The organism is Stenotrophomonas sp. MH181796 (assembly GCF_009659995.1).
Classification (GTDB): Bacteria; Pseudomonadota; Gammaproteobacteria; order Xanthomonadales; family Xanthomonadaceae; genus Stenotrophomonas; species Stenotrophomonas riyadhensis.
Genome location: NZ_RAHU01000007.1, coordinates 333,378 through 388,315, shown reverse-complemented (window position 1 = coordinate 388,315; position 54,938 = coordinate 333,378). Strand labels below are relative to the sequence as shown.

Sequence of the window (54,938 nt, the reverse complement as noted above, 5' to 3'; positions counted from 1 at the left end):
GGTTCTGGTAGGTGCCGACCTTGGTCGGCACGCTTTGACAGGGTCGGAACCCTTTCCGCAGGAAAGGGATCCGACCCTGGTCGTGATCAGCCCTTGATCACGCCCAGCTCGACACCGATGCGGGTGAACGCATCGATCGCGCGGTCCAGATGCTCGCGGCTGTGCGCGGCGCTGATCTGGGTGCGGATGCGGGCCTGGCCCTTGGGCACCACCGGGAAGAAGAAGCCGATCGCGTAGATGCCTTCTTCCAGCAGGCGCTCGGCGAACTTCTGTGCCAGCGGCGCGTCGTACAGCATCACCGGGCTGATCGGGTGCACGCCCGGCTTCACGTCGAAACCGGCGGCGACCATCTTTTCGCGGAAGTAGCGGGTGTTCTCCACCAGGGCGCCACGCAGGTCGTCGGCGGCGGCCAGCATCTCGAATGCCTTGATGCCGGCGGCAACCACATGCGGCGGCAGCGAGTTGGAGAACAGGTACGGGCGCGAACGCTGGCGCAGCAGCTCGATCACCTCGGCGCTGGCGCAGGTGAAGCCGCCCAGTGCGCCGCCCATGGCCTTGCCCAGGGTGCCGGTGATGATGTCGATCTTCTCCAGCACGCCCTTCACTTCGGCCGAGCCGCGGCCGGTGGCACCGAGGAAGCCGGTGGCGTGGCATTCGTCGATGTGCACCAGGGCGTTGTACTTCTTCGCCAGCGCGGTGATCTCGTCCAGCGGGGCAATGAAGCCGTCCATCGAGAACACGCCGTCGGTGGTGATCAGCTTGGTCTTGCAGCCGGCGGCGTCGGCGGCCTGCAGCTGGGCTTCCAGGTCGGCCATGTCGCAGTTGGCGTAGCGGAAGCGCTTGGCCTTGCACAGGCGCACGCCGTCAATGATCGAAGCATGGTTCAGCGCATCGGAAATGATCGCGTCGTTCTCGCCGAGCAGCGGCTCGAACAGGCCGCCGTTGGCATCGAAGCAGGCGGCGTACAGGATGGTGTCCTGCTTGCCGAAGAAGTCGGCGATCTGCTTCTCCAGCTGCTTGTGCAGGTCCTGGGTACCGCAGATGAAGCGCACCGAGGCCATGCCGAAGCCGTGGGTATCCAGCGCGTCCTTGGCGGCCTGGATCAGGTCCGGATGGTCGGCCAGGCCCAGGTAGTTGTTGGCACAGAAATTCAGCACCTTGCGGCCGTCCTCGAGGGTGATCTCGGCCGACTGCGGGCTGGTGATGATCCGCTCGGACTTGAACAGGCCCTGGGCGCGGATGGCGTCCAGTTCCTCGGCGTAGTGGCGGGTCAGGGCGGAGGAGACGTCGGTCATGGCGTGGGCACGGCTCTGAACGGGGAAACCGCTGATTCTACCGGGCATCGTCGTCCACCGACCGGGCCGGATGGGGCGTCGCCACGGCCGGCACATGTTGCATCGCAATAGCAAACTTGTTAAGAATTCGTGAACCGGACCTGTCCCGTTCCGGCCGCTACACCCGCTCCCGCCTTCCACGCCACGCCACCGCCCCCACCGGAGACGCTCATGAAGCACGCCCGTGCCTGCCTCGCCATTGCCGCTGCCCTGACCCTGGCCGCCCCGTTCGCCGCCAGCGCCCAGGAAAACGAATCGCCGTACAGCTGGAACGTCACCGCTGTTTCCGATTACCTGTTCCGTGGTGTGTCGCAGACCGACGAGGATCCGACCCTGCAGGCCGGTTTCACCTACACCAGCCCGGTTGGCCTGTATGCCGGCGTTTGGGGTTCGGGCGTGGACTTCGGTGCAGGTGATCCGAAGACCGAGGTCGACTACCTGATCGGCTACGGCGTGGACGTCACCGAGCGCGTCAACGTCGACGTGCTGCTGAACCGCTACACCTACCTGAAGTCCAGCCACCAGAACTACAACGAGCTGATCACCACCACCACGCTGGATGACACCTACAAGCTGACGGTGGCCTACACCAACGATGTATGGAACAGCAGCACCGATGGCTGGTACTTCGGCCTGGGTGGCAGCTGGGGCCTGCCGAAGGACTTCACCCTGAATGCCAATGTCGGCCGCAGCACGTTTGAAGACGGCATTGCCAAGGATTACACCGACTGGAATGTCGGCGTTGAGCGCCAGTTCGGGATGGCCAAGGTCGGCCTGGGCTACTACGGTACCGACGGCAACGGCCGCGACAACTCCGGCAAGCTGGCGCACAGCCGCGTGCTGCTGACCGTGGCCATCGGTAACTGATGCGCCTTCGCTGATGTCCACGAAAAAGGCGCCCAATGGGCGCCTTTTTCAATTCCAGCCGCATGCCTTACCCCGGCTGGGGGAGAGCCCCCTTGTTGTTCAAGGGGGCGCGCCGACGGCGCGGGGATAAGGAAACCTGCGGGGGAATTGACCCGAAGGGTCAATTCCAGCTGAGCACAACCTTGCCGGCCTTGCCTTCTTCCATCAGGTCGAAGCCCTTCTGGAAGTCGTCGATCGGCAGCTGGTGGGTCATCACCTTGCCGAGCGGGAAGCCGGACAGCACCAGCTGGGTCATCTTGTACCAGGTCTCGTACATCTTGCGGCCGTAGATGCCCTGCACGGTCAGGCCCTTGAAGATGATCTTGTCCCAGTCGCAGCCGGCGCCCTTGGGCATGATGCCGAGCATGGCGATCTTGCCGCCGTGGTACATGCAGTCGAGCATGTCGTTGAACGCGCGCGGGTTGCCGCTCATTTCCAGGCCGACGTCGAAGCCCTCCATGTGCAGTTCCTTCATCACGTCCTTCAGCGACTGGTTGGCCACGTTGACCACGCGGGTAGCACCCATGTCGGCGGCCAGCTTCAGGCGGAAGTCGTTGACGTCGGTCACCACCACGTTGCGTGCACCGATGTGCTTGCAGATGCCGGCGGCGATGATGCCTATCGGACCGGCACCAGTGATCAGCACGTCCTCGCCAATCACGTTGAACTCCAGCGCACAGTGCGCGGCGTTGCCGTAGGGGTCGAAGAACGCAGCCAGCTCGGACGGGATCTGGTCCGGGATCGGCCACAGGTTGCTGGCCGGCATCACCATGTACTCGGCGAAGGCGCCGTTGACGTTGACGCCGATGCCGACAGTGTTCGGGCACAGGTGTGGGCGGCCGCCACGGCAATTGCGGCAGTGGCCGCAGACGATGTGGCCCTCGGCCGAGACGCGCTGGCCGATCTCGTAGCCGGTCACGGCCGAGCCGAGCGCGGCGACGCGACCGACGAATTCGTGGCCGATGGTCAGGCCCGGCTTGATGGTGCGCTGGCTCCACTCGTCCCACAGGTAGATGTGCAGGTCGGTACCGCAGATCGCGGTCTTCTCGAGCTTGATCAGGACCTCGTTCGGGCCCGGGGTCGGAACCGGAACTTCTTCCAGCCAGATGCCCTTGGCCGCTTCGCGCTTGACCAGGGCCTTCATCGTTTGCTGCGCCATCGGGGTGGAACTCATCAGGGGGAAAGCGCGGATTATAGGGTGCCGCGCGGATTTCCCATGTTGCGCTGCGGGTGCAGTGGCGGAACGAAAGGCGTGCGCCGGCGGGCGTTTCGAACGTACTGCGAACAGCGGTGTCGCTTCGCTCGCCGGGCATGGCTCGGCGCTACCGTCCGAGGCCAGGGGACTGTGGGGAGGCGAGAGGCCAGGCCGATGCAGGACCGTGAGCGCCATGGATGGCGCGACCGAGCCCCCATGGGTGAGGGCGCTTTGCTTGCGGAGCACTGCTTCGCAAGCGCCCGAACGCACAGCCGCCAGCGGCTGGGCCGGGCCGCGGAGCGGGGTTTACGGCGTGTCCTGCATCGGCCTGGCCTCTCGCCTCTGACCGATCGCAATGGAGACGCTGAACGGTGGAAGCACCTGATTGCATGACTTCCGGGGTTCGGGCCGGGGCAGGGCGGCGGGCTACAATCGAGGGTTCCACTACCAGGGGCCGCTCCATGCGCTCGAACCTGCTTGCATTCTCCATCGTCGCCAGCCTCGGGCTGGCCCAGGTCGCCCATGCCGCTGAAGGCATGTGGGTGCCGCAGCAGCTGCCGGAAATCGCCGGCCCGTTGCAGAAGGCCGGCCTGAAGCTGTCCCCGGAACAGCTGTCCAACCTGACCGGCGACCCGATGGGCGCGGTCGTCGCCCTCGGCGGCTGCACCGCCAGCTTCGTCTCGCCGCAGGGCCTGGTGGTCACCAACCACCACTGCGCGTATGGCGCCATCCAGCTGAATTCGACCGCGCAGAAGAACCTGATCAAGGACGGCTTCAACGCGCCGACCCTGAAGGACGAACTGAGTGCCGGCCCGAACGCCCGCGTGTTCGTGCTCGACCAGATCACCGACGTCACCGCCCAGGCCAAGGCTGCCATTGCCGGCGCCGGCAGCGACCCGCTGGCCCGCAGCCGCGCGCTGGACGCGTTCGACAAGGCCCAGGTCGCCGCCTGTGAAGCCGATGCCGGCTTCCGCTGCCGCCTGTACAGCTTCTCCGGCGGCAATACCTACCGCCTGTTCCGCAACATGGAAATCAAGGACGTGCGCCTGGTCTACGCGCCCCCGGGCAGCGTCGGCAAGTTCGGTGGCGACGTCGACAACTGGATGTGGCCGCGCCACACCGGCGACTTCTCGTTCTACCGCGCCTACGTGGGCAAGGATGGCAAGCCGGCTGCCTTCGCCGCCGACAACGTGCCGTACCAGCCCAAGCACTTCCTGAAGTTCGCCGACCAGCCGCTGGGCGCCGACGACTTCGTGATGGTGGCCGGCTACCCGGGCCGCACCAACCGCTACGCCCTGGCCGGCGAGTTCAACGAAACCGCCAGCTTCACCTACCCGACCATCGCCAAGCACTACAACGCAGTGCTGAAGATGATCGCCGATGCCGGCAAGGCCGACGCCGACGTCAAGGTGAAGTACGCCGCCACGGCCGCCAGCATGAACAACGTGGCCAAGAACTACCTGGGCCAGCTGGAAGGCTTCAAGCGCATCGACGCCGCCGGCCAGAAGCAGGCTGAAGAAGCCGCCGTACTGGCGTGGCTGAAGAAGCAGGGCGCTGCCGGCAAGCCGGCCCTGGCGGCACACGCGCAGCTGCTCAAGCATCTGGATACCAGCAAGTCGACCCGCGAACGCGACCTGTTCGTCGGCCAGTTCAACAACACCTCGGCCGTCGGCGCAGCGATCACCCTGTACCGCCTGTCGATCGAGCGCAGCAAGCCGGATGCCGAACGCGAGGCCGGTTACCAGGAACGCGACCTGACCACCATCGAAGGTGGCCTGAAGCAGATGGACCGTCGCTACGTGGCGAAGATGGACCAGCAGCTGCAGACCTACTGGCTGGACCAGTACGTGGCCCTGCCGGCCGCGCAGCGCGACAACGAAGTGCTGAACAAGTGGCTGGCCGGCAGCGATGCCGCTGCGGTCAAGTCGCTGGTGAACAAGCTGGGCGGCACCGAGCTGGGCAGCCTGGACACCCGCCTGAAGTGGTTCAAGGCCGACCGTGCCGCGTTCGAAGCCAGCAATGATCCGGCCATCCAGTACGCCGTGGCCGTCATGCCGGCGCTGCTGAAGCAGGAAGAGCAGCGCAAGATCCGCGAAGGCGAATCGCTGACCGCGCGTCCGCTGTACCTGCAGGCCGTGGCCGACTACAAGAAGAGCCAGGGTGAGTTCGTCTACCCGGACGCCAACCTGTCGCTGCGCATCACCTTCGGCAACGTCATGGGCTATGGCAAGGATGGCGTGAAGTACACCCCGTTCACCACCCTGGAAGGCGTGGTGGCGAAGGAAACCGGTGAAGATCCGTTCGATTCGCCGAAGGCGCTGCTCGATGCGGTCAAGGCCAAGCGTTACGGCGGCCTGGAAGACAAGCGCATTGGTTCGGTGCCGGTGAACTTCCTGTCCAACCTGGATATCACCGGTGGCAACTCGGGTTCGCCGGTGCTGGACGCCAACGGCAAGCTGGTCGGCCTGGCCTTCGACGGCAACTGGGAATCGGTCAGCTCCAACTGGGTGTTCGACCCGGTGATGACCCGCATGATCGCCGTCGACAGCCGCTACATGCAGTGGATCATGCAGGAAGTGGCACCGGCGCCGCAGCTGCTGAAGGAACTGAACCTGGCGAAATAAACCGGTTGCGGTAGTGCCGGCCGCTGGCCGGCAACCTCGACCAGATAGCCGGAGTTTCCGAAACCCCGCGACCCACGTCGCGGGGTTTTTTCATGCCCGGCCCGGCCCGGTGCGCCGAACAGGTATCATCCCTGTTCCGCGCACTTCACAGGATGTGAACGAAACGCGGAAACCTCCTCCCCCCAGGACCCCTTGCACGCATGCGCATCCTGCTTGCCCGCCACGGCGAAACGCCGTGGAACGCCGAAGGCCGCTACCAGGGCCAGATCGATATTCCGCTTTCGCCGATCGGCGAAGCCCAGGCCCAGGCACTGGGTGCCCGCCTGGCCTCGGTCGACATCACCCGTGCCGTCGCCTCGCCGCTGTCGCGCGCGCAGCGCACCGCACAGCTGGCGCTTGGCGCCGCGCGTGCCGACATGCTGCTGACCGAGCCGGAGCTGCAGGAAATCGCCCACGGTGAGTGGGAAGGGCTGCTGGCCAGCGAAATCAACGAGAAGGATCCGTCGCGCCTGCAGGCCTGGCGCGAGGAGCCCGATACCGTGCTGATGCCCGGCGGCGAATCGCTGCGCCTGGTGCTGGAACGCAGCTGGCGTGGCCTGGCCCGTGCCACCGAAGGCCTCGGCGAGCACGACACCCTGCTGGTGGTTGCCCATGACGCGGTCAATCGCGTGATCCTGTGCAAGGTGCTGGGCCTGCCGATTTCCCGCCTGTGGACCTTCCGCCAGGCGCCGACCACGCTCAACCTGCTCGAAGGCGCCGACCTGGACAGCCTGGAAGTGGTGCGCCTGAACGACTGCGCCCACCACACGCCGTTCTTCGGCGAAGCCAAGCACCGCGCCCTCTGACCCGCCACACCGAACCACCTGTACCTGTTGGAAGCACTGCCGTGACGAACCCCCCGACCACCCTGGCCGACTGGCTGGATTACATTGAACGCCAGCACCCGGCGAGCATCGACATGGGCCTGGAGCGCGTGCGCGCCGTGGCCACGGCGATGGGTCTTGGCGCCCCGGGCGGGCGCACCATCGTGGTCGGTGGCACCAACGGCAAGGGCTCCACCGTGGCCTTCATCGAGGCCATCGGCCGTGCTGCCGGTTGGAAGGTCGGCGCATACACCTCGCCGCATCTGCTGCGCTACAACGAACGTGTGCGCATCGATGGCCAGGATGTCGACGATGCGGCGTTGGTTGCTGCGTTCAATGCCGTCGAAGCGGCACGCGGCGACACCACGCTGACCTATTTCGAGTACGGCACGCTCGCTGCTTTGCAGCTGTTCGCCGAGGCAGAGCTGGACCTGGCGGTGCTGGAAGTGGGCCTGGGTGGCCGCTTGGATGCGGTCAACATCATCGATGCCGACGTGGCGGTGATCACCACCGTGGACATTGACCACGCCGAGTGGCTGGGCGAGGACCGCGAGGCGATCGGTACCGAGAAGGCCGGCATCATCCGCGGCTGGAAGCCGGTGATCCTGGGTGAGACCGATCCGCCGTCGAGCGTGCTGGCGCGTGCCTATCTGGTCGGTGCCAACGCGATCCGCGGCGGCAGCGACTATTTCTATGAACCGATTGATGCCCAGCGCTGGCGCTGGCGTGATGTCGGCCTGCGCATGGAACTGCCGACCCCGGCGCTGGCCGGCCCGATCCAGCTGGCCAACGCCGGTGCCGCCATCGCCGCGCTGCGCGCGCTGGACAAGCCGGTGCCGCGTGCGGCGTGGGCCGCGGGTATCGCGGCAGCGCGCATCTCCGGCCGCATGCAGGCGTTCGAGCGTGACGGTGTGCAGATCCGCGTGGACGTAGGCCACAACCCGCAGGCTGCCGGCCAGCTGGCGCGCGCGCTGAAGGCCGAAGTGTCAGCCGGCCGCACCCTGGCGGTGTACGCCGCGTTGCAGGACAAGGACGCGGCGGGTGTGGTGCAGGCACTGCAGGACGTGGTGGGCGAGTGGACCCTGGCTGGCCTGGACGGCCCGCGCGGGCAGAGCGCCCAGCAGCTGCAGGCACGCCTGACCGGTACGGCTGCGGCCAAGGCACAGCGGGCCGGTACCGTTGAACAGGCGCTGGCGCAGGTGTTGTCACAGTCCGAGCGGGGGGACCGTGTGCTGGTATTCGGCTCCTTCCATACCGCCGCTGCGGCCCTGCAGTGGCTGCAGGGCGACGCCTGATCCGCGTTCAGCCAACGCCGACGCCGGCCGGTCCGGCACCCGTATAATCGACGGCAATCTCCGGACAGTTGCCTGCCTCACGTGGATACGCCTCTGAAACAGCGTCTGATTGGTGCCATCGTGCTGGTGGCACTGGCCGTGATTTTCCTGCCGATGCTGGTCAAGGGACCCGCGCCCGACAGCGGTGTCGCCAATGTGCCGATCGCCGCACCGGATGCGCCGGCCGATGGCCAGTTCGAAACCCGTGAGTTGCCGCTGGTCGCCCCGGCGGGCGGTGCCACCGGCCTGCAGACCGGTCAGGCCAAGCCGCTGCAGGAGGCTGCCACGCCGGCTACGCCGCCGACCGTGGATACCTCGCCGGCGGTTGCCGCCGGCAACTACGCCGTCACCTTCGGCGCCTACGGCAGCAAGGCCGACGCCGATGCGGTGATCGCCTACCTGAAGCGCTCGCAGCTGCCGGGCTTCGCCGAAACGGCCACCATCAACGGCCGCCAGGCATGGCGCGTGCGCGTTGGACCTTACGCCGACCGTGCCCAGGCCGAAGCGGCCCGCCTGCAGGCGGTGAAGATCCGCGCCGATGTGAAGGCCGAAGTCATCGCCCTGGACGCAGCAGCGGGTAACAGTGCCGCCGTTGCCGCTACGCCGGCCTCACCCGGCACCAGTACTCCGGCCGCAGCCACCGCGCCGTCGGCCAGTGGCAATCCCGTGCGCAGCGAAAGCCTGCCGCCGAGCACGCCGACCACCACGCCGGCCGCCAAGCCGGAACCGCCGAAGCCGGCGCCGAAGCCGGAGGCTTCAAAGCCCGAGCCGAAGCCGGAGGTCACGGCCAGCAAGCCGGCCACGGCTCCGACCACGCCGGCAGCACCGGCCGCCAGCGGCGTCGGTTTTGCCGTGCAGCTGGGCGCGTTCGGTCAGGCCAACGATGCCAATGCCCTGCGCGACAAGGTCCGTGCCGCCGGCTTCAGCGCCTTCGTCGAGCAGGTGCGCACCGAAAAGGGCACCCTGCATCGCGTCCGCGTCGGGCCAGTGGCCAATCGCGCCGATGCCGAGCAGTTGAAGGCACAGGTCGCCGCCAAGGTCGGCGTGGCCGGCATGGTCCGACCGCACCCGTGATCCAGCGTGTTGCCCGCCGTCGTCACTGGCAGGAGCGGGCTGCGTGATCGATATCGTGCTGGGCGTGCTGATCGGCGCCTCCGTATTGTTCGGTTTCATCCGTGGCTTCGTGGGCACGGTGGTTGCGCTGGTGTCGTGGCTGCTGGCCGGCTGGATGGCCTTCACCTTCGGCAACGAGGCCTCGCACTGGTGGGCGGCACCGCAGCCACCCGGCACCGGCCATTACCTGGCCGGGTACCTCGGTGTCTTCGTTCTGACCGTCGTGGTGGTTGGGTTGGTCGGGCTGCTGCTGAAGGCCGCGATCAAACTGACCCTGCTGGGCGGCGTCGACCGCCTGCTGGGCGGCACCCTGGGCCTGGTGCGCGGTTTGTTCTTCGCCAGCATCCTGTTGTTGCTGGCCGGATTCACTGCGTTGCCGGGCGAACCGGCCTGGCAGCAGTCGCAGCTGCGGCCGCTGCTGCAGCCTGCCGTGGCGTGGATGCAGGCCCAGCTGCCGCATCTGGACAACGTGCTGCCGCAGTCGCTGCCCTTGGAGGCCCTGCTGCCAGAGCGCCTGCCCTTGCCTCTGGACGAGATCACCCCATCTTCGCAGCAAGTGTTGGGCAAGCCGGCGGCGACAGGCGATAATGGCGTCCTCAACCAGGTAGTGGCGGGCGGCGGATGGCCGCGGCCCGTGGAGATGGAGCAGGAGCCCGCACGGGCCTCCACACTGCCCAGCAACATCGAGCCGGCGCCCGTGCGCCCGGCACGGCCCGCGCCAGCCGCGGACGGAATCCACGGCCAGGTACGGCCACCTTCCCTGTAACTGGGCGCAGCCCAGCGGAGACCTCGCACCATGTGTGGCATCGTCGGAATCGTCGGCAACCAGAACGTCGCCGGGCAGTTGTATGACGGCTTGACCGTTCTCCAGCATCGCGGCCAGGATGCGGCGGGCATCGCCACGGCCAATGGCAGCCGCCTGCGGGTGCAGAAGGCCACCGGCCTGGTCCGCGATGTGTTCGATGCACGCACCATGTCCACCCTGGAAGGCAGCGTCGGCATCGCCCATGTGCGCTACCCGACGGCCGGCTCGGAAGGCATGGACGAGGCGCAGCCGTTCTACGTGAACTCGCCGTACGGCATCGCGCTGGCCCACAACGGCAACCTGATCAACACCGAGGCGCTGCGCCAGCAGGTGTTCGAACAGGACCGCCGCAACGTCAACACCGATTCGGACAGCGAAGTGCTGCTGAACGTGTTCGCCTATGAACTGGAGCAGCAGCGCCAGCTGAGCCCGGAAGCCGCGATCCGCGCGGTGGCCGGCGTGCACCGCCGCTGCAAGGGTGGCTATGCGGTGGTCAGCGTGGTGCTGGGCCTGGGCCTGGTCGCCTTCCGCGATCCGCATGGCATCCGGCCGCTGGTACTGGGCAAGCGCAGCCACGCCGAAGGTGACGAGTACATCGTCGCCTCCGAGTCGGCCGCGCTGGACGTGCTGGGCTTCCAGCGCGTGCGCGACGTGCAGCCTGGCGAAGCGCTGGTGATCACCGCGCGCGGCGAGCTGTTCTCGGAAATCTGCGCCGAGCCGGCCGAGCACACCCCGTGCATCTTCGAATACGTGTACTTCGCGCGTCCGGATTCGATGATCGACAACGTCTCGGTGCACAAGGCGCGCATGCGCATGGGCATCAAGCTGGGCGAGAAGATCCTGCGCCTGCGCCCGGACCACGACATCGACACCATCATCCCGATCCCGGACACCTCGCGCGATGCCGCGCTGGAAATCTCCAACGTGCTGGGGGTGAAGTACCGCGAAGGCTTCATCAAGAACCGCTACATCGGCCGCACCTTCATCATGCCGGGGCAGGGCGAGCGCGTGAAGTCGGTGCGCCGCAAGCTCAACCCGATCCACCTGGAGTTCCGCAACCGCGTGGTGCTGCTGGTGGACGACTCGATCGTGCGTGGCACCACCAGCCAGCAGATCGTGCAGATGGCCCGCGATGCGGGCGCGCGCAAGGTCTACCTGGCCAGCGCGGCACCGCCGGTGCGCTACCCGAACATCTACGGCATCGACATGCCGGCGGCCGAGGAACTGGTCGCGCACAACCGCACCGTGGAAGAGATCGAAGCCCACCTGGGCTGCGACTGGCTGATCTACCAGGACCTGGAAGACATGGAAGCGGCGGTGAGCGAGGGCAACCCGGCGCTGCGCAACTTCGATTCGTCCTGCTTCAACGGCCACTACCCGACGGGTATCGAGCCGGGCTACTTCGAGCGCATCCAGCAGCTGCGTTCGGACGACGCCAAGCACAAGCGCCGCGCCTGAGGTCCAGGCGTGGTTGCGGTGCCCGATGTTGGAGGTGACCTGCTGCGCGCGGCGCAGCAGTGCCTGGCTGAAGCCGACCCGCTGCGCAAGGTCGCGCTGACCCAGGCGTATGCGGCCGCGTTCCGTGCCGGTCGCCTGAAGGTGGCCGCCGATGCGCCGCCGCCGGAGCCGATCTGCATGCCGGGCCGGCCGGCACGGCTGGTGCTGGTGCATCCGCGCGAAGTGCCGCGGCGCGGACTGGGCGGCGTGGAAGGGCGTGCCGCCTTCATCCACGCCATCGCCCATATCGAACTCAACGCGATCGACCTGGCCTGGGATGCGGTGTACCGCTTCCGCGGCCTGCCGTCGGCCTTCCATGCCGACTGGGTCAGCTGTGCCGACGACGAGTCGCGGCACTTCATGCTGCTGCGCGAGCGGCTGCAGGTGCACGGCCACGACTACGCCGATTTTCCCGCGCACAACGGCCTGTGGGAAATGTGCGAAAAGACGGCGCACGATGGCCTGGCACGCATGGCGCTGGTGCCGCGCGTGCTGGAGGCGCGCGGCCTGGACGTGACACCGGGCATGATCGAGAAGCTGCGCAATGTCGGTGATGGCGAAACCGCCGATGTGCTGGAAGTGATCCTGCGCGAGGAAGTGGCGCACGTCGCCGCCGGTTCCCGCTGGTACCGCTGGTACTGCGATCGCGCCGGTGTCGAGCCGCGTGCGCGTTTCAAGGAACTGCTGGTGGAGTACGCCGGCGGCTACCTGCATGGGCCATTCAACATCGAAGCGCGCCTGCTGGCCGGGTTCGATGCGGATGAGCTGGCCAACCTGGTTGAACAGGCCGGTTGAAGAAAAGGGGACGGAGGGGATTAAGTCGTTTGTGGCACAAACGACTTAATCCCCTCCGTCCCCTTTTTTCATGCGTTCGGCAACACCACGCGCTTGCCATCCACTGTCGGCCGGTTGATGTAGAACAGGCCGGGACCCGGCCGGTAGGGCAGTTCGTTGACGCCGGCATCGGCGGCGTAGGTCAGTGCGGTATCGCCCAACGCATCGAAATTCCAGTGCGCGGACTGCATCAGGTAGCGTCTGCGCAGCAGCGCCTCCTGGGTCTGGGTCAGCGCCTGTCCGGCCACCAGCCGCCGTGCGATCGGCTGCAGCGCCGACGGCAGTTCCCAACCGGGAACATCGGCGGCGTTGGCGACCCATTGCACGCCTGCATCGATCGCATGCTGCTGCATCACCTGCAGCGCGATCAGCTGGTAACGCCAGTCGATGCGCCGACGCAGCACCACGGCAGCGGTGACGTACAGCACGGGTGACAGCAGCACACTGCGGCTGCCGGCGCGACGCTGCTGCTGCCACTGGTGCCAGACATCCACCCAGATCTCCTTTTCACCCACGCCCAGCTGCTGCCGCCAGCGTTCGGCGTCGGCCTGCGTTTCGGCGTAGGCCGTGGTGGCCTGCAGCAACGCCAGTGGAGGGACCTGGTAGTCGGAAACCGCTGGGCGACGCAGCTGCTGCCGGCGTGGACGGCTGAGCAGCTTGGGCCCTTCTTCCAGCTGGTTGTAGCCACCGCCGATGTTGGCGTGCACGCCGGGCAGGGCGATCTCGGTGAACGTTGGCGCGACGCTGGTCAATGGATAGTGTTGGCGATGCTCGTCGCGCGCGGCCAGTTGCACGACGTGTGCCGCGATGCCACTGCGCAGGGCGAGCTGCGGGTGTTCATCGGCGCGGCCACCATTGACTGCAACCACGGTGTCGAACAGTCCGATGAAGCGCAGCACCGGCGTGACGGCGGCGAAGTCCGCAGTGCAGGGCAGGCCGGCGCCCTGCAGCAGCTGGCGCCAGCGCGCGCTGTCCCAGGCCTGCAGCTGGTTTGCGATATCACGTGCCGCGGCAGCACCGCGCGAATAGCCGAACAGATCCAGCTGCACGCCACGCAGCGGTCGCTGCCAGCGCGCGGACAGCTCGGCCAGTGCCGCCGGCAGCAGCACCTGCATCGCGCGCTGCACTTTCGCGCGAACGCCACTGGCACCGATGCCGAAGGCCAGTCCGATCAGATCGTCATCGGCATCATCGCGGGTCCCCACGCCCTCGACATAGATCGACAGCGAAGGCGCGGCCATCGCATCGCGGCGGCTGTCCGGATACAGCTGCTGCAGGCGCGCGATGTTGGTCAGGCCGTTGTCGTAGCTGCTGGTCAGCCGGCTCTGGTAGGTCGAATCATCATCCGCGCGCAGCTGCGCCGGGCGTGGCTGCGGAACCTGTGGGCGACCGCGTGCCAGGTTGTGTGCGTTGTTGCGGGTGCCATCGAAGAACAGGCCGATCCGCAGCAAGCCGACATCTTCGTCCGTGTCCTGCGATGGTGCCATGTGCATTCCCCGTCGTGGCTGCGTCACGGTAGCGCGAAAGCGGTGTATTGGCGAAGTGTAGTGACGCTTTTGACCTTACTTAACGCAGATGCGGTCGATCACAGTTCCTGATTTTCATTCCCATCTTCTATTGAATTCACACGACCCGCGCAGGCCAGATGGCCAGACCCGGTAGACCCGGGCGTGCTGCATCAACGCTGTTCACATCATTCAAGGAGCGACGCAATGTTGTCCAGATCGATTGGCAAAGCGGCAGGTGGCCTGGTGTTGGGTTTGTCGGTGGCAGCGGCCGCGCATGCGGCACCGTTGTTCGAGCCGGTGACGGTCATCAGCCGCGCATCGGCAAACAGTGAGCCCGCGCTGGGCAAGCTGCTGGCCACCCCGTCCACCGCGACGGTACAGGAAGTGCGTGTCGACGCTGCTGCCACTGCGCAGCCGCAGCTGGAGTTCGAACTGCTTGGCCAGCGCGTGCAGGCGGTACGCAGCAAGGTTGAAGCCCTGCCCGATGGCGGCAGCATCTGGTACGGCCAGTTGCGCTCGCCGTCCGATCGGCTGACTGCCGCCACTTCGAACGGCCAGGATGATCCTGGTAATTCAGTGATCCTGGTGCGTTCGGGCAACACCCTCACCGGTTCGATCCGCAAGGACGGCAAGCTGTATCGCCTGCGCCCACTGGGCAACCGCCATGTACTGGTGGAAGTGGATGAATCGCGGATGCCGGCCGACCATCCGGCCGACTACAACCAGCTGCCGAAAATCCCGATGGGCAACAATGACCGCATCGGCATCGCGCAGGCCTCGTCCGGTACCCCGGCCACCATCCGCGTGCTGGTGGTGGCGACCAATGCCGCCGTCGCCGCCTATGGCGGCAACATGCAGTCGCTGGTGCAGCTGGCGGTGGCCGAATCCAACCAGGGCTACGTCAACAGCAACGTGGGCATCACCCTGCAGCTGGCCGGCTATGAAACCACCAGCTACACCGAATCCGGCAACTTCACTACCGACCTGACCCGCTTCCGCAACACCAGCGACGGCTACATGGACAGCATCCACACCAGCCGCAACAACACTGCGGCCGATGTCGGCGTGCTGCTGATCAACAACACGAGCTACTGCGGGTTGGCCTCGGGCATCGGTTCGACGGCATCGACGGCGTTCGCGGCGGTGTACTGGGATTGCGCGACCGGCTATTACTCCTTCGCGCATGAGATCGGCCACCTGCAGAGTGCGCGGCACGATATCGCCAGTGATCCCAGCACGTCGCCCTATGCCTATGGGCACGGTTATCGCTACGAGCCGTCCTCCGGTTCGCGCTGGCGCACGATCATGGCTTATGACTGCTCGGCCGGCTGCCCGCGCCTGAACTACTGGTCCAACCCGAACATCAACTACAACGGCATCCCGATGGGCAATGCCAGCACCGCCGACAACCAGCGCGTGCTGGTCAATACCAAGGCCACCATCGCGGCCTTCCGCTGAGGCCAAACGCCGACCGAGGTCGGCGTCTACCCGGGTGCGTTCACCTGCCCTGGTAGATGCCAACCTTGGTTGGCACCCTGCGATCCATCATTCGCGCGGCAGGGTATCCAGCGTCCAGCCGCTGGCATCCACGCGCAGCACCGAACCCTGTTCGTACCAGTCACCCAGCACGATGCGGGTGCAGGCACGGCCACCGGCCTGCAGGCTGTGCACCGCCGGGCGGTGGGTGTGGCCATGGATCATGGTATCCACGCCATGGCGCACGAAGGTGGCATCGACTTCGGCCGGCGCCACATCGGTGACGGACTCGAACTGCGCACGATCATCCTGCTTCATTTCCGACTGGCGGGCCTGGCTGGCGTCGCGCGCTTTCTGCGCGAAGGCGATGCGTGCGGCCAGCGGCTGCGACAGGAACTGGGCCTGGAACACCGGATCGCGCGTCTGTGCGCGGAACTGCTGGTAGGGAATGTCGTCGGTACACAGCAGGTCACCGTGCTGCAGCAGTACCGGACGGCCGTACAGCTCGATCACGCAGGGGTCGGGCAGGATGCGCAGGCCGGCACGGCGCGCGTAGTCCTCACCGAGCAGGAAATCACGGTTGCCGCGGATGAAATACACCGGCACACCGCTGTCGGACAGTACCTTCAGCGCATCGGCCACCGCATCGGCAGCGGGCGAGGGCGTATCGTCGCCGATCCAGGCTTCGAACAGGTCGCCGAGGATGTACAGCGCGTCGGCGCCGGGCGCCTGCTCGCGCAGGAAGCGCAGGAACAGGTCGGTGATCTCCGGACGGCTGGGGTCCAGGTGCAGGTCGGAAATGAACAACGTGGTCATGCCCGCATTCTAGGCCATCAACGATGACGGTAGCGGCCCGGGCCGCGCCGTCAGGCCCGGCGGCGATCACACCGGCAGCGGCAACCAGGCCAGGCTGGCCGAGGCAAGCACGGTGGCGATGCCGGTGGCGGCAAGCACATCCGAGGGATAGTGCAGGCCGAGCACCACCCGCGACAGCGCGACGCCGGCGGTGAACGGCACCAGCAGCGGCGCCAGCCACGGGTAGTAGGCCAGCGCGACGATGGTGAACGACACCGCGTGCAGGGTGTGCCCGGAGGGGAAGCTGAATTCGTCCAGGGGTGCCACCCAGGCGCGGATACGCAGGTCCGCCGCGTACGGGCGCGGGCGCCGGGTCCAGCGCTTGAGGCCCTTGTACAGCAGCAGCGCGGCCAGGCCGGTGGCGGCCATGTGCACCGATGCGCGCAGGCCGTCGAAGCCATCAAGCAGCACCAGTGCCCCCATCAGCACATACCAGAACACGCCATCGCCGAGCCGGCTGATGACCGAGAACAGGCGGCGCACACGGCGGCGCCGGCAGTAGTGGTTGGCCCGTCGGCACAGGCGTGCTTCGCGGTCGGCCAGCAGCTCAAGCCGCGTGGTGCGCATGGCCGCTCCTCCGCGACAGGGCCAGTTCGGCCAGCAGGGCATCGAACTCCGCCACCACCTGCTGTGGATGCAGGCGCTTCATCGCGCGCGCGGCGTTGCCGCCCAGCATCTGCCGCTGCGCGTCATCCGCCGCCAGTTGCACCGCGGCTTCGATGAACTGCTCGTCGCTGTCCACCGCTGCGCCATTCTCACCGCTGCGCAGGTACTCACGGGCGGCGCCATAGTCGAAGGCCACGGTGGCCACACCGCTGGCCATGCTTTCCAGAGTCACGTTGCCGAAGGTCTCGCTGCGGCTGGGGAACAGGAACAGATCGCCGCTGGCGAAATGCCGGGCAAGCGCGTCGCCGCGCTGGATGCCGCAGAAGATGAAGTCGGGGTTTTCATGCGCCAGTTTTTCGCGGGCAGGGCCATCACCCACCCACACGAAGCGGGCCTTCGGACGGATCTGCTGCAACCGACGGAAGGCTTTCACGGCCAGACCGAGGTTCTTTTCCGCGGCGATGCGGCCAACATAGATCGCCACCAGGCCGTTGCCGTCCACGCCCCATTCCTCGCGCAGCGCAGGATCACGCCGGTTCGGATCGAACTGCTGGCTGTCGACTGCACGTGCCAGCAGGCGTACGCGTTCGAAGCCCTGCTCGCCGAGGAACTGCTGCAGCTCGCGCGTGGGCACCAGGGTCGCATCGGCCTGGTTGTGGAAGCGGCGCATCCAGCGCATCGCGGCTGCCTGCAGCCAGGCCACGCCGTAGTCGGGCAGGTATTCGTCGAAGCGGGTGTGGAAGCCACTGGCGACCGGAATGCCGAGACGCCGTGCGGTGCGCACGGCCGACCAGCCCAACGGACCTTCGGTGGCGACATACACGGCATCCGGCCGTTGTTGCTGCCAATGGCGACCGAGACGGATCGGTGCCGGCAGGCCGAAGCGCAGCCCGGGGTAGCGTGGCAGGGCGGCGCCGGGAACCAGCAGGGTGCCCGGTGCGGAGTCCAACGATTCGCTGGACTGGCGCGGCCGGATCAGGTCGATCTCATGACCGGAATTGCGCAGTCCCTGTTCCAGGCCCTGCACGGTGAGGGCAACGCCGTTCACTTCCGGCGGATAGGTCTCGGTGACGATGGCATAGCGCATGGCGGGCCTCCGGTTTTCCGGCATGCTCGGGCCTGGCGATGTAGCCGATATGACCACTTTGCGACCGCCAGATGACGCGGGTTGGGCCCGCGTGCCACCACGGCCCGGAAGGGCCGTGGTGGGGGACGCGTGCGGTGCGTGGATCAGAAGCGCTGCTGGTATTTCATGTAGATGAAACGGCCGATGTCGAAGCCACCGTAGTAGGAGAACAACGAGTGCAGCCTCAGGCCACGAACGGCCGGAACTGGATGCCCAACCCGGCGATGCCGTCGGTCTCGCCGATCAGGTCGGCGCGCAGCAGCGGACGGGCGTCGATGAAGGCCTGCGGCACGATCAGCGACAGGCGGTTGTCATCGGCGGTCAGTTCCAGCGCCGGCAGCGGGGCGTCCTCATGGGCACGGTTGAGCAGCACCGCCAGGCGCAGCAGGGCGGCCAACCGGCGTGCGGTCAGCAGCAGGCGCTCGGGCAGGGCGTCGAAGGCGGTCTTGGTCACGCTGCGGCGATGGCTGCGCACCAGGGCGGCCAGCATCTGCTGCTCCTGCCGCGAGAAGCCGGCGATGTCCGAGTGCTCCAGCACGTAGCTGCCATGCACGTGGTAGCCGCTGTGGGCGATCATCAGGCCCAGCTCGTGCAGGCGCGCTGCCCAGCCGAGCATGCGCGCATCGTCGGCATCGAGCCGCCAGCGTTCCTGCACCTGTTCCAGCAGTGACAGCGCGGTGTCCTGCACACGGTCGGCCTGCACGGTATCGATGCCGTAGCGCTGGCTGAGCGCGGACACCGATTCATCGCGCAGGTCGTTCTCGCCAGCGCGGCCAACGATGTCGTAAAGGATGCCTTCGCGCATCGCCGCCTTGCTGACCAGCAGCTTCTGCAGGCCAAGTGCCTGGAAGGCGGCCTCCAGCACCAGGATGCCGCCGGCGATGATCGGACGGCGGTCGCTGGACAGCCCGGGCAACTGGATGTCGTCGATCTTCTTGGCCTTCAGCAGTTCGTCGCGCAGCTGCGGCAGGGCCTCGGCGGTGATCGCCCCCTTGCTCAGCTTCATCGTCGCGCAGATCTCGCTGATCGCCTTGTGCGTGCCCGAAGAACCCAACGCTTCCTGCCAGCCCAGCGCGCGGTACTTGCTGGCGAAGGGCTGGAACTCGCGACCGATCTCGGCCAGCGCGTCCTTCCAGCGCTTCTTGCTCAGCTTGCCGCCGGGGAAGAAACGGCGGGTGCTGGCAATGCAGCCGGCCTGCAGGCTTTCGCGCTCCAGGGTCTGCATGCCCATGCCGATGATGAATTCGGTGGAGCCGCCGCCGATGTCGATGACCAGCCGGCGCTGGCCGGGCTTGGGTGGCTGCGCGTGGGCTACGCCCAGGTAGATCAGGCGTGCCTCTTCGCGGCCGCTGACCACTTCGATGGCGTGCCCCAGTGCGGTTTCGGCCGGGACCAGAAACGACTGTGGCGAGCGCAGCTGGCGCACGGTGTTGGTGGCGAGGGCACGTACCCGGTGCGGCGGTACATTGCGGATGCGCTGGCCGAAGCGGGCCAGACATTCCAGCGCGCGCTGCCGGGCAGCGGAGGAGAGTCCACCTTTGCCATCCAGGCCGTCGGCCATGCGCACCGTCTCGCGCAGGCGGTCGATTACCCGCAGTTGGCCGAGCGTGTAGCGCGCGATGACCATGTGGAAACTATTGGAGCCAAGGTCGATGGCGGCCAGCAGGTCGCCATCCTGCAATGCGGGCGGAGTCGTGGTGGTGTGCGGCATGGACGAATGTTAGCCGAAGGGGCGGTGTGCTCGTCACCGCGCGGCCTTCACATTTTGGAAGAGGGGAGTGCGGCAGGGCTGCGCCCTGCACCCGCAGAGGCCAGAGCAACGGCAACAGCAACAGCAACAGCAACAGCGGGCTATCCGTGGGATGGCGGGGCGGGTCCGATGGCAGGGGACGCCGTGAACCCGTCCATGGGGCTTGGTCGCGCTTGCTCGTGTGCGCTGTCGTGCGCACACGGCAAGACCGGGGTTGGGCGTCCTGCCCAACCCGCCCGAGGCATGCCTCGGGCCCATGGCGCTCACGCCCCCGCAACCGGACCCACCCCGCCTTCGACAGTTCTCTGCGATCTGCCGGGACGGCGTTCTGCGCGGCTGTTGGTGGGTGTCGACCTTGGTCGACACCTACCGGGTCAGAGACCCTGCATCAGTGCCATCTGCGCAGAATGCGGTGCCTCGTCGTGGGCGGGCGCACGCTTGTGGTAGATGCCGTCGGCATCCAGTTCCCAGGCGTTGAGGTTGTCGTCCAGGTAGTTCTGCAGGACTTCGCGGTAGACCCGCTTGGCCAGCTCCGGGTCGAGGATCGGGAAGCAGGTTTCGACCCGGCGCAGCAGGTTGCGTTCCAGCCAGTCGGCGCTGGCGCAGTACATCTCCGGTGCGCCGTCGTTGCCGAACCAGTAGACGCGGCTGTGCTCCAGGAAACGGCCGACGATCGAGCGTACCCGGATGTTGTCCGACACGCCCGGCACGCCCGGACGCAGGGTGCAGGCACCGCGGATGATCAGGTCGATCTGCACGCCGGCCTGCGAGGCGGCGTACAGCGCGCGCACCACCTGCGGTTCGTTCAGGGCGTTCATCTTGGCGATGATCCGCGCCGGGCGGCCGGCGGCGGCGATGCGCGTTTCGCGCTCGATGCGGCCGAGGATGCCGGTGTGCAGGGTGAAGGGTGACTGCAGCAGGCGCTTGAGCTTCATCTTCGACGCCAGCCCGGACAGCTGCTGGAACAGCAGGTGCACATCGTTGCCGATGTCCGCATCGGCGGTGATCAGGCTGATGTCGGTGTACGCACGGGCGGTGCCGCTGTGATAGTTGCCGGTGCCCAGGTGCACGTAGCGGCGCAGCTTGCGGCCCTCGCGGCGCACGATCAGCAGCATCTTGGCGTGGGTCTTGTAGCCGACCACGCCATACACCACCTGCACGCCGGCCTCCTGCAGGCGATCGGCCAGGCCCAGGTTGGCCTCCTCGTCGAAGCGCGCACGCAGTTCGACCACGACGGTCACGTCCTTGCCGTTGCGTGCGGCCTGGATCAGCGCGTCGACGATCAGCGAATCCTTGCCGGTGCGGTACAGGGTCTGCTTGATCGCCAGCACGTTCGGATCGATCGCTGCCTGCCGGATCAGGTCCAGCACCGCGGTGAAGGCATCGAACGGGTGGTGCAGCAGCAGGTCCTGGCGCGCCGTGGTCTCGAAGATGCCGTCGCTGTCGCGCAGGGTGCGCGGGGTCATCGGCGGGTACTTCAGGTCCGGCTGTGCGATCAGGTCGTACAGCTGGATGATGCGGTTGAGGTTGACCGGGCCGTCGATGCGGTACACCGCGTTCTCGGTCAGGCCGAAGTTCTGCAGCAGGGTGCGCACGATGTCGCGTGGCATGTCCTGCGCGATCTCCAGGCGCACCGCCGGCCGGTAGCCGCGGTCGACCAGTTCATCGCGCAGCGCCAGCGCCAGGTTCTCCACTTCCTCCTCGTCCACCACCAGCTCGGAATTGCGGGTGACGCGGAACTGGTAGGCACCCTGGACTTCCATGCCCGGGAACAGTTCATCGACGAACGTGGACAGCACCGAGGACAGGAACACGAAGTTCTGCGGACCGCCGAGTTTCTCCGGCAGCTGGATGATGCGCGGCAGCGAGCGCGGCGCACGCACGATGGCCAGGTGGCCGGCGCGGCCGAACGCGTCGGTGCCCTTCAGCACCACCACGATGTTCAGCGACTTGTTGAGGATCTTCGGGAACGGGTGCACCGGGTCCAGGCCCAGCGGCGACAGCACCGGCATGATCTCGTTGCGGAAGTACGCACGCAGCCAGCGCTTCTGGCGATCGGTCCAGGAATGGCGGCCGAGCACGCCGATGCCGGCCTCCATCAGCGCCGGGCGCAGCGTCTCGTTCCAGCAGCGGTACTGCTGGTCCACCAGTTCCGCGGCGCGGTCATGGATGGCGTTGAGGATGGCCTGCGGGCTCATCCCGTCCGGCGCCGGCGGCAGGCCGAATTCCTGCGCGTGGCGTACGGCGGCGGCGCGGATCTCGAAGAACTCGTCGAGGTTGGTGCAGGAGATGCACATGAAGCGCAGGCGCTCCAGCAGCGGCACCTGCGGGTCCATCGCCTGGGCCAGCACGCGGAAGTTGAAATCCAGCTGCGACAGCTCGCGGTTGATGTAGAGCGCCGGGTCGCGCAACGGATCGTTGTCCGGGCTCACGGGGAGGGGGAGGGATCCGAGGCTGCTCATGGCGTCATTCTTCGATGGAGGTCAGGGGGGCGGACTCGCGCGGGCGCACGTGGTCGGCATCGAAATGGCAGGAGAACACCGAGCCCTTGCCGACCTCGCTTTCAATCTCCAGCCGCGCGTGGTGCAGGCCGAGGATGTGCTTGACGATGGACAGGCCCAGGCCGGTACCGCCGCTTTCGCGGGAGCGGCTGCTGGAGACACGGTAGAAACGTTCGGTCAGGCGTGGCAGGTGGGAAGCCGGGATGCCGTAACCGGAATCGCGCACCGCCAGCACCGCGCCATCGCCTTCGCGACGGAACTCCACGGCGATGCGGCCACCGGCCGGCGTATAGCGCACGGCGTTGGTGACCAGGTTGGAGAAGGCGCTGTGCAGTTCCTTGGTCGAGCCCTGCAGGTCAACGCCGGCCAGGTCGTCGATGCTGATCTGGTGGCGGCCCTGGCTGTGCGCTTCGGCTTCGCGGCGCAGGGTCGCCAGCATCGGCTGCATGGCCACGGTCTCTTCCTCGCTGTGTTCCTGCGATTCGAGGCGCGACAGCGTCAGCAGGTCTTCCACCAGCTGGGCCATGCGCTGGCTCTGCTTGCGCATTTCTTCCAGCATCGGTCCGGTTCCCGGGAAATCCTCCGGGTCCATCATGTCCAGGTAGCCGTGCACCACGGTGAGCGGCGTGCGCAGTTCGTGTGAAACGTTGGCCACGAAATCGCGGCGCACCTGTTCCAGGCGCAGCAGCTTGCTGACGTCGCGGGCGATCAGCAGCCAGTAATCCGACGAATAGGGAATCAGGCGCAGGTTCAGGCGGATCGCCGGATCGACCGGCGAAGGCACGTCGAGGATTGGCTCGGCATTGCGGCCGCCGGCCAGCCAGTGCGCCAGCGGCATCGGCTGCAGGCGTTCGACCAGGGCTTCGCCGAGGTCGCCGGGATGGTGCAGGCCGAGCAGGGCGGTGGCCGCTTCGTTGAACCACTGCACGCGCTGGCTGTTGCGGTCCAGCACCACCACCGCATCGGGCAATGCGGCGGCCGCAGCGCGATAGCTGCGCAGCATGTCCAGCAGGCGGCGCTTGCGCACGCGCATTTCCACCTGGTTGCGGTACAGCAGGCGGTCCAGCTCGTTCCAGACGCCGGTGCCTTCCTCGGCGGTGTCCCAGCGCTGGCGGGCAGTCAGCCGGCGCAGCACGCTGCGCAGGCGCCAGTAATGCCAGGCCAGCGTGGCCAGTGCGCCAAGCGCGATGCACAACCACAGATGGCCCGTGAACCACCCCACCAGTCCGGAGAACAGCAGTACCGCGGCAACGGTGGCCAGGGTCTTCAACCAGGCAGAGCGGATGTGGCGGGGCATTGCGATCTCGTCGTTGAGGTGCGGCGGTTCACTGGGGTGAACCGAGGGTTATAGCAGAGTTGCCGGCGCCGGCACCCGCGGGTGCGTGGCGCCGGCACGACGAGACTCAGGTGGCAGTGGAGAAGCGGTAGCCGGCGCCGCGCACGGTCTGCACCATGTTCTCGGCGTTGAACGGTTCCAGCGTTTTGCGCAGGCGGCGGATGTGCACGTCGATGGTGCGCTCCTCCACGTACACGCTGCCGCCCCACACATGGTCCAGCAGCTGGGCGCGGGTGTAGACGCGCTCGGGGTGGGTCATGAAGAAGTGCAGCAGGCGATATTCGGTCGGGCCGATCGGCACCGGCTGGTCGTTGGCGAACACGCGGTGGGCGGCACCGTCGATGCGGATCGGGCCGACGGCCACGCTGCCGTCCTCGTCGTCCTCGCGGGCACGGCGCATGACCGCACGGATGCGGGCCAGCAGTTCGCGCGCCGAGAACGGCTTGACCACGTAGTCGTCGACGCCGGCTTCGAGGCCGCCGACGCGGTCGTTTTCTTCGCCACGGGCGGTCAGCATGATGATCGGCACTTCGCGGGTCAGCGTTTCCTTGCGCCAGCGGCGGGCCAGATCCAGGCCGCTGGTGCCGGGCAGCATCCAGTCCAGCAGGATCAGATCGGGAACCCGGTCGGCGATCGCGGTCTGGGCCTCACGGGCGTCGCCGGCGTGGACCGGTTCGTAATCGCCCTTGCGAAGGGCGAAGGCGACCATTTCACGGATCGCGGGCTCGTCATCGACGATCAGGATGCGTTTCTGCACGAGGACACCGTAGGGCTCGGTTACTGGAGTGGTGCCAGTAGACTACGGTTTGATGACATGTTTGTGACTACCTGGCCGGAACCGGTCGGGATTGCCATCGACCGGTCATGCAGCGCTCAGCGGCGGTCCAGATCCGGGTCCTGCACGCCCTGGCGGCGCAGCTCCAGCACGGTGGGGGTGATCGCTTCGATGCGCGCATCCACGCGGGCCCGGCCGACATAGTCCAGTGCCGGGTTGCGCTTGAGGGCCTGCAGCTGCATCAGTGACTGTTCGGGGCGGCCGCTGAGGAAGGCGGCCTCGGCATAGGCCTCGCTGGCCCGCACGCTGTCACCGGCCAGTTCGCTGGCGCGGGCGTATCGCTGCTGGAAGACTGGATCGTTACCACTTTGCGACAGCAGCGGCCGCAGCATCGCCTGCGCGCGCTGGCCGGCCTCGCGGCTGCCTTGTTCGTTCAGGATCTCGGCATAGGTCAGCGCCACCGGACGGCTGTTGGGGTGCTCGCGCAGCAGTTGCTCGAAGCGGTTGTTGGCCTGGGCGGCCTGGCCGGCGCGTGATTCGGCCTCGCCCAGGCCCAGTGCCAGCCACAGGTTGTCCGGTCGGGTCTGCAGCAGGCCCGCCAGGGTCTGCCGGGCCTGGGTGGCGCCGGCGCGACCACTGCGCATCACCGCCAGCGCCTGGCCATAGCGCTGGGCATCGTTCAGGCCGTCCTTCTGCCGCTTGGCCATGTCCGCATACTCGCGCTCCAGCTCGGGGGTGGAATCGGCGCTGAGCACGCGCAGGCGTTCACGCGCCCAGTCGAAATCACCGCTCGCTCCGCGGGTGAGCTGGCCCATCGGGATGCGCAGCACGCTGCTGGGCAGCAGCGGGTTGTTGCCGCGCAGCAGCGGCTCGGCCAGGCTGGGATCGGCCGGGTCGACCCGTTCCTTGCGCTCGCCGCTGGGGGTGCTGGTCGTGAGCAGCACCGTGTCCTTCTTCATCTGCTCGGCGCGGGCCTTGGCCTCGCTGATGCGGGTGATGTTGACCGGGTGGGTGCGCAGGAACTCCGGCACGCTGTAGCCGCCTTCGTTGCCACGCATCGCCGCCGACATCCGCTCGAAGAAGCCGGCCATGGCATCCACGTCGTAGCCACTACGCGCCAGGGTGCGGATGCCGAGGCGGTCGGCCTCGGATTCGTTGGAGCGGGTGTAGTTGATCTGCCGCTGCTGCATCAGGCCCATGCCCGAGCTGATCGCGGCCATCGTCGCGTTGCCGGAGGAGGTGCTGTTGCTGGCCTGCGCGGCCACCACCGCCGCCAGCATGCCGAGCAGGATCGGAATCTGGTCACGCTGGGCACGCTCGACACCGCGCAGTACATGCTGCTGGGTAACGTGGGCGATTTCGTGCGACAGCACCGCAGCGACCTCATCCTCGCGCTCGGCGGTCAGCACCAGGCCGGCATTGACCCCGATGTAGCCGCCCAGCGTGGCGAAGGCGTTGATCTGGCGGTCCTTCATGACAAAGAACGTGTAGGGCTGCCGCGGCTGGTCACTGTTGGAGCCGAGCCGGGTACCCATGGTCTGCAGCCAGTCGTTGACCAGCGGGTCATCCAGCAGGTAGCCGTAGTTGCGCAGCTCGCGCAGCATCATCGCGCCGTACTCGGCCTGGCGGGCCGGGGTCAGCAGCTCACCGGCCGAGGAGCCGATGTCGGGCAGCTTCTCCTGGGCCTGGGCCAGCGGCATGGCCAGGGCCAGGGTGACGGCGGTAGTCAGCAGCAGGGCTCGCAAGCAGGAGGTCCTCGGGCAGGGCGCGCCAAGCGTGGCAGGGTGGGGGGCAACCATTCGTTAATCCACAGTGTTGCGGCCGTGGCGTGGAAATTCCAGCGCACCGGTACCATATGTAGACCGTCGATCCATCGTGGAGTTTCCCGTGACAGCCCAGACCGCCGGCGGTGCCCCCGCCATCACCATCTATTCCACCGCCGTCTGCCCGTACTGCGTGGCCGCCAAGAACTTCCTTAAGAGCAAGGGCCAGCAGTGGACCGAGGTCCGCATCGACCTGGACCCGGCCGAGCGCGAGAAGATGATGGCGCTGACCCGCCGCACCAGCGTGCCGCAGATCTTCGTCGGCGACGTCCATGTCGGCGGCTACGACGACATGATGGCCCTGCACCGTGAAGGCAAACTCGAGCCGCTGCTGGCCGGGCAGGGCCAGGCATGAGCGCAGCCGACGACGGCAGCAAGGACCGCATCGCCGAGTTCACCGAGTTCCGCAAGCGCATGAACGAGCGGATCCTGGGCGAGCCGAACCAGGTGGTGCGCCGCTTCTTCGCGCTGGACACGCAGACCTACCAGGCCGGCGCGCTGGATGTGAAGACCAAGGAACTGCTGGGCCTGGTGGCCTCGATGGTGCTGCGCTGCGACGACTGCATCAGCTACCACGTCGCCCAGTGCAAGGACGCCGGGGTGACCCGTGAAGAGTTCTTCGAGACCTTCTCGGTCGGCCTGGTGGTCGGCGGTTCCATCGTGATCCCGCACCTGCGCCGCGCGGTCGATTTCCTCGACCAGCTCGAGGGCGGCGCGGCGGCCCCGGAAGCGCACGCGCACTGAGGGTAGTGCCGGCCGCTGGCCGGCATACCCTGAACCCGGAATGGCCGAGGTTGCCGGCCAGCGGCCGGCACTACCCGGCCTGCGAGGGGCCTTCCCCGCAATCCAACAGCCCAGAAGCCCCCTTGTTGTTCAAGGGGGCGCGCCGACAGGCGCGGGGATAAGGTGGGATGCGCGGGCAATTCTGCCTGAGCCGGGTACTGGGACCATGGTCTATTTGGGACCTCGGCCCCGGCTCAGGCATAATTGCTGGTGAAACTTCCTTTGCGCCGGCGTTTCCGGGCACGTCCGGACGGCGTTTTTCCCCCTGTTCGGAACATCGATCAATGACGCAGAAAATTACGGTCATCCGCGGCGACGGCATTGGCCCGGAAATCATGGACGCCACCCTGTTCGTGCTCGACCAGCTCAAGACTGGCCTGGAGTACGAAGACGCCGACGCCGGCCTGGTGGCCCTGGAAAAGCACGGCGACCTGATGCCGGCGGTGACCCTGGAATCGATCGCGCGCAACAAGGTCGCGCTGAAGAGCCCGCTGACCACCCCGGTCGGTGGTGGCTTCACCTCGATCAACGTCAGCCTGCGCCGTCACTTCGACCTGTACGCCAACGTGCGTCCGGCCCATACCTTCCCGAACACCAAGTCGCGTTTCGACAACGTCGACCTGATCACCGTGCGTGAGAACACCGAAGGTGCCTACCTGGCCGAAGGCCAGGAAGTGTCGGCCGACGGCGAGACCGCCTTCTCCGGCACCCGCATCACCCGCAAGGGCTCCGAGCGCATCGTGCGCTACGCCTTCGAGCTGGCCAAGAGCACCGGCCGCAAGAAGGTCACCGCCGTGCACAAGGCCAACATCATCAAGTCGACCTCGGGCCTGTTCCTGAATGTCGCCCGTGAAGTCGCCGCGCAGTACCCGGAGATCGAGTTCCAGGAAATGATCGTCGACAACTGCTGCATGCAGCTGGTGATGCGTCCGGAACAGTTCGATGTGATCGTCACCACCAACCTGTTCGGCGACATCATCTCCGACCTGTGCGCCGGCCTCGTCGGCGGCCTGGGCCTGGCCCCGGGTGCCAACATCGGCAAGGACGCGGCAATCTTCGAAGCCGTGCACGGCACCGCGCCGGACATCGCCGGCCAGGGCAAGGCCAATCCGTGCGCGCTGCTGCTGGCAGCGGCGCAGATGCTGGACCATGTCGGCCAGCCGGAAAACGCCGAGCGCCTGCGCAAGGCCATCGTGGCGACCATGGAAGCCAAGGATTCGCTGACCGGCGACCTGGGCGGCACCGGCACCACCATGAGCTTTGCCCAGGCCATCGCCAGCCGCCTGTAAGCGGCCGGACGATTTCGCTTGGATCCACAGCGGGGCGCCTTCGGGCGCCCCGTTGCGTTTTCCCGCGCTTGTAGCGTCGAGCCATGCTCGACGGCTCTTCGATCGGGGCACCCGTGGAAAGCCGTCGAGCATGGCTCGACCCTACAATGCCAGTCTGTGCACGATTCGCACAGATCATGTGCTGATACACGGCTGGTTCGTGCGCCATGCGATCGGCATCCTGTGCCCACTTTCCACCGCACAGGAGCTTGAACATGAACCTCACCGCCTTTGGTCTGGCCAGCCTGATCGGCATGGCCACCGTTACCCCCGTCACCGCTGCCGAACCGGCCCATCCCACCATCCGCCACATGGCTGGCGCACCCGTTGTGGCTTCGCTGGATGCGGCGAAGACCGCCGTGCTGGTGATCGACTTCCAGAACGAATACTTCGACGGCAGCGCTGCGCCGGGCTTCGCCGGTGGCCGCATGGTCATTCCCGATGGCGTGGCCGCACTGCGGCAGGCGAAGCGGGTGGTCGAGTTCGCCGATGCCCACGGCATCCGCGTGATCCATGTACAGCACGTGCTGCCGGCGGGTGCGCCGCTGTTCGCGCAGGGCAGCGTCAATGCCGCCTTCCATCGCGACCTGCAGCCGCGCAAGGGCGAGACCGTGGTGCAGAAGGACAACGTCAGCGTGTTCGCCGGTGACTCGGCCGCAGTGCTCGACCAGGTGCTGAAGGATGCCGGCATCGACACCCTGATCGTCACCGGCCTGCAGACCCATGCCTGCGTGGCAGGTGCCGCCCGCGATGCCGCAGCGGCACCGCGTGGCTACCGCGTCATCGTGTCGTCCGATGCAACTGCCAGCCGTGATCTGGATCTTGCCGGAGGCCAGCGCATCGGTCATCGCGCGCTGCATGACGCCTCGCTGGCGCAGATTGAGGACACCTTCGGCGATGTCATGGCGACTGACGCGATCCTGGCACTGCCGGTGCGCAAGGCCGGCGACGGCGCTTGATAAGCTGACGGGGCCCGCACGCCGCGGGCCCCGCCACCTGGAGCTGCCCGCCGATGGACCATTTCGCCGCCCTGCGTGCGCTGCGCGCCATCGTCGATGCAGGCAGTTTCACCGCCGCCGCCGAACGACTGGGTACCACCCATTCGGCGATGTCACGACAACTGCGGCAGCTGGAAGAGCACCTGCAGGTTCGACTGCTCGATCGCAACAGCCGTCGGCTGTCACTGACGGAAGCCGGTCGCGACTACTACCGCGAGGCGGCAGCGCTGCTGGATCGCCTGCAGGAAGCGGATGACCGCGCACGCGCAGGGCAGGCGCAGCCCAGTGGCATCGTGCGGATCAGCGTGCCGCAGGTGGTCGCCAGCCAGGAGTTGCCGCATTGGCTGCCGTCGTTCCTGCAGCGCTACCCGCAGGTCGCGCTTGACCTGTCGGCGGATGATCAACTGGTCGATGTCGTCGGTGGCGGCTTCGACCTGGCGCTGCGCATCGCGCCTTCCTTGCCGGACAGCCAGCTGGTCGCCCGCGAGCTGGCCAGCTGCCCACGCATCCTGGTCGCCGCACCGGCCTATCTGGTGCGGCACGGTCTGCCCCGGCAGGCTTCGGACCTCGCACAGCACACGCTGCTGGGTTTCAGTCCCACAGCGGCGATGTCGCCCTGGCAGCTGCAGGGACCACGCGGTGCCGCCGCGAGCATCGAGGCGGGGCAGCGCCTGCGGGTGGATGCGACGCCAGCGTTGTATGCCGCTGCGTTGGCTGGCATGGGCATCAGCCTGTTCACTGCGCTGACCGTGCAGGAGGACCTGCGTGCCGGCCGCCTGATCCGTGTGCTGCCCGCCTGGCACGCCGGACAGCGGCGCTACTTCGCGCTGTATCCGCACGCGCGGGCGCTGGCGCCGAAGGTGCGTGCGCTGGTCGAGCACCTTGCGGCGCACTACGCTGCACAGGTGGGCGCGGCGGGGTAGTCGCGCGGCAGCAACCGAGGTGGTGATGGCGTCGGTGTATCTGCTGGTCGCGCTGGGCGCGATCGTCGCCGGATTCGTGCAGGGCCTGTCCGGCTTCGCCTTTGGCATGGTGGCGATGTCGTTCTGGGCATGGGGACTGGAGCCGCGGCTGGCGGCGACGCTGTCGGTGTTTGGTGCGCTGGTCGGGCAGCTGGTCGCGGTGTTCACCGTGCGCCGCGGTTTCAATCTGCGCCTGCTGCTGCCGTTCGTGCTGGGTGGGCTGGCCGGCATTCCGCTGGGCGTGATGGTGTTGCCGCAGCTGGATATGGACTGGTTCAAGGCACTGCTGGGCGGCTTCCTGGCGCTATGGTGCCCGGTGATGCTGATGGCGCGCTCGTTGCCCCCGGTCCGCGTCGGCGGCCGTATCGGTGATGCGATCGCTGGCATGGCCGGTGGCGTGCTCAGTGGCATCGGCGGTTTCGCCGGACCGGTACCTACGCTGTGGAGCACCCTGCGTGGCTTCGGCAAGGACGAGCAACGTGCGGTCATCCAGAACTTCAACCTGGCAATGCTGGCGGTGACCATGGCCACTTACGTCGGCAGTGGCCTGGTGAGCCGGCAGATGCTGCCGTACTTCGCCATCGTGGCACCGGCAATGCTGGTGCCGGCCCTGCTGGGCGCGCGGGTCTACATTGGCATCAGCGAGGCGCGCTTCCGGCAGCTCGTACTGAGCCTGTTGACCGCTTCCGGCATCGCACTGCTGGCCTCGTCGTTGCCTGTGCTGCTGGCACGCTGACGGAAGAAAGGCAAAGGGCGCCATCAGGGCGCCCTTTGTCGTCTACGGCATGTTTCGGCTCAGCGCTGCTGGATTTTCGACAGCAGGCGCAGGAATTCAACGTACAGCCAGACCAGGGTCACCATCAGGCCGAATGCGCCATACCACTCCATGTACTTCGGCGCGCGCTGGGCCACGCCGGTCTCGATGAAGTCGAAGTCCAGTACCAGGTTCAGTGCGGCCACGACCACCACGAACAGGCTGAAAGCGATGCCCAGCCAGCTGGAGTCATGGATCACCGGCACGTTGATGTTGAAAAAGCCCAGCACGAACGATGCCAGGTAGAGCAGGGCGATGCCGCCGGTGGCTGCGACCACGCCCATCTTGAAGTTCTCGGTGGCCTTGATCACGCCGCTGCGGTACGCGACCAGCAGTGCGGCCAGCGTGCCGAAGGTCAGCAGCACGGCCTGGAACACGATGCCCGGGTACTTCATGTTGAACAGCGCCGAGACGGCGCCCAGGAACAGGCCCTCGACCAGTGCGTACATCGGTGCGGTGACCGGCGACCATTCCTTCTTGAAAATGGTGACCAGCGCCAGCACCAGGCCGCCGATCGCGCCGCCCATGGCATACAGCTTGGCCCCGGCCATGACCTGGCCGTACTCGTCCACGGACTGGTTCCAGGCGAAGGCCGCGGTCAGGACGGTCAACAACAGCAGGATGCCGGTCTTGTTGGCGGTGCCGTTGAGGGTCATCACCTGGTCGGGGCTGGTCACCACCGAGCCGCTGGCGAGGTCGAGGAAGGTCGACTCGGAAAGAGCCGGGTTGCCGCTGCGCATGCGAGTTCTCCGTGCGAATGAAGGTCGGGACGGCCATCCGGCCGATGACCGCGAGCATAGCCGATGACCACGCATGGCGCCGTGGCAGGTTCATGACCGGTCTCGCCTGCGTTGACAGTTCGCGATGTGCTTGGCCACAATGAACGACTCCCCGGGCCCGGCCCGAGGGGATTGCAAGACCGGGGTATAGCGCAGTCTGGTAGCGCGCCTGCTTTGGGAGCAGGATGTCGGGGGTTCGAATCCCTCTACCCCGACCAATCCCACGCCACGTCGGATTGGACACCGTTCCGGTTCGGGCGCCCGTAGCTCAACTGGATAGAGCACCGGCCTTCTAAGCCGGCGGTTACAGGTTCGATTCCTGTCGGGCGCGCCATAGGAATCAATGACTTAGCTCTTCTTTAGGGCGCCATGTGACGTGGTTCCCGAATTGCCTCCTGAATAGGATGGGATTTCAAGGGTGAAATTTTGAGCCGATTTGGCTTAACAATTTTCTTCACTTGACCCAGCAGACGCCAACAATCGTGTACAGCAATTGCTTGCATGAGTTACGGTGGCGCTGTACCTTTGTCATACATGTATTACACATGTAATGCCTCCCCCTCCTTTCTGGGCACATAAAAATGAACGCTATGCTCAAGCCTATGGCTGGCCCGCGTGCTAACGCCCGTGTCATCCAGTCCAAGGACGGTAAGACGCTGACTGGTTCCTACACCAGCAGGAAGCAGGCCAACCAGGCCGCCACCATCCTCACGCGTCGTCGTGAAGCTCTCGCTTACCTCGCCAAGCGCTGATTACCGCTTTGCCTGACCCTGCATTTCTTGACGTAGAGACGGTCCTCGCTCTTTACGATGATATGCGGGAAGACTATGGCGTTGGCCTGGTCTCCATCGACGAATGCAAGATTGAGGGTGCTTTGGGCCGGGTAGAGAGCAATTTCTACTACTTGGATCCCGCTCCCTCAGTTCCTAGCCTCGCAGGCGTCCTTGGCTACTCGCTAGCCAAGGCGCATGCGTTCGGGGACGGCAATAAACGCACTGCGCTGGCCGCCATGGATCTGTTCCTGATGGATAACGGCTGGCTCAACATTGCCGATGGCATCGAAACGGCGAAGATGCTTGAGGCGGTGGTTGGAAACGAGATCAGCGAAGCCGAATTCATCCAATGGATCGCAGCGAACTGTACCGATGATTTCGCAACCTATCCCATGGATGAGTTCGAAGATGACGATGAGTTCGAGAATGGAAATGCGTTGTACGAGATCCTCCCGCTTCCAGTGAACAAAGATGCTGCCAACTGAAGCCCCGCACAGCGGGGCTTTCTTGTATGCGAACCCCTATGCCGCCCCTGGCTCCGAACTCGATTCACTGACTGTGGGCAGTGAGTGATCATAGACGTGCAGCATGGCGTCTGTGACGTGGCCGCTGGCTTCTTTCTTGTTCCCCTTGGTATCGGTCACGCCGCGATGCTTCAGCCCATGTAGGGCGAAACGCTCGTCTGCGACGATGATGCCGTCCCGCACTGCGTTGCGCATGAATCGTCCCCACGTGGTGTGCCAGCCGTGGGCGGTGAGCATCTCCCCATCCTCGCTGACGAACAGTGGCCGCATCTTCGGCGACAGCGGTGCATTGAGCTGAGTGATGCCGCGTTTGGCCCAAATGGCGGCGCGACGATCCTGCAGGGCCTTGATCGCGATCTCGGTCTGCTCGCCTTTGCGCACCAGGTTGTCGCGGCTGCCCTTGCGGCGGTTGGTCTGGAGAACCTCGCCCTCCACATGGTGATCGGTCAGCGTGCGCACTTCGATGCCGCGCAAACGTGCCTGGTAGGCTAGCTCCATGGCCGCCCATAGGTAGACCGGAAGCGCTCCCTTCTCGCGCGCGCCCCGCTCGCTGCAGCGGCGCGCGTAGTCCTGCACCCGGCGGAAAACATCGCGCTCGGGCATGCGATGGTCGCGCTTCTCCTTGACCTTCTTGATGCCTGCGGCGGGGTTGGTCGTGACGTGATCGTGCTCGCGCGCCCAACCAAACACACGGCGTAGGTAGCTTAGCCAGTGGTTCGCCTTGGTTGGATAGCCGGGAATGGGGGCATCGCCAGGCTTTGTGCCTGGTCGTCCCTGGGCAATGATGTCGATCAGCCTGCGGATAAATCCCGGTGAGAGGCGGTCGACCACTGCATCCCCGAGCTTGCTCCCATTCTTCAGCGGGAACACCTTGATCGCCTTCGCGTAGTCTCGATAGTGTTGCTGCGTGGTGGCCCCGAGCTGGGAAAACGCGAGGCTCTTGGCGTGTTGATCGATGACGTAGGCGACGGTACCCCTTTTCGCCTCGCCCCCGCGCGCTTCTGCGATCGCGTGCAGGTCCGATAGACGCGCGGACGGGCCAGCCACGGTCTTGCACTTGGTCCCGAATCCCTCCGGATGTTGATCGCGCACATACCAGCGCCCACGGCCAGTCCCGTCCCAATAGATGCCTTGAGGCACCTTGCCGTAGTCGATGTGCTTGGGGAGGTTCGATGGAACCTTGCGAGGGCGTGCCATGTTTCCTGATTGCTTCCGTTAGAGCAGGTCGGTGGAATAGGTGTCGCCATTGCTGGCGGGGATTGCGAGGCCCAGTGCCTCGTTCAATGCCGTCGTCGTGGTCCAGATTCCGCCGCAGGCGTCGTACTGAAAACGGATGTGGCGATCACGCGCCCAGCGCTCGACCGTGGCCAGTCGCGGTCGCTTCCCAGGCTGGCAGAGTTCTTGAAGGTCACGGAATTGGAGGACTTCCCCGATCATGCGAACAGGTCCAGTTGGGCCGGCAGCGCCAGCGGCGGGGGTGGGGCAGCGACGGCCAAGGGCGCGGGCCTCACACGGATCAGGCACTCTCCCTCACCACGCATCTGCCACGGTCTGCCGGCGATGGGCACAAGGTCGTGGTAGCCACCACCACCGCCCACGCGGTCCTTGACCTTCACCTGGTAGTAGTCCCTGCCGCCGAACTGTGTGTGGTGCCCGACGCATGGGCGCACGGCGACGACCGTGAAAACTGGAACCAGAAGGTGCCACTCGCTGGCCCGCACTTCATCGTCGTAGTGCCACGAGCCATCGAGATCGCGGTCCATCGAGATCACCTGGTCGCCCACTTTGAAAGGCTCCAGGTTCTCGACGTCGCCATGCGCAGACTTGTCGATCGGAGGGAAGAGGTCGCGGATGGCGAAGAACAGCCCGCGGCCGTTCGCTTCGGTGAACTCGGCAATCGGGAAGTAGGCGACGGCGATGCCGCCTTCCCGCAGCAGGTAGAATGCGGAGCAGCACGGGGTCGGCCCGGCCGCCTCGTGCTTCCGCAGCGACTGGCGCGACCAACCGCCTTCCAACAGGTCAAGGACGACACGCTCTGCGAGATCCATTCCGATCTCCAGGTGCATCACTCGCTCGCGCTGTGCCTCAGCCATGAGCGCTGCCGTGTCGGTGGTGATCGCCTTCATCGCCAGCCCCGTAGGTACTCGCCGAACGTCACGCCACCGTCGTAGCGCAGGAACTGCTGGTAGCGCTGCTGGGACCTGGTCAGCTTCGGCGGCGGCGGAGTGTGCTCCTGCACTGCTGCGCGGCCGGCCTGGGTGACGTTGAACAGGTCGCTGCCGCCGGTGAGCGCATTGCCCGCGCGCCGGACCATGAATCCACGCTCGACCAGCGCCATGCAGTGCTGGTGGTCGGTGCCGCCTGGGCCGGTGACGAAGTGACTGCGGTAGCTGCGCTCCAATCCGCCCTCACCAACACCCAGGGCGTGGCGAAGGATCTGCAGCTCGGCTTCCGACAGAACTCTGGTGGTGACCTGGTCAGCCATTGCTGGTCACCTCATGCCCCGGGCAGCCGCCACCGGCATAGTCGAAGCCCTCGCAGGCCTTGCCCAGCGGGATGACCTTGTGGCCTGCTTCCAAGTGGTCGAGCAGGACGCTGCGCGCTTCCTCGGCGGAGAGTCCGCGCCCCGTGCTGGAATTGGAGAACATGTTGGCCAGCTCGCGCTTGCTCATGTTGGTCAGGGCGCCACGCACGTCCAGGTGGAAGTGGCTGATGTAGTTACCCATTGCCCACCGCCTGGCTGTCGATTGCAGCGAATGCGGCGTTGCAACCGGGCTTCCGGCACCGCTGACGCGCAGTGATGGTCCCGGCGTCCACCTCGGTCTCCTCGGTGTGGAACGGGATGCCGCAAGCGGGACCACGGTCTGCCCCCCACTTGTTGTCGGGGCGGTCCACGATTGCGTGCCACTTTGGCGGGCGCGGGTTATGCCCGTGACCACTCGGGCAGGCGTAGAACGACGCATCGCGCAGAGCAGCCTTCACGATTGCACCGCCTGGCTGTCGATCAGGGCCAGCAGGCGCGTTCCCTCTTCAATCGCATATCCGAATACGCCGTCGTAGTCGCCATGCTCTTCCATAGATGCCTGCGCATCATCTAGCCAATCTTGAACAGGCTGACGGAACTGCCCCAGGTCCACGGCCTGCGCGGGCGGGGCGGCGTAGACCTCACCCGATCCGTCCTCATCGGTTATGGCCCGGTCGGACACCATCAGCACGTCGCCCACTTCCAGATCGGCGATCCCGCCCTCCGTCAGCCAGTCGATGTAGCGGTCGCCGTTGCTCCACCGTCGAACGGTCGCCACCGCCTCAACGGTGACCGGCTCCTTCCCCACCGGCTGGCTGGCACAACTACACGTGGTTCCCGTGAGCGCATCGGGTCGGATTACCTCGGCGCACGTGCCGCACACCGGCTGGCGGGTGGCGATAGCCTCACCGCGCTGGTGCAGCATCATGCAGAAGTTGCCCACGTCGCGCGGGTCGCCCTTCTCCACGTGATCGCGCAGCATGCTGCTGAGGTCATCGGCGCTGCACTGGGCGGGGTCTTCCCACCCGCCTCGGCCCTTGGCACGGGCTGCGGCCATCTTGGCCTTCATGGCGGCGGCGAACGCATCCACGGCCAAGTCGTCCGGGTGCTGGTCCCACACCGGCTGGCGCGCGGCGAGGGCGGCACGGATCACCCGCGTTGCCCGCAGCGCATCGGATCGAGCGGTTGAATCCGGATAGCCGTCCAGCACCGCGCGAACGAGGTCGATTTCATTCGCCAGCGTGTCCCCCTGACCGGCCGGGGAGAGCTGGGCGGAGAGGGCAGCGATTGCCGCGTCCAACGCGGCGGTACGCGACGGGCTGCCGGCATCCGTGAACCTGGTGCGCATCTCCTGCAGCACCAGGACATGCGCATTGCGGCGCAGCTCGCCGGTGCTGAGGGCCTGATCCCCCAGCCTCGCCCTCCCACCGGGCTGCACGTCCGCCAGGGTCTTCTTTTCGTTGCTCATGCGTGCTGCTCCTTGTGCTGGTGCCACTTGATCGAATGGATGCGCCGTTCTGCCTTGTGGCTGAACCGGCGCGGACGGGCTGCAGATCGCAGCCAGGGGAATCGGGTATGGACACGTCGCATCAACCGATGGCTGCTTGCGTGCTGCAGGTGGCCGGCGAAGCTGGCAATGCGGTTGGTCAGCTCGCGGAAGTCGGCCGGTGTGCCGCGCAGCTTGTCGCCTTGGACGTGCTGGCCCTCCCACTCGGCCAGCGCTGTGTGCAGGTGCCCGACCACCCGGCGGCGAGCGAGGGTATGGGTCGGATAGATCACGTAGCCGAGGAAGTCGAGGCCGTCGCTCAGACGGCAGAGCTTCTGCTCAGCCTTGAGACGCAGGCCCAGGGTGTCGCGCAGGAAGGCCTCGATCTGATCGCGCCAGGTGGCCAGCTGCTCGCGGTCGTGGTGGAACAGCACGAAGTCATCGACGTAGCGTAGGTAGCGCTTGGCTTTGAGCACGTGCTTGGCGAACTGGTCCAGGGCGTCCAGGTAGACGTTGGCGAAGAACTGGCTGGAGAGGTTGCCGATCGGCAGGCCTCGACCGGTCGGTGCATTGGCTAGGCGCTTGTGCGCCGGCACCTGCGCCTGCTCAGCGGCAGTGGCGCGGTACTGGACCCCCGCATGCAGCGGAGACCGGCGCAGCAGCGCGTGGGTGGCCTGCTGGACCACCTTGGGCGCGCCTTGGCGCTGCAGCCGATTGCGCAGCATCCGCCACAGGGTCGGCCGGTGGATGCTGTTGAAGAAGTTCGCCACGTCCAGCTGCAGATACCAGCCGCCGCCCTGGCCGCTGTGCACCTGGCGCACGAACTGCTGGGCCCGGCGCACGGCCGCATGGCTGCCGCGCCCCTTCCGGTTGGCGTAGCTGTCGTGGATGAACGTCGGCTCCCACAGTGCTTCCAGCTGCGGCACCAGCCAGTGGTGCACCACGCGGTCGGCGAAGTCCGGAGCATGGATCTCGCGTGCCTTGGGCCGGGTGGCCACGAAGCATGTCGACGGACGGGGCGCCCAGCTGCCGGCCAGAAGTTCACGCTGCAGCTGCAGTAGGCCATTGGCCCAGCGGTGGTCGAAGCGAAGCTGGTTGAAGCTCGGAACCTTCTGGCGGCGCGCGCGCCGCCATGCCTGGTACAACTCCTGCAGGCCTACCTCTCCCTGAAACTCACCGGCACGACGCACGGCCAACGCGAACCCGTTGTTGTTGCGGTGGTTGTTGTTGACGTTGCCGTTGTTGAAATTGACGTTCCACGCGGACGCCGAGGACCAGGCGGCCGCCTCCCCATACACTTGCGACCAGGCCGCGCAGCTTGGATGCGGATAGCGCGGCTTCGTCATGAGTTGGCCCTCGCGAGGGCGGTACGGGTACTCAGTTTCTTGCCACGCTGCGCGGCGCCATCGGCTTGCGCATTCTGGGCATGGGAGGAGCTAGCCAGGTGGCGGCGCCAGCCGCCAGCCTGGGAGCCCAGCTGTTCGGCTAGGCGGATAAGCATTTCGAACTGGCGGAAGCTGGCGAACGCGCCAACTCCCTTGCCAATCTGCAGGAGCTGCTTGAGGGCATCGATATCCCGAACCAGCACCGCCACCCACCGCGCCTGCTCGGCGCGTTCGCGCCATGCGTTGTTGGCGTTGATGAACACCTGCTGGGCACGCGCGCGAAGGTCGCTACCGATCTGGTACCGGTGGTAGCGGGCGAACCGACGCACGGCGTTTTCAATCTCGACCGCCATACGTTCGGCGGCCTTGATGATGGGTGGGGGCTGGAAGCGGGAAGTCATCGAGAAGGCCTCAGCAGAAAATCAAATCACTGACCGGCACGACGCACGGCCAACGCGAACCCGTAGCTGCCGCGGGGGCCGTAGCCGACGAGGCCGCTGCTGAAATCGACGAACCACGCGGACGCCGAGGACCAGGCGGCCGGAGTCCTCGACCAGTACCAGTCGTTCTGGATGCCCTTGAAGAAGTCGGTGTTGATGGCCGGCGAGTAGCGGCTGCGGTCGATCAGCAGCTGCAGCTCCTCGATGGTCGGCAGATCCCAGTCGGTGTGGCCGAGCAGGTCCAGGGCTTTTGCGGCGGCCTCGCATTCGGCGTGCGGAATGTCGCTGTCCACGATGTTGGTAGCGGTGAAGGTCAGGCCGTAGTCGGGCAGTAGCACGGCGACGTGGTCGGTGGCGCTATCCGGCAGCTCGGAACCGTCGGCGGCGATCTTCTTGAGGGTGATGGGGTTCATGGTTGCTCCAGGGAAAGGATCAAAAGGGCCAATTACTGACCGGCACGACGCACGGCCAACGCGAACCCGCCGCGGTAGCGGGGGAGGCCGTAGACGAGGCCGTAGTAGAAATAGACGAACCACGCGGACGCCGAGGACCAGGCGGCCGCCGTGCTGGTCCAGTGCCAGCGCGACAGCACGCCCGGGAACAGGGCGGTATCGATGGCCGGCTCGTGCCGGGTTTCATCGACCAAGCCGGACAGCTCGGCGCGGGTGGGCAGGCGCCAGTCGTCGTAGCCAAGCAGGCGCAGATCGCTGCAGGCCTTCTCGCAGTCGACCTGGCTCATCGGGTCGCCATCGCTGTCGCCGATGGACTTCACCGCCCACATCAGGCCGGTGGCGTGGTCGATGATGGCGACGTGGTCGGTGCGCGGGTCGGTGCCAGCGGCGCTGGTTCCGTCGGCGAACAACTTCGTGTGGCCGGTGGCGTACTGGTGGATGGACTGATCGTCATCGAGCTCGATCAGGTGACCAGGGCGGAGGGTTTCGCTGGAGATGAAGATCTCCGCTTCACCCTTGGTACGGATGGTGATGGCGTTCAAGGTGGATTTCCTTGGTATGTGGCGTGCTGGGTTGTGGCCTTCAGGCCGGAGGGTGGTTGGGGTGATGCGCAAACTGGCGAGCGAGGGCTACGTTTCGGTTCGCTTCTTCAATGCTTCGATGGCGAGCGGCAAGACGAACCACGCGGCAGGGCCCTCTTCGGTGTCGCCCAGCCAAGCCAAGCGCCAATCAGGCGTGGGGCCAACTGGTTGCCAGGTGCGCATCTCGTCCCAGTAGCGGTCGTCGCCGGACTCGATGGCCTCCTCGGAAAAGTCACCAAAGGAGACGTGGACATCGAAGCCTTGGGCGAGGAACAGGGGGCGCAGCGAGCCCTCGCGGCCGTCCGCCCACGCCGGCACGTCCGGATGGCACGGGATCTCGCCGTCGGCATTGCGCGCCGGGAGTCGACTCGGGTGATACAGGCCGCGCCATGGGTCCGCCGGATCGACGACGGTCCGGGTCTGATTCCTGACCAGCTCCAGCAGCTCGGTCGCCTGCGCCAGCCGGGCGCGGGTGGTGTCGCAGAGTGGCGTGTCGCCGTCCTGCATGCTGCTGCGCAGAGTCGAAACGTAGGCGGTTACAGCGGCTTCGAATACGCGCAGATCCTGCAAGCGCGGCAGGCGGTTGTGCAGATCCCGCAGCGCGGTCTGGGCCTGCGCGAGGGTGATTGCCTTCGCCTGGTTGGGCAGCCACACAGCCTCGACAGCGATCGCACTGATCGTTTCGAATGCGTCGCGCAGAACGGGGCAGTTCGTTGGAAGAACCGTGAGATTCGCGGTCATTGGGTGGCCTGATCGAATTGAGTGAAGGTGTTCACGAAAGCGCCAGCGAGCGGCGCATCGCATTTGGCGGGTGCGTTCTCGGTCGGGCGATGCGGAAACGGCGGCATGCGGCGGTAGCGGCAGTTGGGATCGGCGGCGTACCGCCCATCTCTGAGTAGGACAGCCTGGTACTGTGGGAAAGCCTCATCAGGCAATGCCTGGCGCGCCTCTTGGATCAGCGCGACAAAACGCGCTTGCCAATCCAAGGGCATGGATTGCAAGGTGCGGCGCGGCAGCACCAGGTAGGCAGCGCGACTGAGGCCGAAGGCGTGCCATGCCGGGCCATCGGAATAGGTGCTGCCGGGCCTGCCGGGTTCAGTGGCGGCCGCTGTGTGCGATTCGATGCTCATGGCGGCCTCAGTCGATGTCATGGGCTGCCGTGCGCTCTGCATAGCTGCCGTGGTTGGCTGCGTGACGGTTCATCAACGGGCGAAGCGGGGTGTGCCCCAGCACCTCGATCTGCCCGCCCGCTGCGAGGAAAGCGTCCAGGTCGTCGGCCAACTGCTGCCGGTCGAGTTCCCGGTGTCGGATCGTGGTCGCCGCGTCACTGACACCTGTAAGCGGGCCTGGCGTGCAGGTCGGCTGCACCCGGGTAGGTGCAGCGCGCAGCGGGGCGATCGCATGTTGCGTGTGGCTGGAGAGGCGCCAGATGCCACGCACGCCGGAGCGGTGGCAGATGGCCTGGCCGCTGCGCGCCAGCCCCTTCAGCGTGTAGCCGATGGCCTGGTGGGTGCTGTTGATGCGGCCAGCGGTCTTGATCTGCTCGACCGTGGCGCCTTGCGGGAACATGGACAGGACCCTGCGCACTTCGGCAGCGCGGCCGGTCTGCTGTGGACGGGCGCTCATGCCTGCGCTCCCGTGCACATGTCGCGCATAGCGCAGCCGTGATCGAGGACACGCGACGAATGGTGCGCGATCGCGTGCGGATTGTTGGTCAGGACGAGCGTGTCCTCCAACGGATACGCAGTGTGTCCGTCCCAGTCGTCCAGGACCTCCTGCAGGCCGAAGTGTGCGCGCAGATCCTGCGCGTTGGTGGTCTTGCCGCAGCGCTGCGGCCCGTAAATGACAACAGAGCGGCTCATGCCGAGATTCCTCGCGTGCGGCGCGTAGCGCGGTTGATGGGGGTGGTCGACCGAACTCGCACGCCCTGGCGGTCGAGCCAGCGGTGCGCGGCCTGTGCGGCCAGTCGGTTGAGGGCGAAGGTGGTGCCGCCGAGAGCCAGAGAGTGGTGCGATACCCCCACGCTTAGGCTGACGCTGGCGGCAACCTTCAGGAGCGACTCGCGCGGCGCGGCCGTGTAAAGGCCGGCCCATAGCCAGCCCTGGCACACCAGCAGGACGAGCGACTCGCCCTGATGGCCGGTGGCGAATTGCTGCTCTACTGGCAGGATGGGCTGCACGCTCATGCCGTCAGCGCCAAGTCGCGTGCCTTGGCGATCTCTGCTTCGGCGGCGGCGATGCCAGTGGCGGTCAAGGTCGCCTTGCGCGGCAGCTGCGGATCGTCGTACCTGATCAGCACCCGCTCATCCAGCCAGTTCATCACGCGGCGCGTAAACAGCTTCTCGGGGCGGTTGCGGGGTGCGAATCCGTTGGCGGTGCGATGGAGGGTGAGGTCGGAAGCGCCATGCGCTGCGAGCAACGCGGCTTTTTCCTTCGGCTTCAGTGGAGCGGCCATGGGCAGTTCTCCTGGTCAGGCGGCGATAGGCGTGGAAGGGGAAGCGGCAGCGATCTCGGCAAGTACTTCGCCGCGATGGCGGGCGAGCAGGGAGATCGGGATGCGAAGGTGGACAAGGCTCGGATCGGTCCAGCGCACCTCGGCTAGCGCGGCCTTTTCCATCGGTACCGGACGCGTGGCGAGGGCACACCGATGGCATTCGATGTGCAGCAGCGGCGGGCAGGGCGCGCCCAGGCGATGGCCGGTCGGGGCGCCTTCGGTCACGACGAGTTGCGGTCGATGGCCGGGCGCGCACAGGGGCACTGAGTCGGGAAGCGGGCGAGCGGTCTGGCGCATGGTCAGCCCCTCACCGAAGTGCTGAGCGTCCAGCGCGCCTTGGCCGCATCACGGTCGGCGTTCGCCTGGTTGATCTCAGCGATGCGCAGCGGTACGACAACCGCGGCCAACAGCGCGACAGCTGCCCAGGCGAGTCGGAGACGGCGGCTCACGGGGCACCCCCTTCCTGGTCGTGGGACGGTGCGTGCGGCGAGGTAGGCGCCGCCCCCCTTGCGGTAGGCTGGATGTGCCAACAACACAGCCCGCAAGGAGGGCGACATGAGCACGAAGGATCCGCAGCAGGAACAGATCCGGAATCAGCGCAATGAGGCGCGGAAGAAGATGTATGAGGTTCAGGGCAGCCTGAGCTACTTCCTAGAGGTGTTTGGGGATGGCCTTGCTGCTCGCGAAGGTTGGAAGAACGATCTCGACGGCATCGATGCTGTGCACTACTTCTTGATCCAGAAGCACAACTGGACACCAGCACAGGTGCGGTCGATGACGCACGAAGACTTGCGATTTGCGCTGAGCGAAGAGATGCAAGGCTGGACTGTGCCGAAAGGCACGCCCTGACGTGGGGATCAGCGCTTCGTTCTGCACGTAGCGCCAGCAGCTGGCTGCGCAGTTCATGGGACTGCGCAGTCAGTGTCTGAAGTTCAGTCGGGGCATTCATGCCCGCACCTCTGCCGACATATCGCGCGAGCAGGCTTCCAGGCGGAGGCTGGCGACACCCATGCGCCGGGAGCGGCGCAGCTGGTTGCGGCTGTGTTCGCCCTTGCTGCGGGCCCACAGGGTCCGGGCGGTGCTGTGATCGCGTGCTGCTACGGCCCGCAGGGCCTTCACGGCCAACAGCGGCAGCAGGCAGGGGCTTGGATCGGCGTAGCGATGAGACATGGCGCGCTCCTGAGGCGGCGCAGGGCGATATGCTCTGCGCTCATGGAACTCAAAGGGGATGGGTATGGCTGCCGCTGGATGGCTGTCTTACGTGACGTTTGCGCTCGCACTGTTCGGTGCGGGACTCAGCGTTTTCAACACCGTCATTCAGTACCGTCGCGGCGCCATTCGCTGGCGTGTCGTTCCCGCAGTGAAGATGGCAAAGGACGGCCGCCTCGAACTCTGGGTCGATCTGGTAAATACCGGGCGCATAGCCGTTCCGATCGAAAAGGTGGCCTTGGCCTGCGGTCGCAAACTTCAGCCGCTGTCTGATGTGCTGAACGATCGGAATGGTCACCCTGGCTTCCCCTTGGAACTTGGGCCAGGGAAGAAGCGAACAATTGGTCCGGTGTACGCACACACACTGAGCGAAGTAGCGATGAAGCAGCCGACCACGGTCGTGGCCTATGCCGAGGATGGCCGCCGCGTCCAGGCTCGATGCCCCGCACTTCGACAGCTCTACGTGCAGCTCCAATCGGCACAGGCCGAGCACGCGGCGAAGCCAGTGAGGAATGCGGATCAGCCGGGTGACTGATGCGGGCAGGTTGCAAATAGCGTGATCGGCCATGACGTACTCCAGCTCCGATGGCTGCTGTGCTTATCGAGGGGCAAAAGTCCAATTACTGACCGGCACGACGCACGGCCAACGCGAACCCGTAGCCGTAGCGGAGGTAGTCGGAGACGAGGCCGTAGTCGAAAAGGACGAGCCACGCGGACGCCGAGGACCAGGCGCACAGGTCGGCGGTCCAAAACCAGTCGGACGGGAAGTCGGGGAACGCGTCGGTGTCGATGGCCGGGCTGTAGCGGCTCAGATCGACCAGGGAGAGCAGCTCCTGACGACTGGTCAGGGCCCAGTCGCTGTGTCCGCCGATGCGGCAGCTGGCACAGGCGTCAATGGCGCCCTCATGGGTGACCGGATCGTCGGTTACCGAGCGGGCGGTGAATTCCAGCCCAGTGGTCGAGTCGATGACGGTCAGGCGGTTGCCGGCGTCGTCAGTCGTGTAGGTGAAGCGAGGATCGGTCTGGTTCATGGCGCTCTCCGTAGGAAGGAGGGCGCCGGCGGGTCATCAGCCGAGGGGCGGCTGCTGCCGGTCAGGGGGAGGCCGACAGGGTGGCGACCCGCCGGTCGCCCGCCGGCTGGTCAGCCGGCAAGCGAAGTAAAGCATGGCTTTATTGAAAAAGTAAAGCGGTGATTTATTAAATTTACTATTGGGCCTGCTCTGGGCTGGCTTTAGCTTCTGCGACCCTCATCGCAACGTCGAAGCGAGCCTGCCAGAGCCTGGCGTTCTCGCTTACAGCCGAGTACAAGGCGCCAGATCGCGGCACGTCCAGGCAGAGGAAGGAAACGTCGTGCGTGGGCGTGGCCATATCATCAACTACTACACGGAGATCTATCCGGTTTACAGTGGGAGTCTCCCGTCGCTTACCGGTCACGGCGCCAGCAATTGCACCAACTACGCCGAAAGCGAGGCCGCCAACTGCGGCGCCTAAGGCTTGGCTTGAACGCGAGGCTGAGCTAATGACAGAGCCGTCTTCATAGATGTCTGCCGAGATGACCGATGCATAGGGAACCAAGCGGTGAACTGTTCGTCCTGCGTTGCACTTGAGGAAACAGAAGATCTTCCTGGCCTCATCGACGCCGACGGCACTTTTGCCGTCTGCGCTCACATGAAGATGCGATGCGGTGAACCCTGGCACCTTGGAGAATCGACTTTGGAGACTCTGTACCTGATTGCTTCCCGACTTCCAGACGTAGGCGCTCACTAATGCAGTGGCGACCAGCATGACTACTATGGTTTCGATCACAGGGCCTTCCTTTGGCGCTACTTAGTTCAGGCGATCAATACGGTTACGCAGGTAGACCTTGCCTGCGATCATGCTGCCGTTTGGCAGTGGGAATGCCGGATACAGCGCCGCATTTGCACTTACAACGTAGACGGCGGCGCCACGGTCCTGCAGACCCTTGACCTGTTGCCCATTGCCGGTGTTGATTAGATAGATGCCATCGCCATCGAAGGATGTGATGCCGGTGTCCACCATCAATGATTCGCCTGGCTGGATTATGGGAATCATTGAGTCGCCTCGGCCAGTGACAAGAACCAGGCGACCGGGTGGTGGCACGAAGCCTACAAGTGAGCGGATATAGGCGCTTGTGAAGTCCATTGACTTGACGACTTCGGGGTAATCATCGTTGATACGTCCGTCTCCCATGTCCGCCTCTCCATCTAGTTGCTCGACGTGAACATGGTCGGTCCTGGCTATCTCAGAGTGCGAGACGGCATCGATTCGGCGGGGGCCTTCGCCGAGCTCTAAGCTGTCAGAGTCGTTTACAGAACCGTCTAGAAAGTACTCCACCCGGCGCCCAGTTAGGCGCGCCAGGGTCGGGATGTGGTTCCTGTCGATTGAGCCCTTTCGTTCCCAGCCGGTGATGGCTTGTGGATTGATCGCGCACTCTTTAGCGACCCTGGCCTTTGTGCCCCGGGACGAGTGTTCGAAGGCAAAGCGGATGCGCCTTGCGAGTTCCTGACTATCAAGCATTGGTTGATGATCCAAGCTTTGCGGCATCAGGCCAATAAACCACCGCTTTACATTGAAGAGAAAGCTGTGCTTTACTTGTGGCATGAGACCAATAGAAGCAGCTGTTCAGAAGTTCGAAGGAGGGCAGGCGGCGCTGGCGCGAGCTCTGCACGTGTCCCCTCAACAGTTGAACCAATGGGTCAGAGCGTTGAGGCCAGTACCTCCACGCCACGCTATAGCGATTGAACGCGCGACCGGGGTGTCGCGCTACGCACTTCGTCCAGATGTTTTCGGTTTGGAAGAGGGGGCGGAGCAAAATGGGCCGGAGGTTGGAGCCGCATGATCGCGTCGGTCTCGCCATTCGACGTAGTCGGGCTCGAAAAGCACCGCTACCACTCCGCCGACGCCCACGGCGGCGTCGAAGTTGCGGATTGCGGTGAAGCGCATTCGCTGAGGGAAGCTGATGATCTCTGCCATGGCGCCAATGTTGCGCCGAGCGCCGCCCGCCTTCCCACGATGATCGATGGCGCATTTCAGGGGGCAACGTGACCTGCCTCCGCTCTGACCTGTACTGGCGGGATGCGCTGCACAACGCAGTGGCCCGCGCCCCTGGTGGTCTACAGGATGCGGCCGCGCATATCAGCAGGCGCCGAGGCAGATCGATATCGGCGGAGACGCTGCGGAAGAAGCTTCGGGGCATCGATGGTGAGTCGATCTCCATGGAGATGGCCGAGATTCTGACGGACTACCTGCAGCTGTTCGTTGGTACGCAAGGGATTGCGACTGACTGGGTGTGCTCCCTCGCAGGGCAGTACGACCTGATGGTCGATTACGTGCCTCCGCCGCCCCTGGGAGGTTGGCCCGATGAGCTGGCGGCAATCCAGTCAAAGCTGCTGGAGCTGCACAAGCTGACGGGGGCATTGGCCGGTGCGGGCATCGATGCGATAGCCGATCAGCGCCTGACCGTTCCCGAGGCGGATCGAATCCAGGACCTGTCGCGCGAGGTTCGCCGGCTCTGCTACCGACTGGAGCGCAACGCTTGCCGTGCTGCTGGTCAACAGGGGATGGAGGACTGACGTGGCAACCCACCACGCCCATCGATCCCGATATCGACGGCGTGGCATAGCCAGCGCGTCTGCGCGGCAAGCGATGGAACTTGCAGCCCTGGCGCTGACTGATGCGGTGCCTGGGTTGGTTGGTGAAGAAGCTTTGGCAGAGCGCGAGCGCATCCGCCAGCGACAAGAGCAGCAAGACAACCGGCAGCACAGCCTGCCTTTGGGGAACCCTGATGTACCAAGCAAGCATTGATCTGGCCCCATCCCCCCGGGTGGCTTGTGAAAGGCCGCGTGCTGCCCGTGCTACTGAATCCGCCGTGGCATTGCGAGCTATTCGCGATACCAGCGATGGGTCCTCCCTGGATCTGACGAACGCGGGTATTCAGACGCGCATTTCCTGGGTAGATAGCGACTCGGGAAACTACTGAATGTCTGAGAACTATGAGGATGTGCTGCAGCAGCTGCAGTCTGCCGGTCTGCTGGTCTCCGATCTGGACACCACCGGGCGCATGGTGCGCTGCCGCGTCGAAGGCTCGCGCGAGCGCCGCGGCTGGTATGCGCTCCATGAACTGAACACGTCGGCCGGAGATGTCCTGGTCGTCGGCATGTACGGTGTCTGGCACGGCAACGAAAATGGCGCGACCAAGGTCGATCTGCGAAAGCGCGACAAGACCTTCTCCGAAGAACAACGCGAAGCGCTGCGCAACCGGCTGGCCGAAGATCGTCGCAGGGCCGAGTCCGCTCGCCAGTCCCAGGCGAAGCGGGCGGCAGAACGGGCATCTTTGGCCTGGGCCAAGGCCAACGCAGTCGGTGAGGCCGACTACCTGGTCAGCAAGGGCGTGCAGGGCTTCGGTCTGCGCTATGGCACCACGGGCGCCGCACTTGTCCCCCTGCTGGACGTCAACGGCCAGGTGCACGGCCTGCAGGTGCTGCGCAGCGCGAAGCTGGCGGCGGCAGGGCGCAAGCCAGCCAAGGAATACTGGCCGGCCGGTATGGTCAAGAAGGGCCACTTTCACCTGATCGGCGGAAGCCCGCAGTGGATCCTGCTGGTGGCAGAGGGCTATGCGACTGCGGCCACGCTGCACATGGCGACGGGCTACCCGGTGGCCGTGGCGTTCGATGCTGGCAACATGCTGGCCGTCGCCTCGGCCCTGGCGAAGCGCTATCGCGGCATCAAGATGCTGCTGTGCGCTGACGACGACGTGCTGCAGAAGTGCCGGCATTGCAAGAGCCGCCTGGTGCTGGCCGACCATCCGCAGTTCTGCCCGTCGTGCGCGCAGCCGCATGGCGCGTCGAATGCCGGCCTGCTCGGTGCCGAGGCCGCAGCGCTGGACGTGGGCGGCGCGGTGCTGCATCCGCTCTTCGCCGATGAGCCGGCCAGGCGTGAGCGCTTCATCGACAGCGGCCGAAAGATCAGCGACTTCAACGATCTGCACGCCCAAGAGGGCCTGCATGTCGTGCGGGCGCAGGTCGAGGCCCGTCTCACGGAGCTGTCCTGGAGGGTGCCAGCAGAAAAACGCGCGCCTTCCATCACCAGCAACGGGGGCGCGGGGAAAGACCGCCTGACTCCTATCCACGCTCTCGGCGAGTTGCTTGAGCGGTTCGCGCTGGTCTATGGGCAGGGCGGTACTGTTTTCGACCACAAGGAACACATGCTGGTTGCGCTGGGCGACATGCGCGATGCCTGCGTGCGCAAGGAGTTGCACCGGGCGTGGATGGAGCATTCGGATAGGTCCATCGTGCGGGTTTCTGAGGTGGACTTTGATCCGTCGGGAGAGAAGCCGGGCGTTACCTGCAATCTGTTTGCTGGCTGGCCAACCGTGCCGCAGGAGGGCAACTGCGAGCGCCTGCTGCAGCTGCTCTGGCACATGTGCGGCAACGAAGCCAACCAGAAGGCGCTGTACGACTGGGTGGTCAAGTGGCTTGCCTACCCGTTGCAGCATCCTGGTGCCAAGATGAAATCGACCATCGTCATTCATGGTCCGCAGGGCACCGGCAAGAACATGTTCTTTGATGAGTACATGAAGCTCTACGGGGAGTACGGACGGGTCCTTGACCAAGCGGCGCTGGAAGACAAATTCAACGACTGGGCGAGTCGCAAACTTTTCCTGCTGGCCGACGAGGTGGTCGCACGCACCGAGGTGTACCACCTCAAGAACAAGCTGAAGGCGTTGATCACGGGTGACCGCATCCGCATCAACCCGAAGAACATCCAGGCCTACGAGGAAGACAACCACGCAAACCTGGTGTTCCTCTCCAACGAGGCGATGCCTGTCGTGCTGGAGGAGGATGACCGGCGCCACGCGGTGATCTGGACGCCGGACAAGCTCAGTCAAGAGTTCTACACCGAGGTTCTGGCGGACATCCGCAATGGCGCGACGGCAGCGCTGCACCATTATCTGCTGCAGGTGGATCTGACCGGCTTCACCAATGGCACCAACCCGCCGATGACCCAGGCGAAAGAGGAGCTGATTGGCCTGAGCCAAGACAGCCCGCAACGGTTCCTGGACGAGCTCTACGGCGATGACATTCCTGGGCTCAAGCCGATGCCGGCGCTCTCGAAGGAGTGGTACGAGGTCTACAAGGTCTGGTGCGCGCGGGAGGGCCTGCCACGTCCTGCGCCCTCACCAAAATTCATCAATGCGCTGGTACGCAAACGCCAGATCATCCACCCCGACCGGGCCCGGAAGCGCTACCAGATCGAGCAGAGCGTGAACGGGCCACACGGCTTCCTGATGCTGGGCAACTGCACCGTGCCTGACGGGCAGACAGAGGCGGCGTGGCTTGGAGACCAGGTCGTGTCCTTCCGCCGCATGTTCTCTGACTACAAGGGGCGTGCGTGATCACTATGCCCATCAATGTGCGGAGTGTGCGGGATGTGCGGGCATATGTGCGGGCACGGAATTGCCGTGAATCACCCGTCGCAGTAGGCATGTGCGGGACGTGCGGGCATCGGCATACATGGGCGGGCGCGGGCGCGAACGGGTATAGGGCTATCTCATCAGGATGCGTCTCGCGTGCGTATGTAGGTGACCGCACATCCCGCACGCGACGCACACGCCTTGTGCCACAGCGATTCGGCGCCAATGGCGTCCCGCACACGCCGCCGCACAGCCCGCACATGCTCGCGCGCGCGCGTTTTTCCGCTTTAACGATCTTCGAAGGAAATGGAGTGGGGGTAGTAATGGCTGAGGAAGACGTGACGATCACTGGCAAAGAGCTGGCCTCGCTGATCGGCTGCAGACCGTCCTACGTGGTCGAGCTGAGGAAGAAGGGTAGGGTAGTGGTGGGGGCCGGCGGCAAAGGATTCCTGAAGACCGCCTCCCTGGAGCTCTACGCTCGTACCGCTGACCCGGTCTATGCCGGTGTCGCCCAGCGACACGCAGATGAGCGTGGCAGCCCGCTGGTGGGGAGCGGGGAGGGTGCCAACGCCGTCGACGCCGACATCGATAACGATGAAGAGGACGGCGATGACGACGATGCCAGGCCCTCACGCGCCGGCCGCCCCCAAACCCCGGATTCCGCGCGCAAGGCCAAGGCGCTCGCCGACAAGGCGGAGACCGACGCGCACATGGCCCACATCGCGCTGCAAAAGGAGCTGGGGTTGCTGCTGCCGCGCGCGGACGTGGAGGCATTCCTGGCTGAGCACGCAACGACGTTCCGGGGAGCGATGGAGCGCCTCGCCGATACGCTGGCGCCGCAGCTCGCCGCGACACTGGATGAGGCCGGGTGCCGGCGTTTGGTCTGGGATGAGGTGAGCCACGCTCTGGAAGAGCTCAGCCAGGGCTTCCGCACGCTGGCAGCCAAGGCGGCGGAGGCTTCGGAATGATGCAGGCACAGCACTGCTTGGCATCGGTGTTGGCGCGCTCGCTGCAGCCGCGGCGGCCCATGAGCGTGTCGCAGTGGTGCGATGAGCACATGCGCCTTTCCACCAAGAGCGGCAGCAAGCCCGGCCGCTGGGTGACGGACCGCAATCCGCCGCTGCGCGAGCCGATGGACAACATGTCCGCCCGTAGCCCAGTGCATGACCAGGTCTGCATGTTCCCGATTCAGTTCGGCAAGAGCCAGCTGGCGACCAATGCCATGGCCTACTGGATGGACTACGCGCCCGGCCCGATGATGTATGCGCTGCCGGGTGAGGTGTCCATGAACAAATGGATCGCCCAGAAGCTCAATCCGATGATCGAGGTGTGCGCAGCGGTGAAGAAGGCGCTGACCAGCACCGCCAGCCGCGACAGCGCGAACCAGCGCACGTTCAAGGATTTCGCCGGCGGCCAGCTGTTCGTGGAGCACATGGGCAGCCCGCAGCGCCTGAAGTCCTCGACGGTGAAGTACCTGCAGGTGGATGAGATCGATGAGGCGCCGCAGCAGCTGTCCACGGGCGACGATCCGGTCAAGATGCTTGATGGCCGCACGTCCTCGTTCCCAACGACGTACAAGCGCCAGTACATCAGCACCCCTGGCATCGCCGGACTCAGCCGGATTGCCAAGCTGTACGACAAGAGCGACCAGCGCCGGTACCACGTTCCGTGCCCCCACTGTGGTCACTACCAGGCTCTGCAGTGGAGCGGTCTGGTGTGGTCGCCCGACAAGAGCCACGCGTGGTATGCGTGCTGCGAGTGTGGTGTCGCCATCGAGGAACACTTCAAGACCGAGATGATCGCCAACGGGCGCTGGGTCGCGGCCAACCCTGATTCGCCCATTCGCGGCTACACCATCAACTGCCTGTACTACCAGTTCGGTCTGGGGCCGCGGTGGTTGGACTTGGTGAAGGAGTGGTTGGAGGCACAGGGTGATCCTGCTTCCCTCAAAACCTTCGTGAATGACCGGCTTGCCGAGACCTGGGAAGACCCGTCGATGCGCGCGGTCAAACACAACGTGATCAAGGATCGTGCTGAGCCCTATGCCTTGCGCCTGGCTCCACCTGGGGTGCTGGCAATCACCGTGGGTGTCGATACCCAAGACGGCCGCCTTGCGGTTCACACCGTTGGCTGGGGGCGTGGCATGACCGCTTGGACCTTGGACTACGTGGAACTTCAGGGTGACCCGGCGGAGGAAGCCGTGTGGGTTGCTCTGACGGACCTGCTCAATCGCGCCATTGAGCGAGAGGATGGTGTGCTGCTGCGCGCGATGGCGGTCGCTATTGACGCCGGTGGCCACCGGACCGAAGCGGTCAAGAACTACGTCCGTCAGCGACGTGTCACGCGGCCGATGTGCATCTTTGGTGCCGTGCCAAATAACGCCCCGGTACTATCAAAGGGGAAGTTGGTTGACGTGACCTGGAAGGGGAAAACCGACAAGCGCGGCATCGTCATTCACCATGTGGGCACGGTCAATGCGAAGCACTACCTCTACAGCAGGCTCTCGGCCGACGCCGAGCGCGAGGTGGCGATGCGGATGGTGCATTTCAGCGATCAGCTTCCGGAGGAGTTCTTTCCTGGATTGGTTTCGGAGGTCTACAACCCGGTGAAGAATCGATTTGAGAAGAGAGTGACCCGCAATGAACCGCTGGACACTTGGGTGTACGCCTATGCAGCGACGCATCACCCGGAGGTACGTTTGAATCGCTTTACCCGAGCGGATTGGGATCTGGTGGAGCAGCGCTTGTTGTCCTCGGTCACTCCATTGGACGACGTTCCACGCGAAACGAGCGGGGAAACCGTCTCGCCGGTCGAAGACTCCGATTCCCGTGAAACATCCCTCCCGCCGAGGAAGGTTCGCTCCACGTCTGCGCAGCAGTTCCGGAGGCAGTGGTGAGCCGGAACACTATTCGCCAGCGCATCCGTATCAACGAGCTGACGGATGAGCTGACCATTGGGGCGGCGCTTCGCCTTCGCTGCGACAGCGACGAAATCCGCGACGTGGTGGCGGCGGTCGTGGCCTACCTGGTCGAGGAGTATCCAGCACAGGATCTGTACATTCCGGCTAGCCTCCAGGCAGCCCAATACCCTGTGGGCGAAATCCGGAAAGGGTTGGAGCGACAGGAATCCGTTCGTTCCCTCTGCAAGCGGTTCCGAATCGATCGACGGACGCTGTACCGGCTGTTGGATGAGCCTTCTGCCAATGGGTGAGGGGTGCGGGTGAGTTCCCCGAGACTCACCCGCACTTGGTACGGAAACTGGCATCCATGGAATCGCGGATGCCCTTGCCATGAGCTGGACCCATGACGATGTGAAGCGCCTGAAGGCCGCTATCGCCAGCGGCCAGCTTTCGGTGCGGCACGGTGATCGTCAGGTCACATATCAGTCCGTCGAGGCAATGCTGACGGCGCTGGATCGTATGGAGGCGGAGCTTGCCGCCGCTGCACCTGTGCGGAAACCGGCGACGCGCCGCTATCGATTCACGACGTTGAGGGGATTCTGAGGTGGCGATTCCCTTGCTCGAGCGTGCCATCGCTGCGGTAGCCCCCGGCTTCGCGCTGCATCGCCACCGGGCGCGTGTGATGCTCGATGCTGCCAGAGCCTACGAAGGTGCTTCGCGTGGTGATGGCTGGCGGGTGCGCCGGGCCGGTGCCAGTGCCAACACCGATCACATGGCTGATGCGCGCGAGCTGCGCAATCGCGCGCGTTCGCTGGTGCAGAACGTCCCGTACTGCGCACGGTCGCTGCAGGTGCTTGTGAGCGCAACCATTGGCACGGGCATCACCCCGAAGGCTGAGGGTCCAGACGCTGCACGCCTGGACAAGCTGTGGTCGCGCTGGGCGGACGTTGCTGACGCTGACGGAAAGTCCGATATCTACGGGCTGATGGCAACCGCATATCGAGCGATGGAGCAGGATGGTGAAGTCCTGATCCGCCGTCGCACGCGTCGCATGTCAGATGGCCTTGCGGTTCCGCTGCAGCTGCAGGTCCTGGAGATCGACTGGCTGGACGGCAGCAAGAATGGCTCGTTGCGTGGTGGTGGCCAGATCATCAACGGGATCGAGTACGACGTGCTCGGCCGCGTACGGGCGTACTGGCTGTTTGCTGCCCATCCGGGCGAGGCCGTTCGCGGCTCCGTACGTATGACCAGCGCTGCAGTTCCCGCTGCCGACATTATCCATCTGTTCAACCCCGTACGCCCCGGTCAGGGCCGTGGTATCAGCCGGTTTGCGCCAGTCATTGCGCGCGTGCGCGACCTGATGCTGTACGAAGATGCTGAGCTGGCGCGCAAGAATCTTGAGGCTCGCCTGGGCGTCATCGTCAGTGGCGATCCAGAAGCCATGGCGAACAGCGAAGAGGACGGTCCTTCCCAGCTGAGCGGGGACCGGGACTCGATGACTGACCTCGGGCCGCTGCCGAGTGGCGGTATCACGCATGTTTCCGGCGCGACTGGCTTCCAGACCATCGAGCCTAAGCCGGCTGGTGGCTACGTGGAGTACTGCAAGTACAACGCGCACATCATCACTGCGGGCATCGGGGTTCCCTACGAGTCCGCAACGGGCGACATGCGCGAGGTCAATTTCTCCAGTGCACGCATCCGCCAGATGGAGTTCCGCCGTGACACTGAGCAGCTCCAGTGGCTGGTTCTGATTCCGCAGATGTGCAAGCCCATCTGGCGTTGGTTCGATGAGGCTGCGGCGCTGGGAGGCGAAG

The 54,938-nt window shown here is 65.7% G+C and carries 61 protein-coding genes and 2 tRNA genes (1 of these 63 only partly in view); 29 read left to right on the top strand and 34 right to left on the bottom strand.

The genetic code is table 11. From position 1 onward, the window contains the following. Positions 1-86 precede the first annotated feature (86 nt). Entirely contained in the window at positions 87-1,295 is a 1,209-nt protein-coding gene (kbl, locus tag D5301_RS19100) for a glycine C-acetyltransferase (RefSeq protein ID WP_153856564.1), read from the bottom strand. Positions 1,296-1,505: 210 nt separating this feature from the next. Between kbl and D5301_RS19095 the strand changes: the two genes are divergently transcribed. Beyond that, positions 1,506-2,201: a TorF family putative porin gene (locus D5301_RS19095; protein ID WP_153856563.1), complete on the top strand. Its 696-nt coding sequence runs from the start codon at positions 1,506-1,508 to the stop codon at positions 2,199-2,201. 160 nt (positions 2,202-2,361) lie between these two features. Here the strand turns inward: D5301_RS19095 and tdh are convergent, their stop codons facing one another. Beyond that, entirely contained in the window at positions 2,362-3,384 is a 1,023-nt protein-coding gene (gene tdh, locus D5301_RS19090) for an L-threonine 3-dehydrogenase (RefSeq protein WP_010483949.1), read from the bottom strand. A gap of 512 nt (positions 3,385-3,896) precedes the next feature. On the opposite strand from tdh, the gene D5301_RS19085 reads away from it, so the two are divergent. The 7 genes from D5301_RS19085 to D5301_RS19055 all read left to right on the top strand — a co-directional run bounded on the left by D5301_RS19085 (position 3,897) and on the right by D5301_RS19055 (position 12,466). Next, complete coding sequence (locus tag D5301_RS19085) at positions 3,897-6,059, top strand: S46 family peptidase (RefSeq protein WP_153856562.1); 2,163 nt, start codon at positions 3,897-3,899, stop codon at positions 6,057-6,059. A gap of 200 nt (positions 6,060-6,259) precedes the next feature. Next, positions 6,260-6,904 carry a histidine phosphatase family protein gene (locus tag D5301_RS19080; RefSeq protein ID WP_010483945.1) on the top strand — a complete coding sequence of 215 codons (645 nt, stop codon included), beginning with the start codon at positions 6,260-6,262 and terminating at the stop codon, positions 6,902-6,904. 41 nt (positions 6,905-6,945) lie between these two features. Then, positions 6,946-8,217 carry a bifunctional tetrahydrofolate synthase/dihydrofolate synthase gene (folC, locus tag D5301_RS19075; protein WP_324187354.1) on the top strand — a complete coding sequence of 424 codons (1,272 nt, stop codon included), beginning with the start codon at positions 6,946-6,948 and terminating at the stop codon, positions 8,215-8,217. An 81-nt stretch (positions 8,218-8,298) separates the two neighbouring features. Continuing rightward, positions 8,299-9,330: an SPOR domain-containing protein gene (locus D5301_RS19070; protein WP_324187353.1), complete on the top strand. Its 1,032-nt coding sequence runs from the start codon at positions 8,299-8,301 to the stop codon at positions 9,328-9,330. Positions 9,331-9,373: 43 nt separating this feature from the next. Further along, positions 9,374-10,135 carry a CvpA family protein gene (locus D5301_RS19065; RefSeq protein ID WP_164162712.1) on the top strand — a complete coding sequence of 254 codons (762 nt, stop codon included), beginning with the start codon at positions 9,374-9,376 and terminating at the stop codon, positions 10,133-10,135. A 30-nt stretch (positions 10,136-10,165) separates the two neighbouring features. Continuing rightward, the gene (purF, locus tag D5301_RS19060; protein ID WP_005408246.1) at positions 10,166-11,632 is read left to right on the top strand and encodes an amidophosphoribosyltransferase; all 1,467 of its coding nucleotides are present in this window, start codon (positions 10,166-10,168) and stop codon (positions 11,630-11,632) included. Positions 11,633-11,641: 9 nt separating this feature from the next. Continuing rightward, positions 11,642-12,466 carry a ferritin-like domain-containing protein gene (locus D5301_RS19055; protein WP_324187352.1) on the top strand — a complete coding sequence of 275 codons (825 nt, stop codon included), beginning with the start codon at positions 11,642-11,644 and terminating at the stop codon, positions 12,464-12,466. A 68-nt stretch (positions 12,467-12,534) separates the two neighbouring features. Here D5301_RS19055 and D5301_RS19050 read toward each other — a convergent pair whose 3' ends face one another. After that, a complete protein-coding gene (locus D5301_RS19050; RefSeq protein WP_153856559.1) occupies positions 12,535-13,992 on the bottom strand; it encodes a DUF2235 domain-containing protein in 1,458 nt (485 codons plus the stop codon). A 225-nt stretch (positions 13,993-14,217) separates the two neighbouring features. Here D5301_RS19050 and D5301_RS19045 point away from each other — a divergent pair, with 225 nt between their 5' ends. Continuing rightward, positions 14,218-15,471 carry a zinc-dependent metalloprotease gene (locus tag D5301_RS19045; protein WP_110711200.1) on the top strand — a complete coding sequence of 418 codons (1,254 nt, stop codon included), beginning with the start codon at positions 14,218-14,220 and terminating at the stop codon, positions 15,469-15,471. 87 nt (positions 15,472-15,558) lie between these two features. Here the strand turns inward: D5301_RS19045 and lpxH are convergent, their stop codons facing one another. The 8 genes from lpxH to D5301_RS19005 form a co-directional block, all read right to left on the bottom strand. Beyond that, a complete protein-coding gene (gene lpxH, locus D5301_RS19040) occupies positions 15,559-16,305 on the bottom strand; it encodes a UDP-2,3-diacylglucosamine diphosphatase (RefSeq protein WP_110711202.1) in 747 nt (248 codons plus the stop codon). 66 nt (positions 16,306-16,371) lie between these two features. After that, positions 16,372-16,911 carry a phosphatase PAP2 family protein gene (locus D5301_RS19035; protein ID WP_110711204.1) on the bottom strand — a complete coding sequence of 180 codons (540 nt, stop codon included), beginning with the start codon at positions 16,909-16,911 and terminating at the stop codon, positions 16,372-16,374. After that, on the bottom strand, positions 16,892-18,037 hold the full coding sequence (locus D5301_RS19030) for a glycosyltransferase family 1 protein (protein WP_153856558.1): 1,146 nt from the start codon (positions 18,035-18,037) through the stop codon (positions 16,892-16,894). Before D5301_RS19030 ends, D5301_RS19035 begins: the two co-directional genes overlap by 20 nt. Before the next feature lie 223 nt (positions 18,038-18,260). Beyond that, positions 18,261-19,787 (bottom strand): exopolyphosphatase, encoded by a 1,527-nt coding sequence (gene ppx, locus D5301_RS19025; RefSeq protein ID WP_110711208.1) that lies wholly within the window; start codon positions 19,785-19,787, stop codon positions 18,261-18,263. A 413-nt stretch (positions 19,788-20,200) separates the two neighbouring features. Continuing rightward, a complete protein-coding gene (ppk1, locus tag D5301_RS19020) occupies positions 20,201-22,288 on the bottom strand; it encodes a polyphosphate kinase 1 (protein ID WP_153856557.1) in 2,088 nt (695 codons plus the stop codon). A gap of 4 nt (positions 22,289-22,292) precedes the next feature. Beyond that, on the bottom strand, positions 22,293-23,624 hold the full coding sequence (gene phoR, locus D5301_RS19015) for a phosphate regulon sensor histidine kinase PhoR (RefSeq protein ID WP_005412369.1): 1,332 nt from the start codon (positions 23,622-23,624) through the stop codon (positions 22,293-22,295). Between the two features lie 106 nt (positions 23,625-23,730). Beyond that, positions 23,731-24,420 (bottom strand): phosphate regulon transcriptional regulator PhoB, encoded by a 690-nt coding sequence (phoB, locus tag D5301_RS19010; RefSeq protein ID WP_005408258.1) that lies wholly within the window; start codon positions 24,418-24,420, stop codon positions 23,731-23,733. A gap of 116 nt (positions 24,421-24,536) precedes the next feature. Then, on the bottom strand, positions 24,537-26,237 hold the full coding sequence (locus D5301_RS19005; protein ID WP_194936657.1) for a M48 family metalloprotease: 1,701 nt from the start codon (positions 26,235-26,237) through the stop codon (positions 24,537-24,539). Positions 26,238-26,325: 88 nt separating this feature from the next. On the opposite strand from D5301_RS19005, the gene grxC reads away from it, so the two are divergent. The 6 genes from grxC to D5301_RS18975 all read left to right on the top strand — a co-directional run bounded on the left by grxC (position 26,326) and on the right by D5301_RS18975 (position 31,068). Next, entirely contained in the window at positions 26,326-26,616 is a 291-nt protein-coding gene (gene grxC / locus D5301_RS19000; RefSeq protein ID WP_004154541.1) for a glutaredoxin 3, read from the top strand. Continuing rightward, a complete protein-coding gene (locus D5301_RS18995; RefSeq protein WP_032129080.1) occupies positions 26,613-27,005 on the top strand; it encodes a carboxymuconolactone decarboxylase family protein in 393 nt (130 codons plus the stop codon). The genes grxC and D5301_RS18995 overlap by 4 nt, the downstream gene beginning before the upstream one ends. 323 nt (positions 27,006-27,328) lie before the next feature. Next, complete coding sequence (locus tag D5301_RS18990) at positions 27,329-28,333, top strand: isocitrate dehydrogenase (RefSeq protein WP_014036138.1); 1,005 nt, start codon at positions 27,329-27,331, stop codon at positions 28,331-28,333. Positions 28,334-28,587: 254 nt separating this feature from the next. Beyond that, positions 28,588-29,331 carry a cysteine hydrolase gene (locus D5301_RS18985; protein WP_049400917.1) on the top strand — a complete coding sequence of 248 codons (744 nt, stop codon included), beginning with the start codon at positions 28,588-28,590 and terminating at the stop codon, positions 29,329-29,331. 53 nt (positions 29,332-29,384) lie between these two features. After that, positions 29,385-30,293: a LysR family transcriptional regulator gene (locus tag D5301_RS18980; protein ID WP_153856555.1), complete on the top strand. Its 909-nt coding sequence runs from the start codon at positions 29,385-29,387 to the stop codon at positions 30,291-30,293. A 25-nt stretch (positions 30,294-30,318) separates the two neighbouring features. Then, a complete protein-coding gene (locus D5301_RS18975; RefSeq protein ID WP_153856554.1) occupies positions 30,319-31,068 on the top strand; it encodes a sulfite exporter TauE/SafE family protein in 750 nt (249 codons plus the stop codon). Between the two features lie 59 nt (positions 31,069-31,127). Here the strand turns inward: D5301_RS18975 and D5301_RS18970 are convergent, their stop codons facing one another. Further along, positions 31,128-31,886: a Bax inhibitor-1/YccA family protein gene (locus tag D5301_RS18970; RefSeq protein WP_110711220.1), complete on the bottom strand. Its 759-nt coding sequence runs from the start codon at positions 31,884-31,886 to the stop codon at positions 31,128-31,130. Between the two features lie 180 nt (positions 31,887-32,066). Here D5301_RS18970 and D5301_RS18965 point away from each other — a divergent pair. The 4 genes from D5301_RS18965 to D5301_RS18950 all read left to right on the top strand — a co-directional run bounded on the left by D5301_RS18965 (position 32,067) and on the right by D5301_RS18950 (position 33,183). After that, positions 32,067-32,143 (top strand) — tRNA-Pro (locus D5301_RS18965). Positions 32,144-32,182: 39 nt separating this feature from the next. Further along, positions 32,183-32,259 (top strand) — tRNA-Arg (locus D5301_RS18960). 247 nt (positions 32,260-32,506) lie between these two features. Further along, the gene (locus tag D5301_RS18955; RefSeq protein ID WP_153856553.1) at positions 32,507-32,677 is read left to right on the top strand and encodes a hypothetical protein; all 171 of its coding nucleotides are present in this window, start codon (positions 32,507-32,509) and stop codon (positions 32,675-32,677) included. Between the two features lie 8 nt (positions 32,678-32,685). Further along, positions 32,686-33,183 (top strand): type II toxin-antitoxin system death-on-curing family toxin, encoded by a 498-nt coding sequence (locus tag D5301_RS18950; protein WP_153856552.1) that lies wholly within the window; start codon positions 32,686-32,688, stop codon positions 33,181-33,183. A gap of 36 nt (positions 33,184-33,219) precedes the next feature. Here the strand turns inward: D5301_RS18950 and D5301_RS18945 are convergent, their stop codons facing one another. The 18 genes from D5301_RS18945 to D5301_RS18860 all read right to left on the bottom strand — a co-directional run bounded on the left by D5301_RS18945 (position 33,220) and on the right by D5301_RS18860 (position 43,032). After that, a complete protein-coding gene (locus D5301_RS18945; protein ID WP_228756449.1) occupies positions 33,220-34,419 on the bottom strand; it encodes an integrase in 1,200 nt (399 codons plus the stop codon). An 18-nt stretch (positions 34,420-34,437) separates the two neighbouring features. Beyond that, entirely contained in the window at positions 34,438-34,659 is a 222-nt protein-coding gene (locus D5301_RS18940) for a hypothetical protein (RefSeq protein ID WP_153856551.1), read from the bottom strand. Next, positions 34,656-35,348 carry a hypothetical protein gene (locus D5301_RS18935; RefSeq protein WP_228756448.1) on the bottom strand — a complete coding sequence of 231 codons (693 nt, stop codon included), beginning with the start codon at positions 35,346-35,348 and terminating at the stop codon, positions 34,656-34,658. The genes D5301_RS18940 and D5301_RS18935 overlap by 4 nt, the downstream gene beginning before the upstream one ends. Beyond that, on the bottom strand, positions 35,345-35,707 hold the full coding sequence (locus D5301_RS18930) for a hypothetical protein (RefSeq protein ID WP_153856550.1): 363 nt from the start codon (positions 35,705-35,707) through the stop codon (positions 35,345-35,347). The genes D5301_RS18935 and D5301_RS18930 overlap by 4 nt, the downstream gene beginning before the upstream one ends. Next, positions 35,700-35,948, bottom strand: a complete 249-nt coding sequence (locus D5301_RS18925; RefSeq protein WP_153856549.1) for a hypothetical protein — start codon at positions 35,946-35,948, stop codon at positions 35,700-35,702. The genes D5301_RS18930 and D5301_RS18925 overlap by 8 nt, the downstream gene beginning before the upstream one ends. Before the next feature lie 252 nt (positions 35,949-36,200). Then, positions 36,201-37,214: a hypothetical protein gene (locus tag D5301_RS24300; protein ID WP_228756447.1), complete on the bottom strand. Its 1,014-nt coding sequence runs from the start codon at positions 37,212-37,214 to the stop codon at positions 36,201-36,203. Further along, positions 37,211-38,578, bottom strand: a complete 1,368-nt coding sequence (locus D5301_RS18915; protein WP_153856548.1) for an RNA-directed DNA polymerase — start codon at positions 38,576-38,578, stop codon at positions 37,211-37,213. Before D5301_RS18915 ends, D5301_RS24300 begins: the two co-directional genes overlap by 4 nt. After that, complete coding sequence (locus D5301_RS18910) at positions 38,575-39,018, bottom strand: four helix bundle protein (protein WP_153856547.1); 444 nt, start codon at positions 39,016-39,018, stop codon at positions 38,575-38,577. The genes D5301_RS18915 and D5301_RS18910 overlap by 4 nt, the downstream gene beginning before the upstream one ends. Positions 39,019-39,044: 26 nt before the next feature. After that, positions 39,045-39,470, bottom strand: coding sequence for a DUF1566 domain-containing protein (locus D5301_RS18905; protein ID WP_153856546.1), 426 nt, complete (start codon positions 39,468-39,470; stop codon positions 39,045-39,047). A gap of 32 nt (positions 39,471-39,502) precedes the next feature. Then, a complete protein-coding gene (locus tag D5301_RS18900) occupies positions 39,503-40,051 on the bottom strand; it encodes a DUF1566 domain-containing protein (protein WP_153856545.1) in 549 nt (182 codons plus the stop codon). 87 nt (positions 40,052-40,138) lie between these two features. Further along, entirely contained in the window at positions 40,139-40,831 is a 693-nt protein-coding gene (locus tag D5301_RS18895; RefSeq protein WP_153856544.1) for a hypothetical protein, read from the bottom strand. Next, a complete protein-coding gene (locus D5301_RS18890) occupies positions 40,828-41,220 on the bottom strand; it encodes a hypothetical protein (RefSeq protein ID WP_057500281.1) in 393 nt (130 codons plus the stop codon). The genes D5301_RS18895 and D5301_RS18890 overlap by 4 nt, the downstream gene beginning before the upstream one ends. 7 nt (positions 41,221-41,227) lie before the next feature. Next, positions 41,228-41,716: a hypothetical protein gene (locus D5301_RS18885; protein WP_153856543.1), complete on the bottom strand. Its 489-nt coding sequence runs from the start codon at positions 41,714-41,716 to the stop codon at positions 41,228-41,230. Next, the gene (locus tag D5301_RS18880) at positions 41,713-41,952 is read right to left on the bottom strand and encodes a hypothetical protein (protein ID WP_153856542.1); all 240 of its coding nucleotides are present in this window, start codon (positions 41,950-41,952) and stop codon (positions 41,713-41,715) included. The genes D5301_RS18885 and D5301_RS18880 overlap by 4 nt, the downstream gene beginning before the upstream one ends. Next, a complete protein-coding gene (locus D5301_RS18875) occupies positions 41,949-42,275 on the bottom strand; it encodes a hypothetical protein (RefSeq protein WP_153856541.1) in 327 nt (108 codons plus the stop codon). Before D5301_RS18875 ends, D5301_RS18880 begins: the two co-directional genes overlap by 4 nt. Further along, positions 42,272-42,544 carry a hypothetical protein gene (locus D5301_RS18870; RefSeq protein ID WP_043402296.1) on the bottom strand — a complete coding sequence of 91 codons (273 nt, stop codon included), beginning with the start codon at positions 42,542-42,544 and terminating at the stop codon, positions 42,272-42,274. The genes D5301_RS18875 and D5301_RS18870 overlap by 4 nt, the downstream gene beginning before the upstream one ends. A 15-nt stretch (positions 42,545-42,559) precedes the next feature. Beyond that, complete coding sequence (locus D5301_RS18865) at positions 42,560-42,808, bottom strand: hypothetical protein (RefSeq protein WP_324187351.1); 249 nt, start codon at positions 42,806-42,808, stop codon at positions 42,560-42,562. A 74-nt stretch (positions 42,809-42,882) separates the two neighbouring features. Continuing rightward, positions 42,883-43,032: a hypothetical protein gene (locus tag D5301_RS18860; protein ID WP_153856539.1), complete on the bottom strand. Its 150-nt coding sequence runs from the start codon at positions 43,030-43,032 to the stop codon at positions 42,883-42,885. Between the two features lie 106 nt (positions 43,033-43,138). On the opposite strand from D5301_RS18860, the gene D5301_RS18855 reads away from it, so the two are divergent. Further along, a complete protein-coding gene (locus D5301_RS18855; RefSeq protein WP_228756446.1) occupies positions 43,139-43,432 on the top strand; it encodes a hypothetical protein in 294 nt (97 codons plus the stop codon). A gap of 96 nt (positions 43,433-43,528) precedes the next feature. Here the strand turns inward: D5301_RS18855 and D5301_RS18850 are convergent, their stop codons facing one another. Beyond that, positions 43,529-43,753 (bottom strand): hypothetical protein, encoded by a 225-nt coding sequence (locus D5301_RS18850; RefSeq protein WP_049456195.1) that lies wholly within the window; start codon positions 43,751-43,753, stop codon positions 43,529-43,531. Between the two features lie 58 nt (positions 43,754-43,811). On the opposite strand from D5301_RS18850, the gene D5301_RS18845 reads away from it, so the two are divergent. Then, entirely contained in the window at positions 43,812-44,327 is a 516-nt protein-coding gene (locus D5301_RS18845) for a hypothetical protein (protein ID WP_049400532.1), read from the top strand. A gap of 85 nt (positions 44,328-44,412) precedes the next feature. On the opposite strand, the gene D5301_RS18840 is transcribed toward D5301_RS18845, so the two are convergent. The 3 genes from D5301_RS18840 to D5301_RS18830 form a co-directional block, all read right to left on the bottom strand. Beyond that, positions 44,413-44,823: a DUF1566 domain-containing protein gene (locus tag D5301_RS18840; protein ID WP_153856537.1), complete on the bottom strand. Its 411-nt coding sequence runs from the start codon at positions 44,821-44,823 to the stop codon at positions 44,413-44,415. A gap of 175 nt (positions 44,824-44,998) precedes the next feature. Further along, positions 44,999-45,598: a hypothetical protein gene (locus D5301_RS18835; protein WP_152906916.1), complete on the bottom strand. Its 600-nt coding sequence runs from the start codon at positions 45,596-45,598 to the stop codon at positions 44,999-45,001. A 21-nt stretch (positions 45,599-45,619) separates the two neighbouring features. Beyond that, positions 45,620-46,414: a S24 family peptidase gene (locus D5301_RS18830; protein WP_228756445.1), complete on the bottom strand. Its 795-nt coding sequence runs from the start codon at positions 46,412-46,414 to the stop codon at positions 45,620-45,622. 234 nt (positions 46,415-46,648) lie between these two features. Here D5301_RS18830 and D5301_RS18820 point away from each other — a divergent pair, with 234 nt between their 5' ends. The 8 genes from D5301_RS18820 to D5301_RS18780 all read left to right on the top strand — a co-directional run. Beyond that, on the top strand, positions 46,649-46,858 hold the full coding sequence (locus D5301_RS18820; RefSeq protein ID WP_049400530.1) for a hypothetical protein: 210 nt from the start codon (positions 46,649-46,651) through the stop codon (positions 46,856-46,858). Next, a complete protein-coding gene (locus D5301_RS18815; protein WP_049400529.1) occupies positions 46,855-47,385 on the top strand; it encodes a hypothetical protein in 531 nt (176 codons plus the stop codon). The genes D5301_RS18820 and D5301_RS18815 overlap by 4 nt, the downstream gene beginning before the upstream one ends. Positions 47,386-47,792: 407 nt before the next feature. Next, complete coding sequence (locus D5301_RS18805; protein WP_153856536.1) at positions 47,793-50,207, top strand: DUF5906 domain-containing protein; 2,415 nt, start codon at positions 47,793-47,795, stop codon at positions 50,205-50,207. Positions 50,208-50,548: 341 nt separating this feature from the next. Next, the gene (locus D5301_RS18800) at positions 50,549-51,193 is read left to right on the top strand and encodes a hypothetical protein (protein ID WP_153856535.1); all 645 of its coding nucleotides are present in this window, start codon (positions 50,549-50,551) and stop codon (positions 51,191-51,193) included. Continuing rightward, on the top strand, positions 51,190-53,121 hold the full coding sequence (locus D5301_RS18795) for a phage terminase large subunit family protein (protein ID WP_153856534.1): 1,932 nt from the start codon (positions 51,190-51,192) through the stop codon (positions 53,119-53,121). Before D5301_RS18800 ends, D5301_RS18795 begins: the two co-directional genes overlap by 4 nt. Beyond that, on the top strand, positions 53,118-53,435 hold the full coding sequence (locus tag D5301_RS18790) for a hypothetical protein (protein WP_219629384.1): 318 nt from the start codon (positions 53,118-53,120) through the stop codon (positions 53,433-53,435). The genes D5301_RS18795 and D5301_RS18790 overlap by 4 nt, the downstream gene beginning before the upstream one ends. A gap of 79 nt (positions 53,436-53,514) precedes the next feature. Continuing rightward, positions 53,515-53,727, top strand: coding sequence for a hypothetical protein (locus D5301_RS18785; protein WP_153856533.1), 213 nt, complete (start codon positions 53,515-53,517; stop codon positions 53,725-53,727). A 1-nt stretch (position 53,728) separates the two neighbouring features. Further along, positions 53,729-54,938: the 5' portion of a phage portal protein gene (locus D5301_RS18780; RefSeq protein WP_324187350.1), read on the top strand. It continues 281 nt past the right edge of the window; the window shows 1,210 of its 1,491 coding nt (coding positions 1-1,210); the start codon lies at positions 53,729-53,731; the stop codon falls past the right edge of the window.

Excerpts from the sequence above, each read along its gene's own strand:
- D5301_RS18995 (WP_032129080.1), top strand. The coding sequence starts at position 26,613 with ATGAGCGCAGCCGACGACGGCAGCAAGGACCGCATCGCCGAGTTCACC.
- D5301_RS18935 (WP_228756448.1), bottom strand. The coding sequence starts at position 35,348 with ATGAAGGCGATCACCACCGACACGGCAGCGCTCATGGCTGAGGCACAG.
- D5301_RS18880 (WP_153856542.1), bottom strand. The coding sequence starts at position 41,952 with ATGAGCCGCTCTGTTGTCATTTACGGGCCGCAGCGCTGCGGCAAGACC.
- D5301_RS19005 (WP_194936657.1), bottom strand. The coding sequence starts at position 26,237 with ATGGTTGCCCCCCACCCTGCCACGCTTGGCGCGCCCTGCCCGAGGACC.
- D5301_RS19030 (WP_153856558.1), bottom strand. The coding sequence starts at position 18,037 with ATGCGCTATGCCATCGTCACCGAGACCTATCCGCCGGAAGTGAACGGC.
- D5301_RS24300 (WP_228756447.1), bottom strand. The coding sequence starts at position 37,214 with ATGAGCAACGAAAAGAAGACCCTGGCGGACGTGCAGCCCGGTGGGAGG.
- D5301_RS19095 (WP_153856563.1), top strand. The coding sequence starts at position 1,506 with ATGAAGCACGCCCGTGCCTGCCTCGCCATTGCCGCTGCCCTGACCCTG.
- D5301_RS18930 (WP_153856550.1), bottom strand. The coding sequence starts at position 35,707 with ATGGCTGACCAGGTCACCACCAGAGTTCTGTCGGAAGCCGAGCTGCAG.
- D5301_RS18895 (WP_153856544.1), bottom strand. The coding sequence starts at position 40,831 with ATGACCGCGAATCTCACGGTTCTTCCAACGAACTGCCCCGTTCTGCGC.
- ppx (WP_110711208.1), bottom strand. The coding sequence starts at position 19,787 with ATGCCGCACACCACCACGACTCCGCCCGCATTGCAGGATGGCGACCTG.
- D5301_RS18855 (WP_228756446.1), top strand. The coding sequence starts at position 43,139 with ATGAGCACGAAGGATCCGCAGCAGGAACAGATCCGGAATCAGCGCAAT.
- kbl (WP_153856564.1), bottom strand. The coding sequence starts at position 1,295 with ATGACCGACGTCTCCTCCGCCCTGACCCGCCACTACGCCGAGGAACTG.
- ppk1 (WP_153856557.1), bottom strand. The coding sequence starts at position 22,288 with ATGAGCAGCCTCGGATCCCTCCCCCTCCCCGTGAGCCCGGACAACGAT.
- D5301_RS18795 (WP_153856534.1), top strand. The coding sequence starts at position 51,190 with ATGATGCAGGCACAGCACTGCTTGGCATCGGTGTTGGCGCGCTCGCTG.
- D5301_RS18910 (WP_153856547.1), bottom strand. The coding sequence starts at position 39,018 with ATGACTTCCCGCTTCCAGCCCCCACCCATCATCAAGGCCGCCGAACGT.
- D5301_RS18850 (WP_049456195.1), bottom strand. The coding sequence starts at position 43,753 with ATGTCTCATCGCTACGCCGATCCAAGCCCCTGCCTGCTGCCGCTGTTG.
- D5301_RS19045 (WP_110711200.1), top strand. The coding sequence starts at position 14,218 with ATGTTGTCCAGATCGATTGGCAAAGCGGCAGGTGGCCTGGTGTTGGGT.
- D5301_RS18830 (WP_228756445.1), bottom strand. The coding sequence starts at position 46,414 with ATGCCACAAGTAAAGCACAGCTTTCTCTTCAATGTAAAGCGGTGGTTT.
- D5301_RS18805 (WP_153856536.1), top strand. The coding sequence starts at position 47,793 with ATGTCTGAGAACTATGAGGATGTGCTGCAGCAGCTGCAGTCTGCCGGT.
- D5301_RS18820 (WP_049400530.1), top strand. The coding sequence starts at position 46,649 with ATGATCGCGTCGGTCTCGCCATTCGACGTAGTCGGGCTCGAAAAGCAC.
- D5301_RS18980 (WP_153856555.1), top strand. The coding sequence starts at position 29,385 with ATGGACCATTTCGCCGCCCTGCGTGCGCTGCGCGCCATCGTCGATGCA.
- D5301_RS19080 (WP_010483945.1), top strand. The coding sequence starts at position 6,260 with ATGCGCATCCTGCTTGCCCGCCACGGCGAAACGCCGTGGAACGCCGAA.
- D5301_RS18885 (WP_153856543.1), bottom strand. The coding sequence starts at position 41,716 with ATGAGCGCCCGTCCACAGCAGACCGGCCGCGCTGCCGAAGTGCGCAGG.
- D5301_RS18945 (WP_228756449.1), bottom strand. The coding sequence starts at position 34,419 with ATGGCACGCCCTCGCAAGGTTCCATCGAACCTCCCCAAGCACATCGAC.
- D5301_RS18990 (WP_014036138.1), top strand. The coding sequence starts at position 27,329 with ATGACGCAGAAAATTACGGTCATCCGCGGCGACGGCATTGGCCCGGAA.
- D5301_RS18975 (WP_153856554.1), top strand. The coding sequence starts at position 30,319 with ATGGCGTCGGTGTATCTGCTGGTCGCGCTGGGCGCGATCGTCGCCGGA.
- D5301_RS18955 (WP_153856553.1), top strand. The coding sequence starts at position 32,507 with ATGAACGCTATGCTCAAGCCTATGGCTGGCCCGCGTGCTAACGCCCGT.
- purF (WP_005408246.1), top strand. The coding sequence starts at position 10,166 with ATGTGTGGCATCGTCGGAATCGTCGGCAACCAGAACGTCGCCGGGCAG.
- D5301_RS18905 (WP_153856546.1), bottom strand. The coding sequence starts at position 39,470 with ATGAACCCCATCACCCTCAAGAAGATCGCCGCCGACGGTTCCGAGCTG.
- D5301_RS18875 (WP_153856541.1), bottom strand. The coding sequence starts at position 42,275 with ATGAGCGTGCAGCCCATCCTGCCAGTAGAGCAGCAATTCGCCACCGGC.
- D5301_RS18915 (WP_153856548.1), bottom strand. The coding sequence starts at position 38,578 with ATGACGAAGCCGCGCTATCCGCATCCAAGCTGCGCGGCCTGGTCGCAA.
- D5301_RS18890 (WP_057500281.1), bottom strand. The coding sequence starts at position 41,220 with ATGAGCATCGAATCGCACACAGCGGCCGCCACTGAACCCGGCAGGCCC.
- D5301_RS18870 (WP_043402296.1), bottom strand. The coding sequence starts at position 42,544 with ATGGCCGCTCCACTGAAGCCGAAGGAAAAAGCCGCGTTGCTCGCAGCG.
- D5301_RS19050 (WP_153856559.1), bottom strand. The coding sequence starts at position 13,992 with ATGGCACCATCGCAGGACACGGACGAAGATGTCGGCTTGCTGCGGATC.
- D5301_RS18800 (WP_153856535.1), top strand. The coding sequence starts at position 50,549 with ATGGCTGAGGAAGACGTGACGATCACTGGCAAAGAGCTGGCCTCGCTG.
- D5301_RS18940 (WP_153856551.1), bottom strand. The coding sequence starts at position 34,659 with ATGATCGGGGAAGTCCTCCAATTCCGTGACCTTCAAGAACTCTGCCAG.
- D5301_RS18970 (WP_110711220.1), bottom strand. The coding sequence starts at position 31,886 with ATGCGCAGCGGCAACCCGGCTCTTTCCGAGTCGACCTTCCTCGACCTC.
- phoR (WP_005412369.1), bottom strand. The coding sequence starts at position 23,624 with ATGCCCCGCCACATCCGCTCTGCCTGGTTGAAGACCCTGGCCACCGTT.
- D5301_RS18785 (WP_153856533.1), top strand. The coding sequence starts at position 53,515 with ATGAGCTGGACCCATGACGATGTGAAGCGCCTGAAGGCCGCTATCGCC.
- lpxH (WP_110711202.1), bottom strand. The coding sequence starts at position 16,305 with ATGACCACGTTGTTCATTTCCGACCTGCACCTGGACCCCAGCCGTCCG.
- D5301_RS19085 (WP_153856562.1), top strand. The coding sequence starts at position 3,897 with ATGCGCTCGAACCTGCTTGCATTCTCCATCGTCGCCAGCCTCGGGCTG.
- D5301_RS18840 (WP_153856537.1), bottom strand. The coding sequence starts at position 44,823 with ATGAACCAGACCGATCCTCGCTTCACCTACACGACTGACGACGCCGGC.
- D5301_RS19035 (WP_110711204.1), bottom strand. The coding sequence starts at position 16,911 with ATGCGCACCACGCGGCTTGAGCTGCTGGCCGACCGCGAAGCACGCCTG.
- D5301_RS18845 (WP_049400532.1), top strand. The coding sequence starts at position 43,812 with ATGGGTATGGCTGCCGCTGGATGGCTGTCTTACGTGACGTTTGCGCTC.
- D5301_RS18925 (WP_153856549.1), bottom strand. The coding sequence starts at position 35,948 with ATGGGTAACTACATCAGCCACTTCCACCTGGACGTGCGTGGCGCCCTG.
- D5301_RS18985 (WP_049400917.1), top strand. The coding sequence starts at position 28,588 with ATGAACCTCACCGCCTTTGGTCTGGCCAGCCTGATCGGCATGGCCACC.
- tdh (WP_010483949.1), bottom strand. The coding sequence starts at position 3,384 with ATGAAGGCCCTGGTCAAGCGCGAAGCGGCCAAGGGCATCTGGCTGGAA.